Source organism: Flagellimonas flava (genome assembly GCF_900129665.1).
GTDB classification, from domain to species: Bacteria; Bacteroidota; Bacteroidia; order Flavobacteriales; family Flavobacteriaceae; genus Flagellimonas; species Flagellimonas flava.
On sequence record NZ_FQWL01000010.1, the window covers coordinates 1 to 57,158 of the forward strand.

The following is a 57,158-nucleotide window of genomic DNA, read 5'->3' on the forward strand; positions in this document are numbered from 1 at the left end:
GAGTTCTGAGTTCTGAGTTCTGAGTTCTGAGTTCTGAGTTCTGAGTTCTGAGTTCTGAGTTCTGAGTTCTGAGTTCTAATAACAAAACAATTTTCAATTCCACACCAATTACCTTTTACCATTAATCCACAAGAAAACAAGCTCAAATCTAAGTTCAATGCCTAATTCCCAACCACTGATTTCTGATTACTGAACTTTGACCACTGACCACTGACCACTGACTACTGACTACTGACTACTGACTACTGACTACTGACTACTAATAGAACAATTTTCAATTTCCCATTTTCAATTCCCACTCCCTTAACCTTTTACCCATAAACCCTTAACCCAAAACCCCCATCCGTCAATCCAAACAGGGCATCCGTCAATTGGCGAACCTACCAATGCCCACAATCAAGTTTCTTGCTTCTTTAACCATAAAACATTTAAAATGAAAAAAATTGTCTACTTCGCCTCACTTGTTCTCTTGGCCAGCCTTTTGATTGTGGCCTGCAAAAAAGATGATGATTCCACACCACCGGTAGAACACACAATAACAACTTTTACCCCAACAAGTGGACCACCAGAAACACTAGTGACCATAAATGGGACCAAGTTTACCAATCAGAACATTTCGGTAAAATTTAATGGTGTTGATGCCGAAATTAGCAGTGTCGCAGCTTCAGGCAATCTGCTTATGGCCTTTGTGCCTGAAGGTGCCCAAACCGGGAAAATTTCCGTGACCATAGATGGTGTAGAGGTCAAAAGCACCAATGTATTTACCGTAACCGAGGAGGTTTCTGGGCCAGATGCCATTGAACTGGCCGCAACCACCTTGGAAATGCACACCTTGGACACTTCGGAATTTCCAGAGATCACCAATTTGGATGAGTTTCCAAATGGTTCTTCCTTTCAAATCGAATCCAACAATCCTGACATTGTTGCCATTAATGAGGAAGGGGATTTGGTTGCCTTGCAAGCTGGCAGTGCAGAAATTGAGGTCACCATGGCAGAACTTTCAGCCACGGTTGATGTAGATGTAAATTCAAGTGAAATTATAACAGGATATGTCAATAATGGAACCTATGATATCCCAACACTTTGGATCAATGGTGTAGCTCATGATCTTAATGATGGCACCGAAGATGCCACCGCAGAAGAAGCCATCATAAAAGGTACTACAATCTATGTTGCAGGGTATGGTGGAAATCTTAATAGAATAGCCAAATTATGGACTATTCAGGGGGAAGATATTACCGAACTAGATTTGACGGACGGGACCAGAGATGCGTATGGAAGATCTTTAGCGGCAGATGATGATTTTGTATACGTGGTTGGGGACGAAAAAAGAATTAACATAAATGATAAAGTTGCAAAATTATGGAAACTTGTTAATGGGGAATTGGTCGCGATTACCCCTCTCACCCATCCAGAGGGTAGTGACGCCAACGCCAGCGCAATTGCCATAAGTGAAAATGGCACAAGATATATTGTAGGGCATCAAGAAATTAATGGTGCGTGGAAAGCTAGAGTATGGGAAAACGAAGAAAATGAAACACAGCTGGAAACAAGCAATATGGACAATGAGTCGTTTTCCAGTGATATTTATGTTGACGGAACACAAGTATACATCTTGGGAAGGCAAAGTAATGATAATGGAGACTATCCTACAGTATGGGAAGAAGGACAGCCCCATATTTTACCATCTTCTTCACAATATGCTTATGCCTCATCCATTATCGTAGACGGTGGCACTATTTTCGTAGGTGGCCGCCAACTTGGAGACCATATGCAAGGTGCCATTTGGAATAATGATTCTTACCAAGATCTTGATGACTCTGGAGTGGACTCTTCAGTCAATTCAATTTTCTATTATAATTCCAAAGTTATTGCTGTTGGTTACGATTTAAATGATGGTTTTAAATCTTTTGCAGTAAAGTGGGTTAATGGGGAAAAATCCATAATTGCTGGAGATGGAATTAACGACGCCCGCGCTAAATCCATTATTATAAAATAACCATCATGTGTTCGTTCAAGTGTCCTTCTGAAACAAAATACACCTCAGGTTACAACGCAAGGTTGCAAAAATTCCTTTCTTACCAAAAAAGCCGCCCAAAGGGCGGCTTTTTTATTTCCTTTTATAAAGCGGCACCGCAGAACAAGCCTCACCATACATTACACTTTTGGCAACCTGCTGTATTTGGGTCATGGCCAAGATATAGGCGTTTTCCGGTACGGGTTTGTTGGAGCAGCCTTTGATGATCACTGGTTTTTCCTTAAAAGGTTCCAAGTCCAGTTGGGAAAGTTGTTCTTGGTACAACGAAGTTTCCAAAGTTTCCAAATTCCCCACCACTACTTTTTTTGCAAAGGGGGTAAGCTTGGAGGCTACCAGCATAAAAGCCCAGCCGGGTACAATCGCGTCCGTGGAGCAGGTCAAGGCCACATAGGCATCTTGGTAATTAGACCAGTCTTGTTCATCCAAGTGAAATCTAAATTCCTTTTCCCGAAGAATAAAACCTTCATACAGCCAATCTTTAATATCCACAACTTCCCTGCGGCCTTCTTGGTAGAAATCCTCAAGGTCAAAGGTGATTAGTTTGCTTTCAGCTACGCGGTTTCTTATTTCTTCCATCGGTTGTAAGAGTTCAGAATTCAGTCGTCAGTAATCAGTAGTAAGTTCTCATGGTTTTAATGTCTGATTTCTGACCTCTGTTATCTGATATACAAAGTTAGTTCTTGTTTTTTAAATGCTGGATCAACCCGTAAATGGTCTTGGATATTTCTTCACAAATTGCATAGGTCTTTTCAAAATCCTTTGCTGTTATATAATTGGCATCTATGGCCAAATACAACTGCGATTTTACTTCGTAGCATGAAGCCTTGGCAACATTTAAAAAGTAAATGAACTCCTTTTTTGACTTTCTTCCGAAACCTTCTGCTATATTGGAAGAAACAGAAATGGAAGCTCTTCTAATTTGATCTTGTAAAGCAAAATCCCAAGAAAAGGAACTTCCACTGGTCAACCTATGAATTTCTTTGTTCAGTTTTCTGGCCCGCTGCCAAGAAACCAGCTGTTCAAACCCCTTATCCATAATAGTATCTTCTATTTTAGGATATCCGAGGTTATGATATCAATATTTGATTCTAATTTGTTACTCTTTTTTGGAAGTCTGATGTCTGAAAATTTACAACAATCCCAACTCCAACTTCGCTTCCTCGCTCATCAAATCCTGGGTCCAAGGAGGGTCAAAGGTGATTTCCACTTCCACATCGTTCAGCGCGTCCAAAGATTTTACCTTCTCCTCTACCTCCACTGGAAGTGTCTCGGCAACAGGACAATTCGGTGATGTCAAGGTCATTAATATCTTAACATCATAATCCTCATTGACGAATACGTCGTAGATCAAACCCAATTCGTAAATGTCCACGGGAATTTCTGGATCGTAAATGGTCTTCAATACTCCAACGATTTTCTCGCCGAGTTCTTGGGTGTCTATAGTTGTTTCTTCGCTCATTGTATTCTAATTCAATTGTGTCTGATATGCCACAGCATACAATTTCAATTGCTTGATCATGCTTACCAAACCATTGGCCCTGGTAGGGGACAAATGTTCTTTCAACCCGATTTCATCAATAAATTCAGTATTGGCATCAATGATATCTTGCGGTCTTTGGTTACTAAACGCCCTGATAAGAATCGCAATGATTCCCTTGGTAATGATTGCATCACTATCTGCTGTAAACACCAATTTATCCTGGTCAAGCTCGGCATGCACCCAAACTTTGCTCTGGCATCCTTTGATGATGTTATCTTCGGTCTTATATTGATCTTCTATCAAAGGAAGGGACTTGCCCAGTTCGATCATATATTCGTAGCGCTGCATCCAGTCATCAAACATGGAAAACTCATCAACGATCTCTTCCTGTATTTCTGCTATGGTCATCTATAAATTTTGTTCAAAAGTACGACTCGGTTTCCTGTCAATCAATTCTTTAAGAGAAAGATAACTTTAGACTAGAGCAGCATGTTCCTGGCCTTCTTTACGCCTTCCACCAAGACGTCCACTTCATCTTTGGTATTATAAAAGCTAAAACTTGCCCTAACAGTGCCTGGTATCCCATAGAAATCCATAATAGGCTGGGCGCAATGGTGTCCGGTACGCACGGCAATGCCCAACTTGTCTAAAATGGTTCCAATATCATACGGATGAATACCTTCAATATTGAATGAAATCACCGAAGTCTTGTTCTCCGAAGTTCCGTAAATTTTCAAGCCCACAATATCCAACAATTGTTCCGTGGCATACTTTAGCAACTCCTCTTCATAGTGCGCCAAAGCCGCAAATCCTATGGAATTCATATAATCCAGTGCAGCGCCAAAGGCAATGCCCCCACAGATATTTGGTGTCCCCGCTTCAAATTTATGGGGCAAATCGGCATAGGTCGTTTTCTCAAAGGTAACCTCAGCAATCATTTCTCCCCCGCCTTGGTACGGTGGCAGCTTATTCAGCCATTCTTCCTTTCCATAAAGCATTCCAACACCCGTAGGTCCACATATTTTATGGGCAGACACGGTATAGAAATCTACATCCAAATCTTGCATATCCGCTTTAATATGGGGTGCCGCTTGAGCTCCATCAATCAAGACTGCAGCTCCCATCCGGTGTGCGGCGTCGATAATTTCTTTTATGGGATTTATAGTCCCCAAAGCATTGGATACATGGTTACAGAACACCAATTTGGTCCTATCGGAAAGAAGTTTATGGTATTCCTCCATGACCAATTCCCCATTAAGGTCCATTGGAATCACTTTCAGAACTCCACCCGTGCGCTCGCAAAGCATCTGCCAGGGCACTATATTGGAGTGGTGTTCCATGGCTGAAACCAAAATCTCATCACCCTCCTTTACAAATGCGGTAAACCCGTTGGCTACCAAATTGATACTGTGGGTAGTCCCAGATGTCAGAATGACCTCATGGGCTTTTGCAATATTAAAATGGGTTTGGATTTTCTTCCTTGCTGCTTCATAGGCATCCGTGGCCTCTTGGGACAAGGTATGCACCCCGCGATGGATATTGGCATTGTACCGTTGATAGTACTCTACAATAACATCGATTACCTGCTGCGGGGTCTGGGAAGTAGCGGCGTTATCCAGATACACGAGAGGCTTTCCGTTCACTTGACGCTGCAGGATGGGAAAATCCTTTCGGATTTTTTGTATGTCCAACGCTTCCTTTATCATGAACTACAGCTCAAACCCAACACGAACTCCTAAAGTGTTGGCGATAATCTTATTGATCCTGGTCTTCAACTCCGGGATGCGAACACTTTCCAAAACGTTATTGGCAAAGGCGTACATTAACAAAGCTGTGGCCTCCTTCCTTGGTATTCCCCGTGACTGTAGATAGAAAAGTGCATCTTCATCCAACTGACCAATGGTGCATCCATGGGAGCATTTTACATCGTCCGCAAAAATCTCCAACTGCGGTTTGGTATTGATGGTGGCCTTATCACTGATCAAGATATTATTGTTCTGCTGAAAGGCATTCGTCTTCTGGGCAATCTTGTCCACAATGATTTTTCCATTGAAAACCCCGGTGGATTTTTCCCCAAAAATACCTTTGTAATCCTGATGGCTCTCGCAATTAGGCTGCGCATGGTGCACCAGGGTATGATGGTCTACATGTTGCTTGTCACCTAAAATCGTGACCCCTTTTAGGATAGAGTCAATACGCTCACCATTCTGATAAAAATTAAGGTTGTTTCGGGTTAACTTTCCGCCAAAGGAAAAGGTATGTACCCGTACTACGCTATTATCTTTTTGTGAAATATAGGTGTTATCAACAAGAGAAGCCGTCTTGGCGTCGTTCTGAACCTTATAATAATCCACATTGGCATCCTTGGCCGCAAAAATCTCCGTTACCGAATTGGTGAATACCTCATTCTCGGTTAAGCTTTGGTGCCGCTCTATGATCTGAACCTCCGCATTTTCTTCGGCAATGACCAAGTTTCTGGGCTGCAACATCAAAGCGGCCTCGTTTCCTGTCGCAAAGTGAACAATCTGAATGGGCTTCTTGGGCACCTTGTTCTTTGGAATGTAGATATAAGCACCTTCTTTGCTAAATGCCGTGTTCAAAGTGGTCAAGGTTTCATCCTTGGAGGCCACCTTATTGAAATATACATCAATAACCTGTTTGTATTGTGGTTTGGTCAAAGCGGCACTCATCAAACAAACATCAACACCATCGTGCGTGGTCTCAGAGAGGTAAGAACTATATACTCCATCCACAAACACAATTTTATAAGTGTCTATCTCATGAAGGAAATACTTTTTGATATCCCTATACTCCAAAGCACTTTCCTTTTTAGGAAAAACACTGAAGTCCACTTTTTGGATATTGTTCAAGGAAGTATATTTCCAAGCTTCGTCTTTTTTGGACGGGAAGCCCTTGGTCTCAAAATTCTTGATAGCCTCGGAACGAACCTCATGAACTGGATGATCCAAATCCACGTTATTCTCAAAGGCTATAAATGAAGAAAGTAATTTATCTTTTAAATCCATATAATCAGTGTTCAGTTATCAGTGCTCTGAAATCTAATGTCTGAAATCTCAATTCTTTTTCCTATACAACCGTCTCCTGCTTTATCCAGTCGTATCCTTTTTCCTCAAGCTCCAGCGCCAATTCCTTGGTACCGGATTTTACGATCTTGCCATCGTGTAATACATGGACAAAATCTGGAACGATATATTCCAATAATCTTTGGTAGTGGGTAATTACGATAATGGCATTCTCTCCACCACGCAGCTTGTTTACCCCGTTGGCCACTATGCGCAAGGCATCAATATCCAAACCGGAATCGGTCTCATCCAAAATAGCAAGCTTTGGTTCCAACATGGCCATTTGGAAAATTTCGTTTCGTTTTTTCTCTCCTCCTGAAAAACCTTCGTTTAAGGAACGGGACAAAAACTTTCGGTCGATTTCCAATAGTTCCGATTTTTCCCGAATCAATTTCAACATCTGATTGGCGGGCATATCCTCCAATCCACGAGCTTTCCTTGATTCGTTAATGGCCGTCTTCATGAAATTGGTCACGGTAACCCCGGGTATTTCAACCGGATATTGGAATGAAAGAAAGATTCCTTGATGGGCTCTTTCCTCGGGAGAAAGCTCCTCCAAATCCTCACCATTCAGGGCAACGCTCCCTTTTTTGACCTCAAATTCCTCTTTCCCTGCAATTACTGAAGCCAAGGTACTCTTACCGGAACCGTTTGGTCCCATGATTGCATGAACTTCCCCGGCCTTGACCTGAAGGTTGATTCCCTTCAAAATCTTTTTATCCTCTACGCTAGCGTGTAAATCCTTTATTTCTAACATGGTGTTCTACTCAATTTTATTTTAGGTAATTATCCTACTGATCCTTCTAAGCTGATTTCCAACAATTTTTGGGCCTCTACCGCAAACTCCATGGGCAGTTTGTTCAGTACCTCCTTGCTAAATCCGTTTACGATCAATGCAATGGCCTTTTCCGTATCGATTCCCCTTTGGTTGCAATAGAAAATTTGGTCCTCCCCAATTTTACTGGTTGTGGCCTCATGTTCTATTTGAGCCGATTTGTTTTTCGCCTCAATATATGGGAAGGTGTGTGCACCGCATCGGTTGCCCATAAGCAGTGAATCACACTGTGAAAAGTTTCTTGCATTTTCGGCGCGACTGTTCACTTGCACCAAACCTCTATAGCTATTCTGCGATTGTCCAGCTGAAATTCCTTTGGAGATGATAGTGCTCTTAGTGTTTTTTCCCAAGTGGATCATTTTGGTACCCGTATCTGCTTGCTGAAAGTTGTTCGTTACAGCAATCGAATAAAATTCTCCAATGGAATTATCTCCTTTAAGTACGCAGGATGGGTATTTCCAAGTCACTGCGGAACCGGTTTCTACCTGAGTCCATGAAATCTTGGCATTTTTCTCGCAAAGGCCTCTTTTGGTAACAAAGTTGAAAACGCCACCCTTTCCGTTCTTATCCCCTGGGAACCAATTCTGTACCGTAGAATATTTAATCTCTGCATCGTCCAAGGCGATCAATTCCACAACTGCGGCATGCAACTGGTTCTCATCTCGTGACGGCGCCGTGCAACCTTCTAAATAACTCACATAACTTCCTTCATCGGCGATTACCAAAGTTCTTTCGAACTGTCCGGTCCCAGCCTGGTTGATCCTAAAATAGGTAGAAAGCTCCATGGGACATCGCACACCTTTTGGAATGTAGCAGAAAGACCCATCTGAAAACACCGCCGAGTTCAGGGCAGCATAAAAATTATCCTTTTGGGGAACCACGGTCCCGATGTATTTCTTCACCAATTCTGGATGCTCTTGAATCGCTTCGGAAATGGAACAGAAAATAATCCCTTTTTCGGCAAGGGTTTTCTTGAATGTGGTAGCTACGGAAACCGAGTCCATGACAATATCCACGGCCACACCTGCCAATTTCTTTTGTTCGTCCAACGAAATTCCCAAACGCTTGAAGGTATCCAGCAATTCTGGGTCTACCTCATCCAAGCTATTATACTTGGGCTTTTTATTTGGAGCGGAATAATAAGAAATGTCCTGAAAATTGGGTTTTTCATAGTTGACATTGGCCCATTCCGGTTCTTCCATTTGCTTCCAGACCCGGAAAGCTTCCAACCGCCATTCGGTCATCCACTCCGGCTCCTGCTTTTTTTGTGAAATGGCAATAACAATATCCTCGCTCAGTCCCTTGGGAAAAGTTTCGGATTCGATATCGGTATAGAAACCATACTCATATTCTTTGGTTTCCAATTCTTTTTTTAACTCTTCTTCTGTGTAAGCCATACGCTCAATGAATCAATGACCTGAGGTCCATTAACAATTTTAGAGTGAAAAACTCTCTCCGCATCCGCAAGTGCGCTGGGCATTTGGATTGTTGAATACAAAGCCTTTGCCATTCAATCCACCCGAATATTCCAAAGTGGTTCCCACCAAGTACAAAAAGCTCTTTTTATCCACTAAGATGCGAATTGCATTATCTTCAAAAACCTTGTCGGTTTCGCCTGCAGATTTATCAAATTTCAACTCATAGGACAATCCACTGCATCCACCACTTGTGACACCAACACGAACAAAGTCGGTAGTGGAATCAAAGCCCTCTTCTTCCATCAAAGTCGCCACCTTTTTTTTGGCTGTTTCTGAAACCTTAATCATTCTTACTTGGATTAGTTCTAAATAGCTTACAAATATAGGTTATAAGTAGGGTTTAACCTCATTTCCTAACATTATAATAACGAATGATCCAATAGGGGTTATCTATAGAACTGGAAAGTTATTTTATTTTGATGACCACCATATCGGTGAGCCCTTTAGATTCCAAGGATGGAAAGTCATCACTTGCAGTTTCCCCGACCAGAATCAAGCTGCCATCCCCATTTTCCAAAACATCAAAACCGAAGTCGATTCCCGTGCCACCAAATGTCTGTTGAAAAATGAGGTTTCCCTGGGCATCCGTGCGTAAAATCCAGAGATCGTTCTCTCCATTGTTTTGGGAAGCATCCCCATCCAAACTTTTGGAATTTCCCGCTATGACAAAGCCACCATCAGAAGTTGACCTAACCGCTTGCGCAGCATCAAAAGCTGTGCCTCCATAACTTTTCTCCCAAAGCAAGTCGCCATTGCTGCCAACCTTGACCAACCAAACATCAGATTCACCCTTGTTCTCGGAAACATCTTCATCTGTGCTAAAGGTATTGCCTGTTACCACGTATCCCCCATCGAGGGTTTTAGCGATCGCATAGGCTTTGTCTATCCCGGTTCCTCCAAACGATTTTTGCCAAAGCATCTCGCCCTGATCGCTCACTTTCACGACCCAGAAGTCGTAGCTTCCCTTGGGGTCGGTGATGTCAAAATCGTCACTCTCTGAAGCTCCTGCCAGCACAAATCCCCCGTCATCAGCTTGCAACACCCCATAGGATCGATCATTGTTGGTCCCGCCAAAATACCTTCGCCACTCCAGATTGCCATTGGCATCCAATTTGGTCCCCCAAAACTCGCCTACGCCATGACGGGTCAAATAACTGCCCTTCCCTTCATTGCCCGCTCCCCCCGACGAGGTCACATCCAAAAATCCAGCAAAAAAGAAGCCGCCATCGGTGGTCTCGACCACATCATAGGAATGGTCATGCCCTGAAAATCCGAAGCTTTTTTCCCAAAGTATATTTCCGGAAGCATCCAAGCGTAAAATCCAATTGTCATGAAATCCTTCATTATTGCTTCCATCCCCGTCATCACTCATGGCATAACCCACAATGGCGTATCCTCCATCCAAGGTCTGAATGACAGATTGCCCACGATCATCCTTGGTTCCCCCATAGGCTCTATCCCATTGCAGATTCCCATCGGCATCCAGCTTTACCAACCAATAGTCATTTACATCGGTGGTCTTGCCGGACAGGTCTCCATCCATACTATTGCTAAACCCAAGAACCGCATAGCCTCCGTCCGTGGTCTGTATTACCGACTGGGCGGTATCTTCACCACTGCCTCCAAAGTTTTTCACCCAATCAAGCTCTCCCAAAAATGTTTTTTGCACCAAGGGCGGGGTTTGGGAATCATCAGAAGTACATGCCACCGTTAGTAGCGCACACAAACATCCAAACAATTTTTTCATAGCATGTACTAATTGGATTTTTGAAGTACGAACAGTCCCGAATTGATATCGTTGACAATGATCTTACCGCTGGAAAAATAGGGATAAACACTCCATACTCCCTGAAACCCTGCAGTATCGTTGGAAGGATAGGTGTCAAAAAAAGCTGTTTCGGTGATATTCTCGTTTTCAATATCTGAAATATCCAGCACGCGAAGTCCGGCCGTATAATTGGCCAGAAAAAATTCATCCCCCAATACATAACCGTTATGGTCAATGGCTCCTGTTGGGCCCAAATAGGTAGTGTGTAATTGTGGGCTTTCCAAATCGGAAAAGTCGAAAACAAGAGTCCGTGAATTGAATCCAAAATCCGTTTCATCGAGTTCATCCCCAAGAATAAAATAACGTTGGTCCTCTGTAAACCATCCTTGATGGGTGTACCCAATATTGGAATATCCCAGGGTAGCTATTTCCACCGGATTGGATTTGTCGGTAATGTCGGCAATGGCAATTTGATTCTCATTGGCGCCGATAAAAATCTCGCGCCCGGTGTAGTCCGTGTCTGGACCTTGGTAGGTGACCACCTGTGCATCATGGGTATACCCGTTGGCTCCATAGCCCCCTATCCCAGTAGGACTTGTTGGATTCTGAATGTCTATAAAATGGACACCTCCACTGAAGGCATCATTTCTGGCCGTGCCAACCGGATACGCGAAACCCATGTCCTCATTGATTACGATGTTATGAGCGTTACCAATTCCGGTATATCTGGCATCATGGGTAAAAACTTGCGGTGGGTCGGCCACATCCCTCAATCTGGTCAGGTCAAAGACCTGCATTCCGTGGTTTGGTGCCTCTGCAACCACAAAGACATGATTGCCGTATACTTTAAGATCACGCCATGTACTGGATGATGTTGCTGTTGGAAGTTTGCCAAGATAGACCGGATTATCGGTATCGGTTATATCAACAAATGAGGTCCCATTGTCAAGACCAATTAGGGCATATTCCCGATTGTTTTGGCTATCGGTCCAGCCCCAAATATCGTTTCCGGCATTTCCAGCAAATGCGGACAGATCCATTTGTAATAAAAGGTCATAGCCATCACAGGAAAAAATAGCGGCAGTGCCACTTTCACAGGGGGTGAGTCCCCTTGTGACCTCACCGGTTCCAACATCAGATCCGTTATTGCCATTTCCAAGACCGTTGTTTGTTGGGGCATCGTCATTGGAACAACCCATCACCAGAAAGGCGATGAGGAGCATGGCCAAAGCAGGTCTCATCATTTCAAAGCAATTTTAAGTTCATCTTAAAGATACCATTTTATAATTATCCTGTTTACTTTTGCGCCATGTTAGAAGACAAGAATCCGCAGCGTACCAACTTGGAAAATCTAGGGGAATTTGGGTTGATCAAACACCTCACCCAACATTTTGAACTGAACCAACCATCTTCATTGACAGGCATCGGAGATGATGCCGCGGTGCTCGATTTTAAAGACAAGAAGACAATCGTCTCTACGGACTTATTGGTGGAAGGGGTTCATTTTGACCTTAGCTATATGCCACTAAAACACTTAGGGTATAAATCGGTCATGGTGAACCTGTCCGATGTCTATGCCATGAATGCCAACGCCACCCAAATAACCGTTTCCCTAGCTGTATCCAATAGATTTCCATTGGAGGCCTTGGAGGAATTCTATGCGGGAGTGGCCCTGGCCTGTAAAACCTATGATGTGGATTTGGTAGGAGGTGATACTACCTCTTCGGCTAAAGGAATGCTAGTTAGCGTTGTGGCCCTGGGTATGGCCGATTCAGATGACCTTGTTTACAGAAAGGGCGCCAAGCCCAATGACCTGTTAGTAGTCACCGGTGACCTAGGTGGTGCTTATCTGGGATTACAGGTTTTGGAACGCGAAAAGGAAGTTTTTAAAGTGAACCCCAATAGTCAACCCGATTTGGAGCCCTACTCTTATATTGTGGAACGCCAACTTAAACCGGAAGCGAGAAAAGATATGGTGGAACTGCTCGAAAAACTGGCCGTCAAGCCTACTTCCATGATCGACATTAGCGATGGGCTTTCATCCGAAATTTTGCATTTATGCGAGCAAAGTGAGGTGGGCTGTAATCTCTTTGAAGATAAAATTCCTTTGGATCCAACGGTAATCTCCGCCGCTGAGGAATTCAAAATGGACAGCACCATGATCGCGCTCTCAGGAGGGGAAGATTACGAGCTGCTGTTTACGATAGACCAAAATGATTTTGATAAAATTAAGGGAAATCCCAACTTAACCGTCATTGGGCATATGACATCCAAAGAAGAAGGGGCACATCTGGTAACAAGGGCCAACACAAAAATTGCGCTTACTGCCCAAGGCTGGAACTCCTTTGCGGAATAAAAAAATCCCGAAAACCAAGGGCACTTCTCGCTAAACGGTCTTGGGGCACTTGACTGAATGGAACGAGCTGCTTACTCAATCTCCGGGATAAACCTTAGAAATTGTAGTACTTCATAATTTGTAACGCGCTATTAGGCTACTTGTGGAACTTGTCTGCTGCGTCTTTTACGATACATATCTTCAAGAGTGCTGTTGATGTCCTGCATTTGAGGCGTCAATGCAGAAAGTCTGCCACTGGCGTCAGTGGTAACTTCTTTTTGACAATGCAGGCATTTGTACTCTTTAATGTGTTGTGTTACTTTTTTGGATACTACATAATGGTGTCCAAATAAGTTGCAGAAGAAAGAAGAAAATTTGTTGCCATGGTGGGTAGTGGTGGTCTTCATAAGATAGGTGTTGTTTGGGGAAGCATTCAGGTCGATTTGGGGATCGAAGAAAATGCGATAGTCTGGTGTTGTAATTTTATATTATACAGTCAAAATTTGATTACACTTTTATTTAGCAACGGTTGTTGATAACTTTTTATTTTGTGAACCAACATGAAAAACCCTTTTTTCGACGAAATGCACGAATCTCGATTAAAAGAGGAATTACATCGTTGAATTACGTGTTCGAAATATAGTATTTTGATTTATTTTAACAAAAAATTATTAACACTTTATGAACAGAAAAACCGTCGCCATAACTGCCTTTGCACTTTTCTCACTCTTCTTCGGAGCGGGCAACCTTATACTTCCACCCCAATTAGGGTTTAAATCGGGAGGACTTTGGTGGCTTGTTGCCTTGGGTTTTTGTATTTCCGCAGTTCTAATACCCATTTTGGGTATTCTCGCACACTCCAAACTTCAGGGCACCATGTTCGATTTTGCCAAAAAGGTATCTCCTACGTTTAGCGTTTTCTATTGTTATATCGTTTATGCCATTTCCATTTCGTTGCCATCGCCCAGAACCGCCTCCGTTACCCATGAAATGGCAGTGCAGCCCATTTGGAATTCTTCCTCATTGATTACTAGTATTATCTATTTCATCTTGGTCTATATTTTTGTGGTGAACCGATCCAAAATCCTGGACGTGGTTGGGAAGTTTTTAACCCCGGGAATTTTGATTGTGTTGCTATTGATTATGGGAGCTGCCATTTTTAACCTGGATTTCAACTTTGGCTCCTCGCAGTTTGCCAACACCTTTACCCATGGTATTTTGGAAGGCTACCAGACTTTTGATGCCATCGGAGCGGTAGTTGTTGGAGGGGTCATTATTATATCCATCAATATAAAGGATGGTAAAGCTTCTTATGAGGAAAAGAAAAATCTAATTGGGAAAGCCGGTTGGCTTGCTGGACTTGGATTGTTTTTGGTCTATGCGGGATTGATCCTGACCGGGGCATTGTTTGGTGACACCTTTGATGCGGATATTTCCAGAACGGCTCTTCTTACCGGTATAAGCCTTGAAACTTGGGGCAATACGGCTACATTTCTGCTCAGTATTTTAGTAGGTTTGGCCTGCTTCACGACCGCTGTGGGAATTGTAACCGGTACCGCGGATTTTATCAAAGGTCGATTTAATGAGTCCCGAACTGCCTACACCCTTACTGCGATAATAGGTTGCGTTTTGGGAGTGTTAATGGGACAATTCAATGTGGGCTACATTATTGCGGTTGCCTTACCGGCCCTAATGTTTATTTATCCTATTACCATTGTGTTGATCATCTTAAATGTGGTTCCTGAAAAATGGGCCTCCCCCAAAGTTTTCCGGTGGGTGGTGGCTGCTACGGTCTTATTCAGCATTCCAGATTTTTTAGGGAGTGTAGGATGGGGAGATGCCGTTGCCAGTTTTACTTCATGGATACCGCTAAGGGAAAATCATATGGGATGGGTACTGCCAGCCCTGCTGATGTTCTTGGTGGCAAATCTTACCAAGTCGAATCAATCAAATCCATAATGCCACTATTTTGAAAAATAGTCGCTCCATGTGGCCAAGGAAGATCGCTCTATTCCACCTTCATCAAGTAGACCTGTATCTCTCCAGAGTTGTCCAAGGTCCTTAAGTTCATCTGGAAAGGTCTCCCAAAGTGCATCATAATCCCTATGACCCCACCAAATCACAAACTCATAGTTTTGATTCTCTGCGTTGGCCAGCAAGGTTTGTAGGTATCTATTTTGTCCGGTCTCATTCCCTGCAATGTTTACATTAAGGTTTGGAACCACCAAATCTTCTGCTATATGACCCGTTTCCACAAAGGCGATAGGTTTATTGACCCGGTTATGTAAAAAATCAAGGGCTTGCTGAAACCCCTCTTCCGTAGTAAGGTTCTTAAAAAAAGGATAGAAGCTAATGGCCACAAAATCCATTTGGTTCATGCGGGTCACTATCTCATTAATATAACCTTCTGGTTCGGCAACAATAGGGTCATAGAGGTTATGGAGTGAAATGGATTCAGAAATTGGGATGCCGGGATGGATTGTCCTTATCCTTGAAATTACATTTTGCATCAAACGCGTATAGGCCGGCCATTTGTCCGCTGACCGTAGCCGCAATTCGTTCACCTCAATGGCGATGACCAGATAATTGGGTTGAAACTGACCCAACAGGTAATCAATATGTTTTACATAGGCGTTTTCGATCTCCTCATCGTCCAAATTGGTATATGCTGGAATGCTCCCATCTAGATCCTCGGCCAAATCGTCCCTGTTGGAATTCAGAAGGCTCACGGAAAGCAAAAGTTGTTTTTGGGCTATTTTCCGGTTTGCCCTTCCGGTGATTTCATTGGTAAACGCAGTGGGAAGGGGTTCATCGTTTATCCAGGCTTCCCACGGAATTTTGTTATCAATGTGTTCGGCATAGATATCGCTATTGTCCGCAATAAAGGAATAGGTATTGTTTAAATCCTCGAGGTTCGGCCCATAACTCCAAGTGGTGAATCCCATCTTAAAATTTCTTTCAGTTGGGCTTTGATTTTCCTCAAGATCATCACTGCAAGCGGATAGGGCTAAGAATAGTACCCAAAAAGTATGATGGAATTTCTGAAACATAGTCGAGGGGTTCAAATTTTGAACGGCACCCACAAAAAAATATTGCGTTTCCTCTACAGTTCTATAAGACCATAGGAGTCCTCAGACCATCAGATAAAATCGCCTCTCCCACTCTTAATCTTTTTCGCTTGGACTAAACCAACTCCAATAATTGTTTGCTGCCGCAATAATGGAAAACTCGGCAGCAACGGTTTGTCCAATGGCAATCAACATGGATGCGTCATTCGCATAATCTGGACGCAGACGCTCCCGTACCTCGGCATCGGGTTGTGTGATTTTGATAGTGAGCCGGGCAATCTTTAGGGCTAGTGCCCTACCTTCTTCCGGTGTTGCCGTTAGCAAGGAGTTTCCCGGAATCAATTGGGTTTGTTCTGACATGATATTCTAGTTTTATTATGGAACAAAACTAGTTTTGGTGCGGAAGCAAAACAGTGACAGGTGTTACTTTACAGTAATTTTATTTTTCGGCCTTGCTGTTCCACTTTTTGGGTAATCCCCAGTTTTTTCATCACACGGGTAATCACCTCCCTGGAAGTCCCAAGATCATCCGCTATATCCTGATGCGAAATGGAGAGCAATGTTGAATTCTCCAGTTCCGATTTGGTCCTTAGGTATTGCAGCAATCGCTCTTCCAAATTATGACAAACCAATTGTTTAGTGGTTTGCAATAAATCTGAGTAATGTTTTTGGTAATCCCCCACCACCAAGCTCCCAAAAGACGGATATTGGGTCATCCAAAGTTTTACTCGCTCCACCGGAAGCAGCAGCAGCGAACTATCCGTCTCGGCAATTGCCGAAAATTCAGCTTGGTTACCATTTAGAATATGTGCAAAGCTATAAATGCACGAGTTGCCCGATGTAATGTAGTACAACAAAAACTGCACGGTGTCCTCTATGCAAAACACCTTGACCTGCCCGGAGACCACAATGGGAAGATACTTTACAAATTGTCCTTGCTCAACTATAAATTCCCCTAGATTATAATCCTTTAAAATAGAATGTGCCTCCATCTCCTCCATCAAGGGTTTCTCTAGAAAGGGATAGCAGTCGTTAAGGAAAGAGGTGTTCATTTTACCAAGGGTTCGCTAGCCTCTTTTTTTCTTGCTGTAATAATAGATGGCATAGGCAATGACAACCAATAGTACAAATGGGATATAGGACCCGATAACCACTCCAATCTCATAAGCGCTGTCCGGGGCCTCCTCCATCTTCTTTTCAATATCCACCTGCAATAGGGCCAGTAGTCTCATTTATTTGTTCATCAACTCTTCTATCTCCTCAACTTCTATGGGAATATTGCGCATCAGATTAAAGGGCTCTCCCTTTTCCTGGATGACCACATCATCTTCCAAGCGCACTCCAAAACCTTCATGGGGAATATAAATACCTGGTTCTACCGTAAAGACCATATTGGCTTTCATCGGGGTTTTCAGTTCTCCGTAATCATGCGTGTCCAGTCCTATGTGATGACTGGTGCCGTGCATGAAGTATTTTTTATAGGCGGGCCAATTCTTATCCTCGTTTTGCACATCGGACTTGTCCAGCAGTCCCAATCCCAGTAGTTCAGAGGTCATGATTTTTCCAACCTCTTTATGGAATTCTGCCCAAATGGTCCCGGGAACCAGCATTTTAGTAGCTTCATCCTTTACCCGAAGTACAGCTTCGTACACTTCTTTTTGACGGGCTGTAAACTTCCCATTGGCCGGAATGGTCCGGGTCATATCACTGGAATAATTGGCATATTCAGCCGCAACATCCATCAATATTAAATCTCCGTCTTTGACTTGCTGGTTGTTTTCAATATAGTGCAGCACATTGGCATTGTTCCCTGCTGCAATGATTGGTGTATAGGCGAAGCCTTTGGACCTATTTCGGACAAACTCGTGCAAATATTCCGCCTCCATCTCGTACTCCCAAACTCCCGGCTTGGTAAATTCCAAAATCCTACGGAAACCCTTTTCTGTAATATCACAGGCTTGTTGCATTAAATCCAGTTCTTCCGGTTCCTTCACCCCTCGGATGTTTTGCAAAATGGGATTGCTCTTTGCCCATTGATGCGCCGGAAAGTCCTTTTTACATTGTTCAATAAATCGGTCCTCACGGGTCTGGGTCTCAACGGCCTGTCTGTAATGCTCATTGGTATTGAAATAGACAGTGTCCGCTTCCGTCATCAAGTCAAAAAACACCTTGTCAAAATCGGTCAACCAATAAATGGTTTCGATTCCTGAAGTAGCCGTAGCCTGTTCTTTCGTCAACTTAGCCCCTTCCCATATGGCTATGTGCTCGTTGGTCTCACGAACGAAAAGAATCTCCCTGTGTTTGGAATCCATCGCATCGGGGAAAAGTACCAAAACGGTCTCTTCCTGATCAGCACCGCTCAAGTAAAAAATATCCCTATGCTGGGCAAAGGGCATGGTACTATCCGCACTAATGGGATAGATGTCGTTGGAATTGAAAACAGCTATACTCTTTGGGCGCATCTGTGCCGTAAATTTTTTTCGGTTTTTAATAAAGAGCTGGTTGCTAATGGGATTGTATTTCATGCGAAAATTACTTTCTCCAAATGTAGCCAATTGTAATACCCAAGACAAATTCATACCTTCCATCGCGAAACAAAATCCTGACTGCATGAAACCATTTTTACTCCTCGCTTTTTTCCTGCTTTTTCAAATGTTGCCTGCCCAGCAGGAAGCCACTGCCGCCGACCAGGTTATGGATGCCCTGATCAAGAAAAAGGAGATGGCGGAAACTTCCCTTGTAAAGAATATACCATTAAAAAATATTGGCCCCTCCATTATGAGTGGAAGAGTGGTGGATCTGGATGTAAATCCAAAAGACCCATCGGAGTTTTATGTAGCCTATGCTTCAGGGGGATTATGGCACACCAAGAACAACGGCATTTCCTTTGACCCGATAATTGATAGCTCAGACACCCAAAATATTGGGGACATTGCTGTGGACTGGAATACCGGTGTACTCTGGGTTGGCACCGGGGAAAACAACTCTTCACGTTCTTCATATGCGGGTATCGGGATTTTGAAATCAACAGACCACGGAGTCACTTGGAGCAACATGGGCCTTCCAGATTCGCATCATATTGGTCGAATCTTGGTCAATCCAAATAATCCAGATGAGGTAGTGGTAGGAGTCACGGGACACTTGTATTCCCCAAACCAGGAACGGGGAATTTATAAAACCACAGATGGAGGGGAAACTTGGAAACAGACACTTTTTGTCAATACCACAACCGGAATTATTGATGTCGCCTGTTCACCAAACAATTTCAATATCCAATATGCGGCCGCTTGGGAAAAGGACCGTAAAGCTTGGAATTTTAAGGGTAACGGAGCGGCTTCTGGCATCTATAAAAGTGTGGACGGCGGGAGCAATTGGACTTTGATCACTGCGGAAGGAAGTGGATTTCCGACCGGGGAAGGCGTAGGTAGGATAGGCCTTGCTGTTTTTGATGATAATACGGTTTACGCTGTCCATGATAGCCAATTTCGAAGGGAAAAGCAGGAAAAAGAAAAAACAGACGAACTCACCAAAGAAGACTTAAGGTCCATGAATTCAGAAACCTTTTTGACCTTGGATAACAAAAAATTGAACGATTATCTCAAAAACAATGGCTTTCATGAAAAGTACAAGGCTGAGAACGTAAAGCAGATGATCAGAAGCGGAGCCGTAAAACCCATAGACCTGGCCAAGTATCTTGAGAATGCCAATTCCCTATTGTTCGACACTCCGGTCATTGGTGCAGAAGTGTATCGAAGTGACGATTCGGGGAGCAGCTGGAACAAAATGAACGATGATTACATCAACGACCTTTTTTATAGTTATGGGTATTACTTTGCCCAAATTCGGGTCGACCCCAGCAACAAGGATCGTATCTATTTGGCAGGAGTCCCCTTGATCAAATCCGAAGATGGCGGAAAAACCTATACTTCCATAGGAAAGGAAAATGTACATGCGGATCATCATGCGTTGTGGATCAACCCAGCAAAACCTGGACACTTGATCAATGGCAACGATGGGGGTATTAACATCTCCTACGACGACGGGGCACATTGGATGAAAAACAACACGCCAAAAGTGGGACAGTTCTATGCCATTAATGTGGATCAAGAAGAACCTTATAACGTCTATGGGGGCTTACAGGATAATGGAGTTTGGAAGGGCGCCCATGATAATAAGGAGGATTATGCATGGCAGCAAAATGGAAAAAACCCTTGGCAGCGTATAATGGGAGGAGATGGGATGCAAGTCCAAATAGACCAGCGAAATTCCAATATCGTCTATACAGGATATCAATTTGGCAACTACTACAGGCTTGACCTGTCCAAAGGCAAGCAGACGTATATTCAGCCCAAGCACGAACTCGGGGAAGCCCCATATCGATTCAATTGGCAAACTCCCATTCTTTTATCGGAACATAACCAGGACATCCTTTATTTAGGCGGGAACAAACTACACCGCTCCCTGAACCAAGGGAAAGATTGGGAAGCCATTTCTGAGGATTTGACCCAAGGCGGAAAACAGGGGAACGTGGCTTATGGAACTCTGACCACGATTTCGGAATCCCCATTCAAATTTGGCCTATTGTATGTGGGCACTGATGATGGATTGGTGCAAGTATCCAAAAATGCTGGTGGCAGTTGGACAAACGTTTCATCTATGTTTCCAAAAAACCAATGGGTAAGCGAGGTGGCCGCATCCAAACATAAAAAGGAACGTGTGTATGCCACCCTTAATGGGTATCGATGGGATGATTTTACTCCTTATATATACGTAAGCGAAGATTATGGCCAAAATTGGAAAAGCATTTCAAAGGGTATTCCCACGTCTCCTGTGAATGCGCTGGTTGAAGACCCAGAAAACGAAAATTTACTTTTTGCCGGTACCGACAATGGCCTTTATGTTAGTTTTGACCGCGGTAATTCTTGGGAGCTGCTCCAAAATGGAATGCCCAATGTTGCTGTCCACGATTTGGTGATACAACCGAAGGCCAAACATCTTTTAGTGGGAACCCATGGCCGTAGTATTTACAAAGCCGATATTTCCATTTTGCAACAAATGAGTCCGGAGGCAATGACCAAGGAGTTTGTTGTTTTTGATTTGGAAACCATTAAACACTCCAAGTCATGGGGCAATCCTGGCTATACATGGGATAAACCCAATACTCCGGGATTGGACGTCAGTTTTTATTCGAAAAAAGCAGGTAGCTGTTCCGCCAAAATAACTACTGTAAATGGAACTATTGTAAGCTCAACGGAAATGCCTGTTGATCGCGGCATAAACGTTTTGTCCTATGATCTGGCCTTTTCCAAAAAAGGAAAGAGCAATTTCTTAAAGCGTAACAAAATGAAGCTGAAGGAGGCCAAAAATGGAAAAACCTATCTTCCTAAAGGAAACTATGTTGTTGCGATAACAACTAACGGGCAAACTGAAAAAACGGAATTCAAAATAGAATAAATGCAACTGTCGCTAAGCATTCCCGCTTTATTGTTCCCTGCCATTTCATTGACGATGTTGGCATACAATGCTCGTTATTTGGCCATAGCTGCACTCATTCGCCAACTGCACAAACAATATTTGGAGGAGGATTCCCAACCTTTGAAAAAACAGATTGAACAACTGCGCCGTAGATTGCGCATTATCAAAAACATGCAGGCCTCTGCCATTATAAGTTTTTTACTCTCGGCAGTGACCATGTTTTTAATTTATGTGGAAATGAACTTTTGGGCCAACATCATTTTCGGAGTTAGTTTGATTGCCTTAATGATTTCACTTTTACTTTCCCTGGTTGAAGTCCAGCTTTCCACCAAAGCCTTAGGAATTCAACTCAGTAATATGGAAAAATAGTGGTCAGCCGTCAAAAATTTACCTTTTAGTTGTTTGGGATTGCGATTTAACCCCAAAGAATTTATAATTTTACCCCTTCCAACACTCTTTATTGGTGATTTAAACCATGGTTACTTTGGTTATGCAGTGTGTAAAAGAAATTGATTTTTTTAGAAATATCAGGGAAATCCGGGAATACGAATTCGGGGTGTTTTATTTCTTTGATGGTTTGGTAATTTCCGAAATCAAGAAAGATGTTGTATTCAATTGGGCCATGGCGCAAAAGGCCATTGATGCAGCCTATGAAATCATAGGGAAGGACAAACCCATTGCCTATATTTCAAATCGCATCAACAATTATTCGGTGGTTCCAACCGATTGGATAAAATTCTACACCAACAGAAACCAGCTTGAGTTCTATTCCGTAGTTGCCTATAATAAGGGTGGATTGGCCAGCTTAATTCTGGAGCGGATGTTTTTTCGGAACAGCATCAGACAATTCTCCGATTTGGACAGTGCGATCAAATGGAGCCTTACCAAAATTTCCGAAATGGAAAATAAAAAGGAAGTGCTGAAATAGTTACTGCCCTATGTGAAAAAGAGCATCTCCCTGATTCACCACTGCCTGGTGGTTAATACAAAAAACATATCCATCAAAAGGTGCCTTTATCTTCTTGTTCTTTTTGGCATAGGTATCGGTTAACAAACCCAAAGTCTGGCCTTTTGCCACTTTTTTTCCATTTTCTGCCTCAGGAATGAACATCCCGGCCCTTGAGGCCCTGACCCATCTCTTTCGTTCCAAATGGATCGTTCTTCTTTTCTTTGAGGAGGAATTTTTGGGAAGCATACCCAAATTTGCCAGCACATTATGTACGCCTGTGATACCCACTTCAATGCTATTTTCATCAAATCGCATACTTTCTCCCGCCTCAAAAACAATGGTTGGAATTCCTTGTTTCAAAGCTGTTTTTCTAAAAGACCCGTTGATCAATCTACTGGCAAAATAAAAAGGGGCATCAAAGGCCTCGGCCAATTGCTTGCTTTTATCATCTTCCAGCGAATATCGTGTTTGGGGGAAATTATGCCGCTGCCCACCTCCAGTGTGCAGATCAATTCCGAAATCCACTTGGGGTAGTATCTGTGTTGTATAGGTATGCGCAATGCGACTGGCCAAGGAACCTACCTTACTTCCGGGAAAGCTTCGATTGACATCTTTACCATCCGGTACATCTCGTGAAAAATGAATAAATCCAAAAACATTGAGAATTGGCACCACGATCACCGCTCCCTTTTTTATTTGAAATACATTGTCTTGGAGCATACGGCGAACGGTCTCCACGCCATTGATCTCATCCCCGTGCAGGCCCGCTTGAACCAAAACCGTTGGGCCCGCTTTTTTCCCGTTGAACACATGAACGGGAATATGAATAAGGGTGCCCGTTGGTAAACGCGCAATATTGATTTGGACCAGTTTGTTTTGTCCAGGGGAAACGTCCTCCCCGTTGATGTGTATGATTTTATTTTCTCCTTCGCTGCCCATTTTTCTCAACAAATTGTATGATGTGCTTAGCTACATTAATACCGGTTGCCCCTTCTATTCCCTGCAATCCCGGAGACGCATTTACCTCTATGAGCACTGGACCCCTTTTTGACCGCATTAAATCAACACCCGCTACGCCAAGGCCCAAATACTTTGTAGCATTTAAGGCTATAAATTGCTCTTTGGCCGTGGGTTTTATTGCGGTGGTATCCGCCCCTCTGTGCACATTGGACCTAAAATCGTCCAAATCACTGGTGCGTTTCATGCTCGCCACAACTTTGTTCCCAACAACTATGATCCTAATGTCTTCCCCGTTGGCCTCTTCAATATACCGTTGCAACAAAATACTGGTGTCCATTTTATAGAGGGTATCGATAATGGATTTGGCCGATTTTTTGGTTTCGGCCAATATAACTCCCATTCCGTGGGTACCTTCCTGAAGTTTGATAATGACCGGCGGTCCTCCCAACAGCTTAATCTGTTCCTCTATATCGTCAGGATTGATGGAAAAAACGGTTTCCGGGATTGGGATGCCTTTTCTGGCCATGATCTGAAGAGTTCTCACCTTGTTCCTAGCCCTGGTAATCCCTAAAGATCGAGCGGTACTGAACACATTGTTCATTTCAAATTGTTTCACGATAGCCGCTCCATGGCGTGTTACCTTTGCACCAATCCTAGGAATAATAGCGTCAAACTCGTCGGTTACATTGTCATCACCAAAAAAAATCTGCGGTTTGCCCTCGCCCAATTTTACAGAGCACTTGGTATGATCAATAAGCTCCACATAATGACCTGCAGCTTGAGCCTCATCAACTATCCTTCGTGTTGAGTGCACATTAAGACTAACCGATAAAATGGCTATATCCAAAATCTTGGTTTAGTGTTTGAGAAACTTTGCCTCAATATCGCAAAAAAACAATCTCTCCCGACTATAAAAGTTTATTTCCGAACCATCCATACAGTTTTGAAGGTCAATCAGGAACAATTTCGTAAGGAAAGGCAGGAGCAATCCTACCTTTAATTGTTCTCCATCGGACATGCCCTTTATTCTTATGACTTGGAACCTCTACAATAGTATCATTTTGGGAATCGGAACGCCTTTGGCCATGCTGAGTGCTTACCGAATGCTCTTGGGCTGGAAAAGACCATTGCACCGGTACCTTTTTGCCTTCATTCTTCTGTCACTCGTGGTCATCTTGCAGGTCATTCTAATTGATATTGGGTTGACAAAGGCCTATCCTCTATTGCTTTTGTTCTATATGCCGTTCCAATTTCTATGCCCTGCTCTTTTTACCGCTTTTGCGTATACGTATACAGACCAACTGCATCTGTTTAAGAAGTACAAATGGTACTTTTTTGCCCCTTTCATCATTTTTTTTGGACTCTATTCCTTTCTTAAGGTCAACGTAATAAATGGTTACGCGTGGATATCCGCCCAGACTGCGGCCCATATAGGGGCCGAATGGGATGAAAACAGTGCCTTAACCCTATCCCTCCTAGCCGCTCTATGGAATTACCGTTTGCTCAAAAACTACGAGCGGGGTATGGGCAACCTTCCACATCAGGTCGTATTGAGAAAGACCAAGTGGCTCAAGACCATGTATTTGGTCATGGTGGTCTTAAGTCTACTCTGGCTCGGTGTCATAATAGGCATCAAACTTATCGACTCCTGGTCTGGCCATGGTCCTTACTATCCTCTTTGGGGCTTGTTTATTGTATTCTATTATCTCCTTTTCTTCATGGGGAATCGACATTTGAGGATGGTACATAAGGAAAAGGAATCCCAAAGAAAAACCCTGGAATCCTTTCAGCATAACTTCCAAGTGACTGCCCTTCAAAAGGTTTTTAACGAAACCGAAATGCTATCCATCCAGGAAAGTCAGTCCGATGTCAACGAAATTCTGAGCTACTTTGCCACTTCTTTATTTGACAAAAAAAATGAGGACGAAGTGGTCTGGGATATCACAAAGAATTGCATTTCTAAATTGGGTCTTGAAGATTGCGTATTGTATATCTGGAACGACGCCAAGGGTATCTTACAGCAAAAGGCGGCCCATGGCGAAAAGGAATTTGCAAATCGAAAAATCCTAAGTCCCATAGAAATCCCGCTTGGTAAAGGTATTGTTGGCTCTGTGGCCCAAAACCAAAAATGGGAATTGGTGAACAACCTGGACGATGATGTCAGATATATAGAGGATGATAAAAAAAGAAGCTCAGAATTAGCCGTTCCATTGGTTTATGAAAATCGATTATTGGGGGTTCTGGATTCCGAAAATTCGGAAAAAAACTTTTTTAATGAGCGACACCTATTGTTATTTCAACTGATTGCAAAATTGACATCGACCAAATTGGGGCAGCTCGTTAACCAAAACACCTTTGAACTGACCGACGACAACACCCACTACCAAGCATTGCTCCACTGGTTTGCCGAAGACAAGCCTTACCTGAATCCTTATCTCAGCCTAACAACAGTAAGTCAGCACTTAAACATCAGTGGCGGATATCTTTCACAAATCGTCAACAAACTGGAGGAGACCAATTTTTCCGAGTTTTTGAACAAGCATCGCGTCGAAGAGGCCAAGCAAATATTAGTGAACCCCAACTATTCTTGTTACACCATAGTTTCCATAGGACTTGAATCGGGCTTCAACTCCAAGTCGGCTTTTTATACCGCATTTAAAAAACATACCGGCCAAACTCCATCTGGGTTCCGCCAAAGGCATTTGATCTTGTCCTGATTCTTCAAAATTGAAAGAAACTGGACTCCTTTCACTCCATCAAGTCCTAGGTTTACCCCAAATTTTAAACTTTATAATTTATGCAAACAAAAAAATTGTTTAGAACAATGTGTATGGCCCTTTGCGGTGCTTTGGTATTGGTGTCCTGCTCCGCAGAGGATGGGGCAACCGGTCCTGCTGGACCCGCCGGGCCGCAAGGAGAACAGGGGCCTGCAGGAGCCGATGGGCAAGATGGTGCACAAGGCGAGCAGGGTGAACCAGGAACTGCTAACGTCATCTATTCCGATTGGATAACCCGAGATTTTGAAACTGGAGGAGCTTCTGAAACCAATGAACAGCTTTTGGAAACTTTTGGTCTCACAGATTTTAACTTGAATGAGGACGTCCTTCTGGTATATGGCAGAAGAGAAATCAATGCCCTTGTCAATGTAGTTCATCAATTGCCTTATACCCATACAAGTCAACAGGAGTACTATACATTCAGTGTTGCAAATTTTATTGGGGGTAGTTCATTAAGAATTCTGGCATCTACCCTAGATGGCGGCACAAATCTTTTTACCTATTTTGGTGAATTTAGATACGTTATAATTCCTGGAGGAACACCGGTTACCGATCCGGCTTCCAAATCCTATAAAGATTGGAGCAACATGTCCTATAAAGAAGTTGCAGACTATTTTGGAATTACCGAGTAACTCTCCTTAAAAAGTTCCCCCTTTTTACTAAATCTGTTTCCTTTTCTTCAAAAAAAACAGGCAGTCCGAGCCTACCAAAACCCAAAATTGTTTGATCTTTATAGCATCTTGATGCCATTTTCAAATTTTTCTTTCAACGCCAAGGCGCACTGCTTATAATCCTTCTAAATAAGACCGTATCCAAGGCTTAAAACTTGTTAAACATACGTCCGTGCCGTAAATTTGTAGGTAAAACCAGCACTGATGAGTGGATTGATAAAATCTTCGATTGCCCGTAAAGTCGTGATGGCACTTTCGGGTCTTTTTTTGGTTGTTTTCCTAACACAACATTTTGTAATTAACATTACCTCGGTCATAGATCCCGAGACCTTTAATTCCTGGTCTCATTTCATGGGATATAATCCGTTGGTTCAATTTATCCTTCAGCCCATTTTAATAGCGGGTGTCATCATACACTTCGTTATGGGCTTTATTCTGGAAATCCAGAATAAAAATGCAAGGGGTGTCAATTATGTAAAATATAAAGGAGGGGCCAACGCTCCATGGGTGTCCAGAAACATGATCTATTCAGGTTTGGTGGTGCTTGCTTTTTTGGTGCTTCACTTTTACGATTTCTGGGTTCATGAAATGGCGTACAAATACGTAAACTTCCTTCCCGAGGACCCAACTCGTTACCATGAGGAGACCGTGGTTAAGTTTGCTCCCTTCTGGAGAACCATTCTTTACGTAGTTTCCTTTGGACTTTTGAGCCTTCACCTGTGGCATGGGTTTTCCTCATCCTTTCAAAGCATGGGGTTGAACAATAAATACAGCTCTGCCATAAAAACTTTCACAAAAATATTTTCAGTGGTCATCCCTCTTGGCTTTGCATTCATTGCCTTATATCACCACCTTAACCCAATAACACATTAATTATGGGCATATTGGATTCTAAAATTCCATCCGGTCCTTTGGCCGATAAATGGACCAAGCATAAAAATGATATTGATCTGGTCAATCCGGCCAACAAGCGAAATATTGATGTGCTAGTGGTCGGTACTGGACTTGCAGGAGGTGCTGCCGCGGCCACCCTTGCTGAGTTAGGGTATAATGTGAAGACATTTTGTTATCAAGATTCCCCAAGACGGGCCCACTCCATTGCGGCCCAAGGGGGTATCAATGCAGCGAAGAATTATCAAGGGGATGGGGATAGTCCCTATCGTTTGTTTTACGACACCATTAAAGGTGGGGATTACCGTTCCCGGGAAGCCAATGTATATCGATTGGCAGAAGAGTCTGCCAATATCATAGATCAATGTGTGGCACAGGGGGTTCCCTTTGCACGTGAATATGGTGGGCTATTGGACAACCGTTCCTTTGGTGGAGTATTGGTTTCCAGAACGTTCTACGCTAAAGGTCAGACTGGTCAGCAATTGCTCTTGGGAGCCTATGCAGCCATGAACCGACAAATCAACCGTGGTAAAATCCAAGCTTATAACCGTCATGAAATGATGGATTTGGTATTGGTTGATGGTAAGGCAAGAGGTATCATTGCGCGGGATATGGTCACGGGAGAAATCCAACGGCATAGTGGACATGCCGTAGTTTTGGCCACAGGAGGTTATGGAAATGTATTTTTCCTTTCCACCAACGCCATGGGAAGCAATGTAATGGCAGCCTGGCGGGCGCACCGACGAGGTGCCTTCTTTGCCAATCCATGCTATACCCAGATTCACCCAACCTGTATTCCTGTTTCCGGAGAGCACCAGTCCAAATTGACATTAATGTCAGAATCATTGCGTAACGATGGTCGGATTTGGGTGCCCAAACGCAAGGAGGATGCCGATGCCATTCGCGCAGGAAAATTGAAGCCTACCCAATTGGGAGAAGAAGAACGTGATTACTATTTGGAGCGAAGGTATCCTGCTTTTGGAAATCTTGTCCCCCGCGACGTGGCATCAAGAGCTGCCAAGGAGCGCTGCGATGCCGGATTTGGCGTGAACAAGACAGGGGAGGCCGTTTATTTGGATTTCGCCTCGGCGATTGAGCGATACGGTAAAGAGAAGGCTCTTACTTCCGGATTAAAGGATCCAGATAAGGAAACTATCACGAAATTAGGTGAAGAAGTCATCGAGGCCAAGTACGGAAACTTGTTCCAGATGTACGAAAAGATTGTAGATGAGAATCCGTACAAAACCCCAATGATGATTTACCCAGCGGTACATTATACCATGGGAGGTCTTTGGGTGGATTATAACCTTCAAACCACTATTCCAGGTTGCTACTGTGCCGGAGAGGCCAACTTTAGTGACCACGGCGCCAACCGTTTGGGAGCCTCGGCATTGATGCAAGGTTTGGCTGATGGCTATTTTGTGTTGCCTTATACCATCGGTGATTATCTATCCGATGACATTCGGACCGGACCCATCCCAACGGACTCCGCGGAGTTTGAAGCTGCGGAAAAAGGAGTCCGTGACCGTATGGAAAAGTTAATGTCTGGCACCGGAATCCATTCCGTGGATTATTACCATAAGAAGTTGGGTAAAATCATGTGGAACAAATGCGGAATGTCCAGAAATGGGAAAGAACTTGAGGAAGCCATTAAGGAGATTGCGGAGCTAAGAAAGGATTTCTGGGAGAACGTCAAGATTCCTGGAACGATCGATTCAAAAAACCAGGAACTGGAGAAAGCTGGAAGAGTGGCCGACTTTTTGGAGTTGGGCGAATTGTTTGCCAAAGATGCCCTTCATAGAAACGAATCCTGCGGGGGACATTTCCGTGAAGAATACCAAACTGAAGAAGGAGAAGCCTTAAGGGACGATAAAAACTTCAAATATGTTGCAGCATGGGAATTCAAAGGTGAACCAAAGGATGCCGAACTGCACAAAGAAGATTTGGTTTACGAAAACATTGAACTAAAGACAAGGTCCTACAAATAAAAAGCTATGAAACTATACTTAAAAATTTGGAGACAGAAGGATGCAAACGCCAATGGTCAAATAGTAGACTATACCCTTGATGGGGTTGAGGGCGATATGTCTTTTTTGGAGATGTTGGATATCCTGAACGAAGAACTGGTCTCAAAAGGGGAAGAACCGGTAGAGTTTGACCACGACTGTAGGGAAGGTATCTGTGGAACCTGTTCTTTACAAATTAATGGGGAGCCGCATGGCCCGGACAGATTGATCACCACATGCCAATTGCACATGCGCAAATTTAATGATGGGGATACTATTGTTATTGAACCGTTCCGCGCCAAGGCATTTCCGGTAATCAAGGATTTGATTGTGGACCGAAGTTCTTTTGACAGAATCCAACAGGCAGGGGGATATATCTCGGTAAACACCTCTGGGAATACAGTTGATGCCAATGCCATCCCTATTGAAAAACATGCGGCCGATGCTGCAATGGACGCTGCCACATGTATTGGTTGCGGAGCTTGTGTAGCAGCGTGTAAAAATGCCAGTGCCATGTTATTTACTTCAGCCAAGGTTTCCCAATTTGCACTGTTGCCGCAAGGTCAGGTAGAAGCTGCGGACCGCGTGCAAAACATGGTAAGACAAATGGATCTTGAAGGTTTTGGTAATTGCACCAATACTGGAGCCTGCGAAGTGGAGTGCCCAAAGGGTATTTCCCTGGAAAACATTGCACGGATGAATCGCGAATATCTGTCGGCAAGCGTAAAAGGATAATTTTCATTCCTGCAATGCAGGGACACTTTATTGTAAAACCCAAATTCCACAAAGAGTTTGGGTTTTTTGCTTTATAGTAATCTTAAGTCCTGACCATCCTTAACATCCAGATTTGATAACCAAAACCACATCCAATTTAATAGCATCGGAAATGATGCTCTCTTTTACGCTTCCCATAACCCCTTTGGATTCATATTGGATGCCCCAGCGGGTTCTGTCAATTACAAGCTTGGATTTAAACACAACTGTCTTATCCCTTTCTTCCACACTAATTCTAAAGTTAATGGGATGAGTAACCTCCTTTATGGTCAACAGGGCTTCGACCTTGATTTCGTCCTCTTCAACATAAAGGGCATCAACAATCTTTAATTGCGCAATGGGATGGTTTCCCACATCAAAGAAATCTTCATTTTTTAGATGCGAAACCAGCATTTCATTGTGCTTGCCATCTGTATTTACAATAGTATTCATGTCGGCCTCAAAATATCCCCCCATGACCATATCCCCGGACCAAAAAATTGTGCCTTTTGAAAACTTTACTGTGCCATAATGCTCATTGAACTGGAATAGTTTGGACCCACTCCAATTAATGACACTCTTTTCCGTGTCAATATTTGTGCTACCTTGTCCATACACTGCGGCACCAAATCCAATGCCCATAACTAATAAGATGATTTTTTTCATTGTCTTGTTTTGGACAAAACTAGGTTTAGGCGACTCCCAAGTGGTGAAGAAAGTGTAAATGAAATGTAAAAAATTGCAATTTTTTGAATTGACAAAAACTGGTCATTAAATGAAAATCGCTCTCTACATCGGTACGGTTATTTTTACGTTTGCCCTCACGCTTGTGGCAACAAAAAATGAATCCAATTCTGAAGATGACACTTTTCCGAATAGGGTGAAGGTTGCCCTAAGAAATACTGGGAATACATTGTTACTTCAAAGTGGCGATTCTACCTCTTTGGTCTTTCCTGTAACAAAAAATGGCCCCAATACTTTTCAATTGACCTTTCAAATGAGGTTGTCCATTGTCCCTGATAGCTTGGTCGCATCAGTTCATAAAAGTTTTAGAGCCATGAATTTGCCAAACGATTATTTGGTAGAAGTAGTGGATTGCAGCAATCTTGAGGTATCCTACAGTTATTCCATATCCAACAACGAGGAGAGCAATATTGTCCCTTGTTTGGGCAGAAGTCTGCCGATGAAGTGCTATACCATAAATGTTATCTTCCCAAACCCTCCAGACATAAAGAAATCCCCAATACCCAAGTCATGGTATACCTTGGTTTTGTTTGGAACATTGGGCGTTGGCATATTTTTTTGGGTCAGGCACAAAGAAAAAGGAGAGATAGCAGAGACGGTGGAACGCACCCAGATCGGCAACTATGCTTTTTATAAAGATCGGAACATGCTGGTCAAGGGCGATGTATGCATGCAGCTTACGGCAAAGGAAACAGAATTGTTAAAATTGTTCTCGGATAATCTAAACCAAGTGGTCAGTAGAGATCAGTTGCTCAAGGAAGTTTGGGAAAACAAGGGCATTTTCGTGGGAAGAAGCCTAGATACTTTTATTTCGAAATTGCGGAAAAAGTTTCAGGATGATGAAGACATTAACATCCTTAATGTTCACGGGGTCGGTTACAAACTTGAAGTACTGAAAAAGTCCCGAAAATAGTTTTCGAACATGCCCAATAAATACTCTAAAGATCGCATAAAGGTACCTCGATTTAATGAGGAATCGGGTTTTTATACCACCCCAGAGCGTTCCAAGATCATGGGCAAAATCCGCGGAAAGAACACCAAACCCGAGCTGGCATTTCGAAAAGCGCTATGGGCTTCAGGATATAGATACCGAATAGATTACAAGAAACTTATCGGTAAACCCGATATCGTTCTAAAAAAATACAAAACGGCTATTTTTATTGATGGGGAGTTTTGGCATGGTCATAATTGGGAAGAACGGAAACATAAAATAAAGACCAACCGTGAATTCTGGATTCCCAAAATTGAACGGAACATACAGCGGGATGAAGAAGTGAACGAGGCTTTACTAGCCATGGGCTATACCATCTTCCGTTTTTGGGAACGGGATATAAAAAAGGATTTGGACACTTGTCTGCAAAAGGTGATCTTCCATCTCCAAAATCAACAATCCAAATGATAGATTCTAAACTTCCCAAGGTAGGGACTACCATATTTACGGTAATTGGTCAACTTGCCCAACAGCACAACGCCATTAACCTATCACAGGGGTTTCCAAATTTCAGTCCGGACTCCAAGCTCCTTGCCTTGGTCAACAAAGCCTTAGTAGCGGACCATAATCAATATGCTCCCATGCAGGGGGCCATGGGCCTGAGGGAAACCATATCGGAAAAAACGGAAAACCTATACGGAAGGTATTATGATCCTGGTTCCGAAATTACCATTACCGCAGGTGCTACCCAGGCCATTTTTACCGCCATTGCGGCTTTTATAAAACCTGGGGACGAGGTCGTAGTGCTGAAACCTGCTTACGATTGCTACGAACCGTCCATTGAGCTTTTTGGCGGAGTCGTAGTGCCGGTGCAGTTGGAGGGCCCAGATTTTAAGGTCAACTGGGATGTCTTCAAGGCCGCCATCACCCAAAAGACCAAGATAGTGATTATAAACACCCCCCATAACCCAACAGGCTCCATTTGGTCGGCGTCGGATATGCTTAGGCTTCAGTCGGTTCTTGAGGGCACCTCCATCCTATTGCTCAGCGATGAGGTGTACGAGCATATCATATTTGATGGAGTGCCACACGAAAGCGTTTCAAAATTTCCGGACCTTGCTTCGCGCAGTCTTATCTGTTCCTCCTTTGGAAAGACGTTTCATGTCACCGGTTGGAAAATGGGCTATTGTATTGCACCAAAAGAACTGATGAAGGAATTCCAAAAGGTGCATCAATTCAATGTATTTTCCGTAAACCATCCCGCTCAAATCGCATTGCAAGATTACTTGAAACACTCCGAGCATTATCTTGAGCTCGGTGCTTTTTATCAGAAGAAAAGGGACTATTTTTTAGCCGCAATCCAAAATTCGAGGTTTGGAATGCATCCCTCACAAGGAACCTATTTTCAATTATTGGATTATAGCACTATTACCGATAAAAAGGATACGGATTTTGCGGAGCGATTGATCAAGGAGTTTGGCCTGGCCAGCATCCCGGTCTCTGTTTTTTGCACGGAAGATTATGACCAGCGACTGCTGCGTTTCTGTTTCGCCAAAACTGAAGAGGTTCTTGATCAGGCTGCGGAAATCCTGAATCGCATCTAAATTCCTAGAATTGTCTTCTTACTATTTTGAAGATCTGTAAAACATCTTCCAGCGCCAATTCAAAATCCTGAAATTCCGGTGAAGTATTAAGGTTATGACAGTTTACGCTGTTCTTTTCCGAATTGAACGTGGTGACTTGTTTACAAAGAATTCGATTTTTACAAACGAGCACATAGGGCTTGTTCAACCAAGGTTCCACTTCCTTTTCAAACAGTGACCTTTCCAATTCCTGACCAAGAACCAGACATTTGTTCGGAATGGAGTCAATAGTACCATTGTTCATGGAATCTCCGGTTACCTCAAATGCCATATAGGGACTATCATCCACATAATCCAAGACAAAACCAGTTTGGAAGGCGTTTTGCGAGGGCGTATTGGTCAATACCCGCGCGATATATTCTTTTTGCTGTTCCATCAAGACCAAGGGCGACATGGCCAGATACTTGCCATGATCTAAGGGATAAAATACGTTCCCGTGCTTGGTATGGGGTTTTCGGTTTCTGTACGAGCCCTGTGGGTCATGGAATTCATAGATGTAGAGCTCGGGAATGGTCATGTCGAAAAAGTCGGCGATCTTCTTCAAATTCTTCATGGGTATGTTGGCCTCCTTTCGCTCATAAAGCTGCACAGTTCTTAGGCTAACTCCAATTTCTTGCGCAAATTTTGATTGACTTATCCCTATTTTTCTTCTTAATTCTTTTATGATGTGCATAAAATTACTATCTTGTGTAATATTTTTACGCCATGCTGCAAGTATAGCGTAGACTCAACCTCGCCCCTGTAATTCACTTACGATCAAATATAGAAAAAGGGAATTACTTCAACAGTTACAAATCATTTAATACAGTTAAGCTATGGGAACACTCAAATCCTCTGACCTACTAATGAACAGTAATAAAATGTTTTCAAAAAGTGACTACGGAAAACCTATTGGTGAGTTATTGTCCAACATCCTTAGACGTAATCTATCCAAAACGGATTATGCCAATATTGCCGCAAGGAGCAACATTAGCTTCTCCACCATTAGGGATGTTGTTTATCGCTCCAATAGTCTAACCGAAGCCAATGCAGTGGCCATAAAACTACTGGTGCATGCGGCCTTCGAAAATGCGATCGCTTATAAACTGCAAGTAGAGGGAGACATTATGTTTTTGGATAAAATGCTAAAGATCTAAACGCAGCAGCCAATCTGTTTGTTTGTCCTTGCCGATGTAATAGGGATGCGTGCCAAATTTCTGGAAGCCATAACGCTCATAGAATCGTATGGCTCCAGGATTACGCTCCCAAACACCTAGCCATAGATAGTCAAGTGCCCTGTTCCTCGCAAGGGCAACCACCTTGTGAAGCATAGCTGCTCCAATGCCTTTGCCTTGGTGGGAGCTTTGCACATAGATACGCTCCAACTCCATGGCATTTGGGTCCTTTACATCGGTTTGGGCCTCTCCCAGATTGAGTTTGAAATATCCCACTAAATGATTGTCCTCCAAAACAAAATAAAAAAGGGAATCTGCGTTACCCAATTCTTCAGATAACCTTACTTTGTTAAAAGCAGAAGACATATAAGCCTCAAAATCCTTTGGGTCGTTGTCCTTTTCAAATGCAGCACGGAAAGTATCCTGCGAAATTTGAACAAGTGCATCAAGGTCCGATGCCTGACACTGACTGTAGCTTAGGGATAACTGACTTTGTTTCATCCCCCAAAATTATTCAAAAAAAAGAGCCTAACATAAATGTTGGCCCTCAGTATTTTATACAAAATCTATCTTCTTAAAGCATGAAAAGCTTCTTGATCAATAGCATAAATCCTGTAAAAAAATCGTTTCTGTAAACTTGTACATTCTCCTCTACTGAAGAGCGGGTAAATTTGGGTGCCATGATGTTGATTTTTATGGAGTTAATTTGGGAAAATTATTCTACACTACCAAAATACAGCCGAACTTTTAAGAAATAAAACTTTTGTTGTGTAATCCCCTTTATCTGTGGTCAACAAACCGATGGGTATAGATTAAGATTCCATCTCCGGTATTTCGCCTTCTACCAGCAGTTTACCTTCGGTAGCAACTACAATTTCATCCACGGAAACCCCGGGGGCCCGTTCCAATAATTTAAAACCATCTTGGGTCACTTCCATAACGGCCAAGTTGGTCACAACCTTTTTGACACACCCCACTCCCGTTAAGGGAAGTGTACATTCTTTCAGTAATTTGGATTTCCCGGCCTTATTGGTGTGCATCATGGCCACAATAATATTTTCGGCCGAGGCGACAAGGTCCATAGCACCGCCCATCCCCTTCACCATCTTTCCGGGAATCTTCCAGTTGGCAATATCCCCGTTCTCTGCAACCTCCATGGCTCCCAAAATTGTGAGGTCCACATGCTGTCCCCGAATCATTCCAAAACTAGTGGCCGAATCAAAAAAAGAGGCTCCAGGAAGGGTTGTGATGGTCTGCTTCCCCGCGTTGATAACATCGGCATCCTCTTCACCTTCAAATGGAAAGGGGCCCATTCCCAGAACACCATTCTCACTTTGGAACTCCACACTGATATCGTCGCGAACAAAATTGGCCACTAGGGTTGGGATTCCAATTCCGAGGTTCACGTAATATCCATCTTTGACCTCTCTTGCAATTCGTTTCGCGATTCCGTTTTTATCCAACATGCTTAATATGCTAATTTTTCAATTTGGTAATGTCCTAATTCCTTATTTCCTCGAATTTCTTTTACTTGCACTTACAATTTTACCTAAAATCAATCCTAATTCCTTGGTCATTGGTCCCAGCAACATTCTCCTTCATTCCCACAAACTCATTAGGCCATTAGCACATTTTCAAATTAATTCCGACTTCGAACAGTCCTTTGCTCTATCCTTTTTTCATATTCCACTCCTTGAAAAATCCGTTGTACAAAAATTCCAGGGATATGAATTTCATTCGGGTCCAAACTTCCTGCGGGAAGCAATTCCTCCACCTCGGCTACAGTAATCTTGGCCGCCCCGCACATACAGGGGTTAAAATTTCTGGCCGTACCCTTGAAAATCAGGTTTCCCGCCTCATCCCCTTTCCAAGCTTTTACAAATGAAAAATCGGCTTTGTAGGCTGGCTCCAGCACATACATTTTACCGTCAAACTCCCGGGTTTCCTTTCCTTCGGCCACCTCAGTGCCATAGCCTGCAGGCGTATAAAAAGCTGGAAAACCTGCTTGGGCCGCTCGACATTTTTCGGCCAAGGTACCCTGGGGCGTCAACTCAACTTCCAGTTCCCCGCTCAGCATTTGGCGTTCAAACTCATCATTTTCCCCAACATAGGACGATATCATTTTTTTTATTTGATGCTCTTGCAGCAGCAAGCCCAAACCAAAGTCATCTACTCCGGCATTATTGGATATACAGGTGATATCCTTTATCCCCAATGTTACCAATTGGGCTATTGCATTTTCCGGGATTCCGCACAATCCAAAGCCTCCCAACATAAAGGTCATTCCGTCTGAAACACCTTCAAGTGCCTCTCTAACATTGGCTACCGTTTTCTTGATCATGGAATTCTTATTTTCTTGGGCCTGAAATTACGATTTTAATAAAAAAGCCCCAAGGAACATTTGCTCCCCAGGGCCTATTTTTTTCTTTTATTATATCGCTAGAAACCTATATCATCATCAAGGTCGTCTTCGGTATCGGTTTCCTCCTTAAATTCTTTGAGTACTTTGGTGCAATCTACATTGATGGTCATTTCCTCTGGTGCCTCAAAAGCCTCTTTTGAAACGTCCAATTCCTCATTTTCATAATTCTTTTTCATGTAGAGTGCCCAGATGGGTAACGCCATGGAAGCCCCTTGTCCGTATGACAGACTTCTAAAGTGAACAGAACGGTTATCGCCACCTACCCATACACCGGTCACGAGATTGGGTACCATGCCCATAAACCATCCATCACTTTGATTCTGGGTGGTCCCTGTTTTTCCCGCAATGGGATTTGTAAGCTCATAGGGATACCCGGTAACTACATCTTTATAGACCCGCTGCTCCTTGGCAAAGGTATGTCGAAGTCGGGTCCCCGACCCTCCTTGGGTAACTCCTTCCATAAGATTCACCACTGCATAGGCAACGTCCTTGCTCAATACGTCTTTGGTCTCCGGAACATATTCGTACAAAACCGTTCCATTTTTATCCTCGATCCGTGTGACCATTACAGGTTTAACGTATACCCCTTGGTTGGCAAAGGTTCCGTAGGCACCCACCATTTCATATACGTTCATATCTGGTGTTCCCAAAGCGATTGCAGGCACTTCAAGAATCTCCCGGGTGATTCCCATATCCTTGGCAATGGCAACTACAGACCCAGGGCCCACTTTGTCTATAAGCTGCGCCGTGACCGTGTTTACCGAGTTGGCCAATGCGTTTTTAAGGGTGAGGTTCTTTCCAGAATATTTCCCGTCTGAATTTTTCGGACACCATGCCTCAGGATTCCCATGCTTCAGCGGCTCTATACAATATTGGTTGTCCGGTAAGGAGTCACAGGGGGAATAGCGTAGCTGATCAATTGCCGCCGCATAAACAAAGGGCTTAAATGTGGATCCTGCCTGACGTGCTCCCTGATATACGTTATCATATTGAAAATGTTTATAATCCACGCCCCCTACCCAGGCCTTTACATGGCCCGTTTGCGGTTCCATGGACATCATGGCCGTCCGTAGAAAAGTTTTGTAGTAGCGGATGGAATCCAGCGGGGTCATGATCGTGTCCTTTTCATAGGAATCACTGTTCCAATCGAAAACGGTCATCTCTGTTTTTTCATGAAAAGATTTTTCTATCTCCTCAGCACTTTTTCCTTCGCGGGCCATGCTCCTCCATCTAGGGGATGTTCTCATCCCGCTGCGCATGATGGTATCAATGGCTCCCTTGGTCAAATCCAAAAATGGAGCTGTAGGGTTCCGCTTTGGTGTATTTTGGTGAAAAAACTCAGCCTGCAAATTCTTCATGTGCATCTCCACCGCTTCTTCTGCATTTTTCTGCATCCGTGAATCGATGGTCGTGAAGATTTTAAGGCCATCCATATAAATGTTGTACTTCTCCCCGTCTGGTTTTGGGTTGTCGCGCACCCATTTGTTAAGCCAGCTTTGGGTATACATCCTAAAATAGGTGGCCAATCCTTCACGGTGCGATTCTGGACTGAAATTGATATCCATTTCCAGGTTCTGAAGTGAGTCTTTTTCCTTTTCGGTGATATAATCGTATTTGGCCATCTGGCCCAAAACCGTATTTCTTCGATTTTTAACCAGCTCCGGCCTACGGATGGGATTAAAGTAGGACGAGTTTTTCAGCATACCAACAAGCACTGCCGACTCTTCTGTTCTTAGATCCTTGGGCTCCTTTCCAAAATAGATCCGGGACGCGGAACGAATTCCATCGGCATTGTTCAAAAAATCATAGATGTTCAAGTACATCGCTATGATTTCTTGTTTGGTATAATTGCGCTCCAATCGGGTAGCTATTACCCACTCCTTTATTTTTTGGGTTATTGCGGAAAAAATGTTCTTGGATCTTACCCCCACGAAAAGTTGTCTTGAAAGCTGTTGTGAAATGGTACTGGCTCCACCTTTGGTTCCCAAATAAGCGAAGGCCCTAATGGTTCCCCTGGCATCAATCCCCGCATGATCATAGTAGCGCGCATCTTCGGTTGCTACCAACGCATCAACCAAGTTTTGTGGCAAATCTTCATAGGCCACGGGTGTCCTGTTATCATCCAAATAGAGCTTTCCCAAGGTTTCCCCATCGGCAGAAATAATCTCTGTGGCCAGATTGGTGTTTGGGTTTTCCAAATGCTCAAAAGTGGGCATATCACCAAAAGCTCCCCAAGAGGCCAAAAGAAAAATTAAAACTGCCAGAAGAATGCCCGATCCAAAGAGAATCCAAAACCATTTAATGAAAGGAAAGAAGCTTTTTTGCTCCTTTTGTTTAGCTTTTGCCATTGTTCTTATTGGGTACTTTTTTCTATTTCCAAACCTACATCAGTGATGCCCTGCAAAATGTGAAGGCCGTCCACTTCGCCATTTTTTCGCATGGCATGCGCAACTCGTAGTTTATATACGCCCGAATCTGGAAAAACGATGTTTTCCCGATACCAAAGCTTGTTTTCCTTAATGCTTCCCACACCTTTGCCCAACCATTCCCCTGTTGGCTCGGCCATTTTAAATTCCAGGGTGTCCTTGATGGTATTTCCATCCGGGTATTCCAGTTCGGTAATCAAAAACAGATTGCTGAACTCAAAGGTGTTATCATTTCTAATACTGATGAACATGTGATGGTTCTGAACGGAGTCGAGTTGGGAAAACTCAAAATCCATGGCCTTGCCTATTTCCCATTTTCCATTTCCAACAGGCACATAGTCCGAAAAAACCAGATTGCTATTGCATGAAACCATGCACAACAAGAAAACCAAGGCATAGCATATTTTATTGCGCATTAGGGGAGGCTTTTCGTTTGTTTTTTCTTCTTTTCTTGTTTCGTTTCTTTTTATTGGGACGATCAAAACGGGTTAGACTGTCCTGGCCAACAACATTCTCAAAAACCATTTTCTCCTCACTTACGTTGTCCTGGGCATATTCCTCAAGACTGGCGATCTTTTCATTCTTTTTGTTTCGCTCCAAGATTTCCAAAACATGATCTTTGTCTAGAGCGTGCCAAGTGGCCGGATCGTCCCGGTATGAAAACCAGAGTGTTTGTTTAAAAATATCTGCCTTCTGACAAAATGCGATTCCCTTTTTGGTTTGCAGTTTACTGTCTTGAGGAGGAAAGTCCTTCAATGCCTCCAAATACATATCCAACTCGTAGTTGAGACAGCATTTAAGTTTGCCACATTGCCCCGCCAATTTTTGGGGATTCAGTGCCAATTGTTGGTATCTGGCGGATGCGGTACTCACTGATCTAAAATCCGTAAGCCAGGTGGAGCAGCACAATTCCCGCCCGCACGATCCTATTCCGCCCAAACGTTGGGCCTCTTGGCGGTAACCGATCTGGCGCATTTCTATACGAATGCCAAAAGCTTTGGCCATATCCTTGATCAGCTGTCTAAAATCCACCCGTTCTTCGGCGGTATAATAAAAAGTGGCCTTGGATCCATCGCCCTGAAATTCCACATCACTCAGTTTCATCTGCAGTTTAAGGGAGATGGCAATCTCGCGGGAACGTTTTTGAACTTCGGCCTCCTTGCTCCTGCTTTTTTGCCAGATGTCCATATCGCGTTGCGATGCTTTTCTGTAGATTTTGGGAAGGGTCTTATCGTCCAGTGCCACTTTTTTCTTGCGCATCTGCACCTTTACCAGTTCCCCGGTCAGCGTTACGGTACCCACATCATGTCCGCTTTTGGCCTGGGTGGCCACCACATCACCAATGGCAAGGGGAATACCTTCCACATTTCTATAAAATTCCTTTCTGCTGTTTTTAAATCGAACCTCAACGCAATCAAAAGGTTTTTGCCCGTTGGGGAGCGACATATTGGAGAGCCAGTCAAAGACTGTGAGCTTGTTACAACCATCCGTGCCGCAAGTACCGTTGTTCTTGCAACCCCGCGGTTGTCCATCCGTGCCGGTTGAACAACTGCTACATCCCATATTTAATATCTTGATTTAGAGCGATGCCGAAGCATTATTCTAAAAAGGGTTCATACTTAATCTAGATGTAAATATAGCACAAATTGGGGCAGTAGGGAAATGGCTCTTGATATCGCAGTGGGAGCAAATACCATGAACCGTCAACCCAAAAGGGGTATTCGTCAATTCAAAATGGGCATTCGTTAGATCTCTTCTTACAAATTGAACAATAGCTTCCATTTTTGGCCATTAATTATTAAACACCCAGACATGAAACTAAAAGCTTTATTTACCCTTGTGTTTTGCGCAATAATCTCATTTTCCTGTGAAGAAGATCCCGTACAGGAGAACCGACCTCCCACCTTGGAGGACCAAACTTTTACTGTCAGTGAAAAAACCTCACCGGTAGACGAAATAGGAACATTAAAAGTAGTTGACCCGGACGGAGACCCCATTTCTTTCTCCATAGAAACCAATGACAACGATTTTTTTGTGATGACGAATCGGGGGACCATAAGTCTTGCCAACGGCAAACGATTTGACTTTGAGATGGCAGAATCCCATAACATTATGGTAAGTGCCAGCGATGGAACAGCATCTGACAACGCTACCGTTACCATACGGGTCATCGGTACTGATCTTGCCCCTATTGTAAATTCGAATGCTTTCACTGTAATGGAAGATATCAGTACAACGGATATCATTGGAACCGTTGAGGCGGAAGACCCGGAAGGAGAAGAACTTGCCTTTTCCATTGCAGATCAAAATCCTCTTTTTCAAATAAACAATAATGGTGAACTAAGTCTCGCCGAAGATCAAAATCTGGATTACGAAACCTCAGAATTCCATAAGGTCAATATCGAAGTAAGCGACGGAACAAATACTACCCAGAAACAAATCACCATAAACGTGCAGAATGTTATTGATCCTCCCTACGCTTTGGAAAAATCTTCATTTGTTGTAACCTTTAAGACTACTTTGGCCAACGAGGAAGTCGGGTTTGGAGCAGATGAAAATCTTCCAAATGATTATATATTGGATTGGGGCGATGGTACCATTGAAAAAATTGATAAAGGTAGTCCTCAGAGCCATGTATACGAAAAACCCGGTACTTATAAGGTGGCCATCAATGGACAGTTCTCCAGAATAATTATGGACAACCATCCTTCCGCCACCAAACTAATGAGTATTGAGAATTGGGGCGCAGTTGAATGGAAAAATTTCCGAACCGCCTTTAAAGGCTGTAGCAATCTAACTTATAATGCTACCGATGCCCCCAATTTGTCCACAGTAACGGACTTGGCCTATATGTTTAGGGATGCATCCTCGTTCAACGGAGATGTAAGCAACTGGGATGTGAGCAAGGTAACAAATATGGAACAGATGTTCTATGGGGCCAGCTCATTCAACAGTGATTTGAGCAGTTGGGAATTAAAAAATGTCCTCTACATAAATTCAATGTTTCAAAATGCTACTTCCTTTAATGGAGATGTTACTTCTTGGAACGTAAGCAAAGTGAAGTCTATGGCCAACACGTTCAATGGGGCCGATTCATTTGACCAAAATCTAGGCGGATGGAACATTACTGCTGTTACCAATATCTCAGGAATGCTTTCGAACTCTAAACTTTCCGTAGAAAACTATAGCAATACACTTATCGGCTGGGAAGGGCAAGAAGGTACCCCAACCGGCATAACCTTGGGTGCACATGGCCTAGAGTATTGTGGTTTTGATGCAGTGATAGCAAGAAACACATTAACGGACATAGATGGCTTGGATTGGGTTATCCAAGGGGATGAAGGATGTCCACAGCCATAGACAAGTATTTTAATTTTAGAGCCCCAGAAAGCCTGGCTCTCCGGGGTTCTTTTTTACATAACACTTCCCTGATTTCGCTGCCCGAAATCTTTCCCTTCTCAAGAAGGGAGTTTGTCCATTTCATCAGAAATAACTCCCCTCTCGAGAGGGGCTGGGAGTGTGTTACCGATACCCTCCTGTTCGGAGGGCAGGCAACTTTTCCTGCCTTGCTCCGAACAGTCATCCGTTCTCGATACATCCCGAATAAAATTCGAGACACTCGAACTGATGGTTGCAAAATCCGTCAACCCAAACTGGCCATCCATCAACCCAAAGCATGTATCCGTTAATTGGGGCTGAGCAGAACAAAAAATAGGGGGCACTTTTAATGCTTAATTGTAAAATTCACAAAAAAATGAAACTGAAAAACCTATTTGTAATTGCCATTTTTACCTTGGCTGCCGTTTCCTGCAGCAAGGATGATGACAAAACCGATGACACTCCAAAGGCGAAAACCCCTAAAATTACCGGTCACACAGAAAGCGGACTAGTTGGCTCAACCTTGGTCATTAACGGAACCGATTTTGGAGCCGACATTGCCGATAACACGGTAACCTTAAGTGGTGTTACCGTAACCCTTAGCGATGCTAACACCACAAAATTGACCGGAACCGTGCCGGAGGGTGCCCAGACAGGAAAAATTAAAGTGACCACTGCTGAAGGAACTGCTACTAGCACCAATGATTTTATTGTAACCGTGGAAGAAACCAACCAAGTACCAACCATCACAGAAGGCCAAGTGTTTTCTGTTAAGGAAGACATCGATGATGCTTTCCAAATTGGCTCGGTAGAAGCCAATGACAAGGATGGCGACCCTCTCACTTTTTCCATTACGGACGAGGACAATACACTCTTTAAGGTTACTTCTGATGGCCAGCTAAGTTTGCTGGATGGGGTAAGTTTGGATTATGAAACCGTAACTTCTCATGAGCTTACCGTGGAGGTTGATGATGGCACGGACACCGCCCAAGAAGTTATCACCATTGAGGTACAGAATGTAATTGATGCCCCATATGCTTTAGAAGAATCTTCTTTTATTCTCAAATTTGAAACTACTACGCCAAATGAAGAAATTGGATTTGGAACCGACATAAATCTTGACTACGACTTCGTTGTTGACTGGGGAGACGGAACCATTGAGGAAATAAAAACTGGAGGCACCATGTTACATATGTTTAAAGAAGTCGGTATCCATACCGTTGCCATAAGCGGAAAGTTTCCTAAAATTTATTTTCCGAATCCTTTTAATATTCACGTTAAAAGCATAGAACAATGGGGAACCATTGAATGGAAAAGTTTTAATGGCGCCTTTCAAGAATGTGCTTACATGGAATATAATGCTACCGACGAACCTAATTTAACGAATGTGACTGACCTTTCCTTCATGTTTTACAAAGCCTATGATTTTAATGGCGATATAGGAGATTGGGATGTAAGTACTATCACCAATATGTCTTATATGTTTGGTAATGCAGAATCCTTTGATCAAAATCTTGGAGGGTGGAACATTACTGCTGTTACCAATATGTCAGGAATGCTTTCGAACTCTAAACTTTCCATGGAAAATTATGAAAACACCTTAATAGGTTGGGCCGGGCAAACATCTGTGCCTGGTGGAATAGTACTTGGAGCCACCGGTCTTGAACGATGTTCTGAAGAAGCTGACGACGCTGCTGGGTTCTTAAGCAACGACCTGGAATGGACAATTGTTGATGAGGGTTGCGGCACATAATACTACCTAAGCCCCTTTGCAAACAAAACCCTCCTTTGCCTTGCGTCGGAGGGTTTTGTTTTTTTATTTCTTATACCTTAACACCTCCGAACGGCCCTTTTTAAAGATTTTATTGCTGACCTCCTTACCCTTTCGTAAGCGTTTTTGCTCCTCAAAAGGTAGCGCATGTACCTCTTTGCATTCTTTGGAGCAGCAGTCGTCCATGGCCTTGGCACACTCCTCGCATTGGATAAAGAGTAAATGGCAGGCCTCGTTGGCACAGTTTACATGTGTATCGCATGGCTTACCACATTGGTGGCAGTTGGAGATGATATCTTCCGAAATGCGCTCACCCCTTCGATGGTCGAATACAAAGTTTTTTCCCAAGAATTTGTTCTCCAAACCTTCGGCTTTTACTTGGCGGGTGTACTCAATGATCCCACCTTCCAACTGAAATACATTTTTAAAGCCTTTGTGCTTGTAGTAAGCACTGGCCTTTTCGCAACGGATACCTCCAGTGCAGTACATCACCAGTTTTTTATCCTCTTTGTGTTCTTTTAGATTTTCCTCAATAATGTCCAAAGAATCCCGAAATGTATCCACGTCCGGAGTTACGGCATTTTTAAAATGTCCGATCTCACTTTCATAGTGGTTGCGCATGTCCACAAGAACCGTATCCGGATCTTCAATGAGCTCGTTAAACTTTTCGGCTCCAACATGTACTCCTTTGTTGGTCACATCAAAAGTGTCGTCGTTGAGGCCATCGGCCACAATTTTGTGCCGCACCTTCACCTTAAGTTTCAAGAAGGATTTGTTGTCCTGTTCCACGGCAATATTCAAACGAACGTTTTCCAGAAAAGTAATACTGTCCAAATGGGTCTTAAAGACCTCAAAGTTGTCGGCCGGAACGGAAAGTTGGGCATTGATGCCCTCATTGGCCACATAGATTCTTCCCAAGACATCCAGTTCGTCCCAAGCTATAAAAAGGTGGTTCCTTAAAATTTGGGGATTCCCTATGTGTGCATATTTATAGAAAGAGATGGTCAACCGGTCTTTGCCGGCCTCCTCAATAAGCTTTTCTCTTTCCTTTGCGCTTAACGTATTGTACAGTTGCATGCTATACCAATAATTTAAGTTAAAGAATGAGTTCTAAAATAAAGTGGGGCAAAGTTAAACTTCTTGGGCAAAAAAGAAAAAGGGTTTCTAAAAAGAAACCCCTCCCAACCGATTAATCCTTTTTCATAGCGCAGAATTTCCCTTTTGCCAAAAGGCAACGAACGGTGTTACGCGTCCGCTATGATTATTCGAGTTAGTACAAACAAGATACAGTTGTTCAAAAAGGTTGCGTTGGGCTGTTGTTGGGTGGCAAAAGAAATGGTATTTTAGCCTTCCTAACATTGATAATTATGAGCAGCGAGAAAGAAGCAAAGCTAAAAGCCTTAAAACTAACATTGGACAAATTGGACAAGACCTATGGCAAGGGTGCCGTAATGAAGATGGGCGACAGTGTTGTAGAGGATGTGGAGGTAATTCCTTCAGGATCTTTGGGCTTGGATATTGCTTTAGGTGTTGGAGGATATCCCCGCGGAAGGGTAATAGAAATCTATGGTCCGGAATCTTCTGGTAAGACAACGCTTACCCTGCATGCCATAGCCGAGGCCCAAAAAAATGGAGGTATCGCCGCTTTTATTGATGCGGAACATGCTTTTGACCGTTTTTATGCTCAAAAACTGGGTGTGGATATAGATAACCTGATCATCTCCCAACCCGATCATGGGGAGCAGGCCTTGGAAATAGCCGATAACCTGATTCGCTCCGGCGCTATAGATATTGTTATTATAGATTCTGTGGCCGCCCTGACACCCAAGAGTGAAATTGAAGGGGAAATGGGAGATTCCAAAATGGGATTGCATGCCCGTTTAATGTCTCAAGCTTTACGAAAGTTGACCTCAACCATCAGCAAAACCAACTGTACGGTAGTCTTCATTAACCAATTGCGTGAAAAAATTGGGGTTATGTTTGGAAACCCGGAAACCACAACAGGTGGAAATGCACTTAAGTTCTACGCCTCGGTAAGGTTGGATATCCGCCGTTCCACGCAAATCAAGGATACGGACGGGACCGTACAAGGGAACAAAACCCGTGTAAAAGTGGTGAAGAACAAAGTGGCGCCGCCCTTTAAGACCGCAGAATTCGACATTATGTACGGTGAAGGGGTCTCCAAAATAGGAGAAATCCTGGATCTTGGCGTGGCTTACGAAATCGTGAAAAAGAGCGGTTCCTGGTTCAGTTATGGTGAAACAAAATTGGGTCAAGGACGGGATGCGGTAAAAGCCTTGTTAGCCGATAATCCCGAGTTATCTGAAGAGCTTGAAGCCAAAATCAAGGAGGCGATCGCCTTGGTAAACGCCTAAACCCACTCCATACTTTCCATTGCTTCTCCCAAAGGTTGTGAAAAACATACGCAACCCTTGTCTTTACTATTCATCTAGAGGATAAAAAAAGGAATTTTTATGATGAAAAAGGCGATGGTGCTGTTAATGCTATTGGGGGTGGCCGGCCTGTTCAGTGGATGCGAACTGGATGATGGGCAAAACTTCCATTTTACGACACTGTCCATTGTGGATGTCACGCTGCCAGAATCATTTGAACTTAACAAAACCTACGACATTGAAGTGACCTATGTGAGACCCGATGCCTGTACATTCTTTGAAGGCTTTGAGGTAACCCGTACCGGACAAACCGATAGGGATGTGGTCGTTATAGGTTCTGTTTTTACCGATGAGCAGGCCTGCGCACAGGTAATTCAAGAAGTAAGTGCTACATTTGAGTTTCAGGTCATTTATTCCGGGGAATACCACTTCAGGTTTTTTTCCGGAAGGGATACCAATGACAATGCAAACTTTTTGGAATTCACAGTTCCTGTGGTAGAATAAGCATTAATAGATATCAATAATCCAAAATTGACCAACATTTGGATCTTGAAGAGCTGATACATAACTGCAAAAAAGGCAAGAGACAGGCGCAAGCCGAATTGTACCGGAAATATTCCGGTATTCTTTTCGGTATGTGTCTTAAATATTCTAGGAACCGTACAGAGGCGGAAGATAATTTGCACGACAGTTTTATGACCATCTTCAGCAAGATGGATCAATACAATTTTAACGGGTCATTTGAAGGATGGATCAAAAGGATAACGGTGAATACCGTGCTCCAGAAATTTAGAAAGGAACAATACCTCAACGTGGTATCAGAAAACGTTGGAGAAGAAATAGAGGTGGACACCGAGCAAATGGACGTAAGTCTGTCCACTCTTTTGGGCTACATACAAGAGCTGCCCAACAAGTATAGGATAACGTTCAACCTTTACGTGTTGGATGGCTATAGCCATAAAGAAATAAGTGAGATGTTGGGAACATCCACTGGAACCTCAAAATCCAATTTGGCCAGGGCCAAGATGATTTTAAGGGAGAAAATAGAAAAAGAAAATATAAACATTGCTTAAATGGGGAAAAAGAATTTAGAGCAATTGTTCAGGGAAAAGTTAGGGGACTTTCATGAGGTTCCAGATGAAAAGGTCTGGAAATCCATAGAGGCTTCCCTGGACAAAAAGAAACGGAAAAGGGTAGTGCCCATTTGGTGGCAACTCGGTGGAGTTGCGGCCGTATTGGCCATCCTATTGTACGTCTTTGGGCCTTTCGGCAACGAAGTCGTTGATGAACAGATTCAGGTTACAGAAACCGAAAATAAGAGAACTACAGAACCAGAAAACAATACTGCAGATGAGCTCCTAAATTCTGCAGATGTTTCGGGTGACGAAGGTTTGGCTAATACGGAAGAGAGCGCGGATTCTTCAAAAGAGGAAAATGCCGTAGCCGAAACCTCCGAGGATGCTATTGATAATCTCCAAAAGAACCAAAGCCGTACCAATACGCAATTGGCCGTCTCGGATTCCGAGAAAAAGAAGAATACTTCTGATCAGAAGCAATTGGCTCCCTTAGAATCAAATAAAGATGTCCGAACCACCGAAGTGGTGGATGCCGGAATGGAAAAAGCGGGGGAAAATAGTATCAACGAAAACTCGGAAGCCGTTGCATCCGATATTACCCAGCATCAGTTTGATACGGAAAAGAAAGACTTGTTTAAGACCACTACTGAGGAAAAGGAAACGGTGGCAGAAAACAAAAATCTGGACCAGTCGCTGGAAAATAAAGACCCATCCTTTATGCTAAAGGAGAAGAATGAGGAAAAGGAGGTCGTGGCATTGCAAGAAGAAGAAACGGAAAAAGAAGATGACCGACCCTCCATTTATGATGTGATAGCCAAACAGGAAGAAGAGGCCGTTGCCCAAAACTCTACAGGAAACAAATGGTCCATCGGTCCGTCCGTTGCACCTGTTTACTTCAGTGCTTCCGGTGAGGGGTCTCCGGTACATTCCAATTTTGCGGCCAATTCCAAGTCCGGTAATGTGGATTTAAGTTATGGCCTCACCGTAGCCTATGAAATTGGCAAAAAGCTCAAGGTACGTTCAGGGGTGCATCGGGTCAATTTTGGATACGATACCAATGATGTGGTCTTCTCATCTTCATTGAATGGGTCGGCAGACCAAATTGATAATATTGATTACAGCCGTACCTCCAGAAACGTTGTAGTGGAAAGCAAAGACAATAGTTCCTTAAATTCGGACTCTCCAGAATTTGCCGCAGCGGAAAGCGCTGTTTTGGATGGCAAAATGGTTCAGCAGTTGGGTTATGTGGAAGTTCCGGTTGAATTGAACTACAGTCTTATCGATAAGAAGTTTGGGGTTAATCTCATTGGAGGGGTCAGTTCTTTGTTCCTAGTGGACAATTCGGTGCTCCTAGAATCAGAGGGCCTAGTCACCGAAATGGGCGAGGCCAACAATGTGAACTCACTCAATTTCAGCACCAATATAGGAGTTGGGCTCAATTACGAATTCTCACCAAAAGTACAATTGAACTTGGAACCGGTATTTAAGTACCAGCTGAATACCTTTTCGGACACAGCAGGTTCTTTTAGACCTTTTTCCGTGGGCGTGTACAGTGGTGTAAGTTTTAAATTTTAAGGATTTATAAGAACCTTCGACAGGTCCAAATAAGAAGTTGGTTAGGAAGATTGCCCCTTAAGGCAATCACAAAGTGCCCCGCTTAAAGCGGGGCGTTTTTTATTCTGCACTTTGCATCAAACATTTTACCTAGGTACAAAAACAGGGTTTTGAAAAAAATTACTATTTTGAACTCCCTTCTTAAGTCCCAATCCCTTGAAAACCGAACAATTTGACGACATTCTTATCTATTTTTCCAAATCACTTTTGGGAAAGGAAGACGAGGATCAAATTCTATGGGATTTGGCCAAAAACTGCATTGCCAAATTGGGTTTTGTGGACTGCGTAATCTATCTGATAGATGAAAACCATAAATTTTTGGTGCAAAAAGCTGCCTATGGACCAAAAAACCCAAAGGACCATAAGCTGTACAATCCGGTTGAAATTGCGGTGGGCGAGGGAATCACCGGAGCCGTTGCACTATCCGGAAAAGCGGAGATTATTGGGGATACCTCCAAGGATAAACGTTACATAGTGGATGATGACCATCGACTATCAGAAATCTGCGTGCCCATCGCCCATGAAAAAATCATTTATGGGGTAATAGATTGTGAGCATCCGGAAAAGGGTTTCTTCACCCAACAACATCTAAAAATGCTTTCGGCCATAGCTTCTATTTGTGCCATCAAAATTAAAAGTGTGAGAGCCAACAATGCCCTTCGGGAAAAGCAGGAAAGTTTGCTTAAGATCAAGGAGGAAATGTTGGAATTACGGTTGAAAGTATTGAACTCCCAATTAAACCCACATTTTGTTTTTAATGCCCTGAACGCTATCCAGTACTATGTTACCCTTGGAAACAAAAAGGCCACGCTTGAATATTTGTCTGCCATAAGCAAATTATTGCGGTTTCATTTGAAACATCTAGATCGGGAAATGCTAGATCTTAAGGATGAGATTACTATGCTAGAGCTGTACTTGAAATTGCAAAAACTTCGCTATGAAGAGCATTTTGATTATGACATCATATTGGTCGAAGACGAGGTTAAGTTGGAGGCTGTAATTCCTTCGTTTGTGATTCAACCTCTACTTGAAAACCTTATAGAGGCTATCATGTCGGACCCCCGAGAAAAACAAAAATTGGATATCCATTTCATAATAGCCCAAGCCGAAATAATTGTGAATGTTACATACAAGGAAGATCCTGGAAGCCGGTTAATGGAAACCACACCCAGATATTCGGCCAAGGTGGCCCAATGGCAAGACCAGGTACGCTTGCTCAACTCAGTTAAACGGTATGGTATTAAAAAGGAAGAGGACTATGTAACAAAGAATGGGAATTCCTATTTAAGAACAAGTCTCAGATTGCCCAATCTATCCTCATAAATTTCGATTTTCCCTATATTATAATCCAGAACTAAGTTTCAAGCTAGCTAAGCTCCTTTAATATCACCTCCCTCACTTCTTCCCGTAAGGTAGATTTATCCTCTTCTGCCAAAATTCCTGTCTCAAAAAACCGATGCACCTTAGCCCGGACCCGGCCTGGACCTCCACTAAAAAATGAAAATGAAAATCGCTTTTTGTTATCATAAAAAGTCATGGGTACCACAGGTATTTTATGCGCAATGGCCATTTTAAAGGCCCCATCCTTAAACTCATCCAAGATTACATCCTCTTCAGGCACTCCACCCTCCGGAAAAATGCAGATACTTAAGCCCTGATCCAGACGTCGCTGAGCGCGAAGGTATACCCCTGTCCTGCTTCTAATACTGTCGCGATCCACCATAATGCAGACCCGCTTGTAGAAAAATCCAAAAACTGGAATTTTGACCAGTTCTTTCTTTCCCACAAAAACAAAAGGATTTTTGCTTACCACCAACATCAGCATAATGTCCAGCATACTGGTGTGGTTGGACACCAGCATATAACTTTTCCGCTTTTCCATTCGCTGTTCTCTTGTAATTTTTGGGAAACAACCCATTCCATAAAGAATAGGTCTTGCCCAAAGGTTCCTGGCCAACCAAAAGAATTGGGAATATGTTTTTTCAGATAGGGTGGTCAACAATAAAAAAGGAAAGAAAATAAAGATGGGAAGGGCTACCAATAGGTAAAACCAAATTCGGTACAGGGCATACCCAATGTTCCTGAAAAATTGAACCATGTTTCAAAAGTAGAATTTTTGAATATCTTTAGGGAAACAACCTTAAAAACTTGATTATGGGAATTTTGTATGCCATTTTAATCGGGGCTGCTGCAGGATGGCTGGCCGGTAAAATTATGAAAGGGGGCGGTTTTGGCGCACTTATTAATATTATTTTGGGTATTGTTGGTGGTGCTGTGGGCAATTGGCTTTTTGGTACTTTGGGCATCCAAATCGGCTCAGGATTGGTAGGCGACTTGATCACCGGGGTTATAGGTGCGGTGGTGATTCTTTTTGTGGCGGGACTATTTAAAAAGTAATTCTGAACATTTTATTTATAAGCGGCCCTAGGCTGCTTTTTTAATCCCTGCTGGATTGTTACTTTTACGGCCTAAATACTTGTTATGGCCAGAATTTTAACGGGAATCCAAAGTACGGGAACCCCACATTTGGGTAATATTTTGGGTGCTATTATGCCCGCCATTCAAATGGCGCAGGACCCCAAAAACGAGTCCTTTCTGTTTATTGCGGATATGCATTCCCTTACCCAAATTAAAAATGGGGAGGAACTCCGTAACAACACCTATGCCACCGCTGCCACATGGCTGGCCTTTGGGTTGGATATTGATAAAACCGTTTTTTACCGTCAAAGTGATGTGCCCCAGGTAACAGAATTGGCCTGGTACTTGAGCTGTTTCTTTCCGTATCAACGCCTTACCCTGGCCCATTCCTTCAAGGACAAGGCTGATCGACTGGAAGATGTAAACGCCGGATTGTTTACCTACCCTATGTTGATGGCCGCGGATATTTTATTGTACGATGCCCATGTGGTGCCCGTTGGAAAAGATCAACTGCAGCACTTGGAAATGACGCGCGATGTAGCCTCCCGGTTCCACCACCAGTTTGGAGAAACCTTTGTGTTGCCCGATGCCAAGGTACAGGAAGAGACCATGTACGTTCCCGGCACGGACGGGGAGAAAATGAGCAAGAGCAAAGGAAATATTATCAACCTATTCCAGCCTGATAAAAAATTGCGAAAACAGCTTATGGGGATTGTAACGGATAGCACCCCGATGGAAGAACCAAAAGACCCTTCCAAGGATAATGTATTCGCCCTTTATAGGATTTTGGCCCAACCCGATCAGATTGAGGAAATGAGTGCCAACTATTTGGCAGGAAACTATGGCTATGGCCACGCCAAACAAGCTCTTTACGAAGTAATCCTAGAGAAATTTGCCGAACCCCGTGAGCGATTTGAATACTACATGAATCATCTCAACGAAGTTGATGAAGCTTTGGCCATTGGCGCTGAAAAAGCTAGGAAGGTGGCCGATGGGGTATTGGAACGGGTCCGTGAAAAACTAGGGTATTAAGCTTAGATAGCTTCAAACAATTTACCGGGCAAAGGGCGTATCACCCCCTTCATTTCCATGCCAAGAAGCACTGACGAAACTAAATGGACAGGTAATTTACAGTCCAAAGCAACGACGTCCAGCAATTGTTTCCCGTTCAATTGCAGGTAGGAGTAGATAGACTTTTCTGTTTCATCCAATTGAACAAATAACTCTCTTTGCACTGGGCGCTTAGGCTCTTGTTGCAATTTCCAGTTCAACATATAGACCAAATCGGCAGCGGAAGTCAACAGCTGGGCTTTCTGTTGTTTGATAAGATTGTTGCATCCTGCACTGAACTTATCCGTGTGCCTGCCGGGCAATGCAAAAACTTCCCTATTGTAATCATGGGCGAGATTGGCGGTAATCAAGCTACCTCCCTTTTCAGCAGATTCAATGACCACAGTTGCTTGACTCATACCGGCAATTATCCGGTTCCGTTTTAAAAAATTCTCCCGATCCGGTTGACTACTGCTCCAAAATTCTGTACAGAAGCCTCCGTTTAACTCTACACTCTGTGCATACTTTTTATGGCTCTTGGGGTATATCTGGTTTAGTCCATGGGCCAAACATCCTATGGTTTGCAAACCGGCCTCCATGGCCATTCGTTGAATAGTTATGTCGACACCGTAGGCAAACCCACTAATGATCACCGGATTCAATGGTGTAATTTCCTCAATGAAGTTTTCACAGAACAGTCTTCCCTGGCTGGTGATATTTCGGGTTCCCACAACGCTTATGAGCTTTTTGCCTTTCAGGTCAATGTTTCCTCTTTGGAACAAAACAATGGGTCCATCCAAACAATGTTTCAGCATTTCCGGATATCCATCATCCATGAAGTAGGACAAGGCAACATCGTTTGAGGAAATATATTGCCATTCTTCCTCAGCTTCGTCTTGGTAAACTTTGTCAAAAAGACCTTTCAGGGTGTATTTTCCAATACCTTCAATTTTTAGAAGGTGCGACTTTTTATCCTGAAAAACTGCAGTTGGACAGCCACAATATGCAATGAGTTTTTTAGCGGTAAGGTCCCCAATATTGGGAACGGCCTGCAGGCGAAGGCAGGCAATAATTTCAGCCTCAGTCATTTGATTGGGTAGGTTAAGTTGTCCACAAAGTACCACTTTTCAAATGTTAATAAAAAGTTATGGGGTATATTTTGTCCTCTTGCTTTTTTTGCAATATTTGTGGCTATGCGGATTGATGCACATATAGAAAAACTTCTTTACAACTACAACTGTGTTGTGGTTCCTGGTTTTGGTGCTTTTCTAGCGCATGGCAAATCTGCAGAAATTGATACTGCCTCACAAACATTGCTTCCTCCCACCAAGGCGATTTCCTTTAATGCACAGTTGACCAAGAATGACGGTTTGCTCGTGTCACATATCGCCAAGGAAAAGAATTTGGGGTACGAGGAAATGCTTCAGGAGGTAGAGGCGGTTGCCCAAACCTGGCGAAGCAAGTTGGAGCAAGGTGAGGACATTGAGTTGTTCGGTGTTGGAAAGCTATCCTTAAACAGGGAAAACAAAATTCAGTTTAAGCCTGAAGACAAAATCAATTATCTTACCTCTTCCTTTGGTCTTTCAGCTTTTGCCGCTACTCCGATTCAAAGAGAGACCTTGAAAGAGGAGGTTGAAGAATTGGAAGAACGCATTCCATTCATCATCACACCTGAAAAAAGGGAAACATCTTCTTTTAGGCCATGGTTAAAGTATGCTGCCATTGTATTGCTGGCCGTATCCGTAGGTACCACTTCGTTCCGTGCCTATGAACAAGTGGAGCAAAACCAGGTTTCCGTAAGACAGGATGCCCAAAAAGAGGTGTCCCGACTTATTCAGGAGGCCACCTTCTTTGAAAACGCACCTTTGGAACTCCCAGCACTTAGCCTTGCCGTAAACAAAAGAAAGCTTGGCAAACACCATGTCATTGCTGGGGCATTTCGAGTGGAACAAAATGCGGAAAAGAAAGTAGCCCAACTCAAGAATAAGGGTTTTCGTGCCTTTTACTTGGGGATAAATCGTTTTGGACTTCACCAAGTGGCGTATGACAGTTTTGAAAATCCAAAGGAGGCTCTCAAATTCCTTAGAAAAATAAAGGCCACCGAATCTCCCGATGCTTGGCTATTGTCCGAGAAATAGTCCAGCTTTCTTTAATACCAGTATCCACTTCAATATCTTTGCGCAAAATTTTAAGGAATGAGCACAAAAAAGCCCAGTGAATCGCGAACTGTAATGACCGATATGGTCTTGCCAAGTGAAACCAATCCATTGAATAACCTCTTTGGAGGGGAACTTTTGGCCCGGATGGATCGGGCTGCAAGTATAGCCGCCAGAAGACATAGCCGCAGAATCACCGTTACCGCTTCGGTAAACCATGTGGCTTTTAACCGTTCCGTTCCATTAGGCAGTGTGGTTACTGTTGAAGCGTCCGTATCCCGCGCATTTAAAACCTCAATGGAAATTTATATTGATGTTTGGATGGAAGATCGCTTTACCGGGGAACGTGCCAAGGCCAACGAGGCTATCTATACCTTTGTCGCCGTTGATGAAACAGGTATTCCCACCGAAGTGCCGCAATTGGAACCTGAAACAGATTTGGAAAAGGAACGCTTTGCCGGGGCCCTTCGCAGAAAACAATTGAGCTTGGTGTTGGCTGGAAAAATGGAGCCCAATAAAGCTACGGAGCTAAAAGCTTTGTTTACTTCTTAAAAGTCAAAATTATCCGGGTCCGGGCCAAAGCGCTTTCCACGATCTAATTTGTCCAGTGCCTCCATGTCGGTTTCGCTGAGTTCGAAGTCAAAAATATCCGCATTGGCTACTATCCGCTCTTTCTTTGAAGATTTAGGGATGGTTATCACCCCTTTTTGAAGATCCCAACGCAATACAAGTTGTGCCACGGTCTTGTTGTATTTGGCAGCCATTTCCTTAAGCAATTCAATACCGAAGATATTTCCTTGCATCATAGGAGACCAGGCCTCGTATTGGATGTCTTTTTTATTACAAAAATCAATGAGCTCCTGTTGCACCAAATAGGGATGAAACTCCATTTGGTTGACCATGGGAACAATCTCTGCCGCATCCAAAAGATTCTCTAGGTGATGTTGCAAAAAATTGCTCACTCCAATGGCACGCACCCTTTTTTCTTGATACAAGCGTTCCATAGCCTTCCAGGTTTCCTTGGACAGTTCTCCCTTAGGCCAATGAATGAGGTACAAATCCAAGTAATCCAAGCCCAAACGTTCTAAGGTGGCATCAAATGCTTTTAGGGTGCTATCATATCCCTGATCGCTGTTCCATACCTTGCTTACTACAAAAATATCCTCTCTAGGCACCGAACTTTCTTCAATGGCCTGTCCAACTCCGTTTTCGTTTTCATAGATCGAGGCGGTATCAATGTGCCGATACCCATGCTCCAAAGCATCCTTGACAGCACTGATAACCTCGTTTCCATCTTTGGATAAATATACCCCCAAACCAAAGTAAGGCATCTCCACACCGTTGTTCAACGTAAAAGTGCCCTGTAAATCTGTAATGTTCCTCATACTATAACTGATATATCCAATCTTCCGGGT

58 protein-coding genes (1 of these 58 running past the window's edge) are annotated in these 57,158 nt (G+C 43.3%); 26 read left to right on the forward strand and 32 right to left on the reverse strand.

Going from position 1 to position 57,158, the window contains the following annotated elements; genetic code table 11:
* The first annotated feature begins 433 nt into the window (after window positions 1-433).
* Entirely contained in the window at window positions 434-1,999 is a 1,566-nt protein-coding gene (locus tag BUC10_RS16955; RefSeq protein ID WP_073181886.1) for an IPT/TIG domain-containing protein, read from the forward strand.
* 111 nt (window positions 2,000-2,110) lie between these two features.
* On the opposite strand, the gene BUC10_RS16960 is transcribed toward BUC10_RS16955, so the two are convergent.
* The 11 genes from BUC10_RS16960 to BUC10_RS17010 form a co-directional block, all read right to left on the reverse strand.
* Window positions 2,111-2,614 carry a DUF2480 family protein gene (locus BUC10_RS16960; RefSeq protein WP_073181888.1) on the reverse strand — a complete coding sequence of 168 codons (504 nt, stop codon included), beginning with the start codon at window positions 2,612-2,614 and terminating at the stop codon, window positions 2,111-2,113.
* 97 nt (window positions 2,615-2,711) lie between these two features.
* A complete protein-coding gene (locus BUC10_RS16965; protein WP_073181890.1) occupies window positions 2,712-3,074 on the reverse strand; it encodes a four helix bundle protein in 363 nt (120 codons plus the stop codon).
* Window positions 3,075-3,167: 93 nt separating this feature from the next.
* Complete coding sequence (locus BUC10_RS16970) at window positions 3,168-3,497, reverse strand: DUF59 domain-containing protein (RefSeq protein WP_073181898.1); 330 nt, start codon at window positions 3,495-3,497, stop codon at window positions 3,168-3,170.
* A gap of 6 nt (window positions 3,498-3,503) precedes the next feature.
* Window positions 3,504-3,926, reverse strand: a complete 423-nt coding sequence (locus tag BUC10_RS16975; protein WP_073181900.1) for a SufE family protein — start codon at window positions 3,924-3,926, stop codon at window positions 3,504-3,506.
* Window positions 3,927-3,997: 71 nt separating this feature from the next.
* On the reverse strand, window positions 3,998-5,224 hold the full coding sequence (locus BUC10_RS16980) for an aminotransferase class V-fold PLP-dependent enzyme (RefSeq protein ID WP_073181902.1): 1,227 nt from the start codon (window positions 5,222-5,224) through the stop codon (window positions 3,998-4,000).
* A gap of 3 nt (window positions 5,225-5,227) precedes the next feature.
* A complete protein-coding gene (gene sufD / locus BUC10_RS16985; RefSeq protein WP_073181904.1) occupies window positions 5,228-6,544 on the reverse strand; it encodes a Fe-S cluster assembly protein SufD in 1,317 nt (438 codons plus the stop codon).
* Between the two features lie 61 nt (window positions 6,545-6,605).
* Window positions 6,606-7,358: a Fe-S cluster assembly ATPase SufC gene (sufC, locus tag BUC10_RS16990; protein WP_073181906.1), complete on the reverse strand. Its 753-nt coding sequence runs from the start codon at window positions 7,356-7,358 to the stop codon at window positions 6,606-6,608.
* Window positions 7,359-7,387: 29 nt separating this feature from the next.
* Entirely contained in the window at window positions 7,388-8,833 is a 1,446-nt protein-coding gene (gene sufB, locus BUC10_RS16995) for a Fe-S cluster assembly protein SufB (protein WP_073181908.1), read from the reverse strand.
* A 39-nt stretch (window positions 8,834-8,872) separates the two neighbouring features.
* Window positions 8,873-9,202 carry a HesB/IscA family protein gene (locus BUC10_RS17000; RefSeq protein WP_073181910.1) on the reverse strand — a complete coding sequence of 110 codons (330 nt, stop codon included), beginning with the start codon at window positions 9,200-9,202 and terminating at the stop codon, window positions 8,873-8,875.
* Window positions 9,203-9,320: 118 nt separating this feature from the next.
* Complete coding sequence (locus BUC10_RS17005) at window positions 9,321-10,661, reverse strand: hypothetical protein (RefSeq protein ID WP_073181912.1); 1,341 nt, start codon at window positions 10,659-10,661, stop codon at window positions 9,321-9,323.
* Between the two features lie 8 nt (window positions 10,662-10,669).
* The gene (locus BUC10_RS17010) at window positions 10,670-11,926 is read right to left on the reverse strand and encodes a choice-of-anchor B family protein (RefSeq protein WP_073181915.1); all 1,257 of its coding nucleotides are present in this window, start codon (window positions 11,924-11,926) and stop codon (window positions 10,670-10,672) included.
* Window positions 11,927-11,991: 65 nt separating this feature from the next.
* Between BUC10_RS17010 and thiL the strand changes: the two genes are divergently transcribed.
* Window positions 11,992-13,038 (forward strand): thiamine-phosphate kinase, encoded by a 1,047-nt coding sequence (gene thiL / locus BUC10_RS17015; protein ID WP_073181917.1) that lies wholly within the window; start codon window positions 11,992-11,994, stop codon window positions 13,036-13,038.
* Window positions 13,039-13,169: 131 nt separating this feature from the next.
* On the opposite strand, the gene BUC10_RS17020 is transcribed toward thiL, so the two are convergent.
* Complete coding sequence (locus BUC10_RS17020) at window positions 13,170-13,424, reverse strand: hypothetical protein (protein ID WP_073181919.1); 255 nt, start codon at window positions 13,422-13,424, stop codon at window positions 13,170-13,172.
* Between the two features lie 274 nt (window positions 13,425-13,698).
* On the opposite strand from BUC10_RS17020, the gene brnQ reads away from it, so the two are divergent.
* A complete protein-coding gene (gene brnQ / locus BUC10_RS17025; RefSeq protein WP_073181921.1) occupies window positions 13,699-14,976 on the forward strand; it encodes a branched-chain amino acid transport system II carrier protein in 1,278 nt (425 codons plus the stop codon).
* Between the two features lie 5 nt (window positions 14,977-14,981).
* Here brnQ and BUC10_RS17030 read toward each other — a convergent pair whose 3' ends face one another.
* The 5 genes from BUC10_RS17030 to BUC10_RS17045 all read right to left on the reverse strand — a co-directional run bounded on the left by BUC10_RS17030 (window position 14,982) and on the right by BUC10_RS17045 (window position 18,610).
* Entirely contained in the window at window positions 14,982-16,067 is a 1,086-nt protein-coding gene (locus tag BUC10_RS17030; RefSeq protein ID WP_222843735.1) for a glycosyl hydrolase 53 family protein, read from the reverse strand.
* 114 nt (window positions 16,068-16,181) lie between these two features.
* Window positions 16,182-16,445 carry a hexameric tyrosine-coordinated heme protein gene (locus BUC10_RS17035; RefSeq protein ID WP_073181923.1) on the reverse strand — a complete coding sequence of 88 codons (264 nt, stop codon included), beginning with the start codon at window positions 16,443-16,445 and terminating at the stop codon, window positions 16,182-16,184.
* A gap of 68 nt (window positions 16,446-16,513) precedes the next feature.
* A complete protein-coding gene (locus BUC10_RS17040; protein WP_073181925.1) occupies window positions 16,514-17,137 on the reverse strand; it encodes a Crp/Fnr family transcriptional regulator in 624 nt (207 codons plus the stop codon).
* A 15-nt stretch (window positions 17,138-17,152) separates the two neighbouring features.
* A complete protein-coding gene (locus BUC10_RS17905; RefSeq protein WP_165614923.1) occupies window positions 17,153-17,317 on the reverse strand; it encodes a hypothetical protein in 165 nt (54 codons plus the stop codon).
* Window positions 17,318-18,610 carry an aminopeptidase P family protein gene (locus BUC10_RS17045; RefSeq protein WP_073181927.1) on the reverse strand — a complete coding sequence of 431 codons (1,293 nt, stop codon included), beginning with the start codon at window positions 18,608-18,610 and terminating at the stop codon, window positions 17,318-17,320.
* A gap of 85 nt (window positions 18,611-18,695) precedes the next feature.
* Here BUC10_RS17045 and BUC10_RS17050 point away from each other — a divergent pair, with 85 nt between their 5' ends.
* The 3 genes from BUC10_RS17050 (at window position 18,696) to BUC10_RS17060 (ending at window position 22,488) form a co-directional block, all read left to right on the forward strand.
* Complete coding sequence (locus BUC10_RS17050) at window positions 18,696-21,539, forward strand: VPS10 domain-containing protein (RefSeq protein ID WP_073182015.1); 2,844 nt, start codon at window positions 18,696-18,698, stop codon at window positions 21,537-21,539.
* Window positions 21,540-21,929 carry a DUF2721 domain-containing protein gene (locus BUC10_RS17055; protein ID WP_073181930.1) on the forward strand — a complete coding sequence of 130 codons (390 nt, stop codon included), beginning with the start codon at window positions 21,540-21,542 and terminating at the stop codon, window positions 21,927-21,929. It begins immediately after the preceding gene.
* A gap of 121 nt (window positions 21,930-22,050) precedes the next feature.
* Window positions 22,051-22,488, forward strand: a complete 438-nt coding sequence (locus BUC10_RS17060; protein ID WP_073182017.1) for a hypothetical protein — start codon at window positions 22,051-22,053, stop codon at window positions 22,486-22,488.
* Here BUC10_RS17060 and BUC10_RS17065 read toward each other — a convergent pair whose 3' ends face one another.
* Window positions 22,489-23,448 carry a succinylglutamate desuccinylase/aspartoacylase family protein gene (locus BUC10_RS17065; RefSeq protein WP_073181932.1) on the reverse strand — a complete coding sequence of 320 codons (960 nt, stop codon included), beginning with the start codon at window positions 23,446-23,448 and terminating at the stop codon, window positions 22,489-22,491.
* Window positions 23,426-24,316: a RimK family alpha-L-glutamate ligase gene (locus BUC10_RS17070; RefSeq protein WP_073181934.1), complete on the reverse strand. Its 891-nt coding sequence runs from the start codon at window positions 24,314-24,316 to the stop codon at window positions 23,426-23,428. Before BUC10_RS17070 ends, BUC10_RS17065 begins: the two co-directional genes overlap by 23 nt.
* Window positions 24,317-24,485: 169 nt before the next feature.
* On the opposite strand from BUC10_RS17070, the gene BUC10_RS17075 reads away from it, so the two are divergent.
* The 5 genes from BUC10_RS17075 to BUC10_RS17095 all read left to right on the forward strand — a co-directional run bounded on the left by BUC10_RS17075 (window position 24,486) and on the right by BUC10_RS17095 (window position 30,549).
* Complete coding sequence (locus BUC10_RS17075; protein ID WP_073181936.1) at window positions 24,486-26,186, forward strand: helix-turn-helix domain-containing protein; 1,701 nt, start codon at window positions 24,486-24,488, stop codon at window positions 26,184-26,186.
* 80 nt (window positions 26,187-26,266) lie between these two features.
* Window positions 26,267-26,878 carry a collagen-like triple helix repeat-containing protein gene (locus BUC10_RS17930; protein WP_073181937.1) on the forward strand — a complete coding sequence of 204 codons (612 nt, stop codon included), beginning with the start codon at window positions 26,267-26,269 and terminating at the stop codon, window positions 26,876-26,878.
* A 243-nt stretch (window positions 26,879-27,121) separates the two neighbouring features.
* The gene (locus tag BUC10_RS17085) at window positions 27,122-27,790 is read left to right on the forward strand and encodes a succinate dehydrogenase cytochrome b subunit (protein ID WP_073181940.1); all 669 of its coding nucleotides are present in this window, start codon (window positions 27,122-27,124) and stop codon (window positions 27,788-27,790) included.
* Window positions 27,791-27,792: 2 nt separating this feature from the next.
* On the forward strand, window positions 27,793-29,796 hold the full coding sequence (locus tag BUC10_RS17090) for a fumarate reductase/succinate dehydrogenase flavoprotein subunit (protein WP_073181941.1): 2,004 nt from the start codon (window positions 27,793-27,795) through the stop codon (window positions 29,794-29,796).
* A 6-nt stretch (window positions 29,797-29,802) separates the two neighbouring features.
* Window positions 29,803-30,549, forward strand: coding sequence for a succinate dehydrogenase/fumarate reductase iron-sulfur subunit (locus BUC10_RS17095; RefSeq protein WP_073181943.1), 747 nt, complete (start codon window positions 29,803-29,805; stop codon window positions 30,547-30,549).
* Between the two features lie 99 nt (window positions 30,550-30,648).
* Here BUC10_RS17095 and BUC10_RS17100 read toward each other — a convergent pair whose 3' ends face one another.
* The gene (locus BUC10_RS17100) at window positions 30,649-31,233 is read right to left on the reverse strand and encodes a YceI family protein (RefSeq protein WP_073181946.1); all 585 of its coding nucleotides are present in this window, start codon (window positions 31,231-31,233) and stop codon (window positions 30,649-30,651) included.
* Between the two features lie 109 nt (window positions 31,234-31,342).
* Between BUC10_RS17100 and BUC10_RS17105 the strand changes: the two genes are divergently transcribed.
* The 3 genes from BUC10_RS17105 to BUC10_RS17115 are packed head-to-tail and all read left to right on the forward strand — an operon-like array spanning window position 31,343 to window position 33,846.
* On the forward strand, window positions 31,343-32,224 hold the full coding sequence (locus BUC10_RS17105) for a winged helix-turn-helix domain-containing protein (RefSeq protein ID WP_073181947.1): 882 nt from the start codon (window positions 31,343-31,345) through the stop codon (window positions 32,222-32,224).
* A 9-nt stretch (window positions 32,225-32,233) separates the two neighbouring features.
* Window positions 32,234-32,710: a very short patch repair endonuclease gene (locus BUC10_RS17110; protein WP_073181949.1), complete on the forward strand. Its 477-nt coding sequence runs from the start codon at window positions 32,234-32,236 to the stop codon at window positions 32,708-32,710.
* Window positions 32,707-33,846, forward strand: coding sequence for a methionine aminotransferase (locus BUC10_RS17115; RefSeq protein WP_073181951.1), 1,140 nt, complete (start codon window positions 32,707-32,709; stop codon window positions 33,844-33,846). Before BUC10_RS17110 ends, BUC10_RS17115 begins: the two co-directional genes overlap by 4 nt.
* 4 nt (window positions 33,847-33,850) lie before the next feature.
* Here BUC10_RS17115 and BUC10_RS17120 read toward each other — a convergent pair whose 3' ends face one another.
* Window positions 33,851-34,558 carry an XRE family transcriptional regulator gene (locus BUC10_RS17120; RefSeq protein WP_073181953.1) on the reverse strand — a complete coding sequence of 236 codons (708 nt, stop codon included), beginning with the start codon at window positions 34,556-34,558 and terminating at the stop codon, window positions 33,851-33,853.
* 142 nt (window positions 34,559-34,700) lie between these two features.
* Between BUC10_RS17120 and BUC10_RS17125 the strand changes: the two genes are divergently transcribed.
* Complete coding sequence (locus tag BUC10_RS17125; RefSeq protein WP_073181954.1) at window positions 34,701-35,021, forward strand: hypothetical protein; 321 nt, start codon at window positions 34,701-34,703, stop codon at window positions 35,019-35,021.
* Here the strand turns inward: BUC10_RS17125 and BUC10_RS17130 are convergent.
* From BUC10_RS17130 to BUC10_RS17155, 6 genes are all read right to left on the reverse strand, one after another.
* Window positions 35,010-35,540, reverse strand: coding sequence for a GNAT family N-acetyltransferase (locus tag BUC10_RS17130; protein WP_073181956.1), 531 nt, complete (start codon window positions 35,538-35,540; stop codon window positions 35,010-35,012). The two genes, BUC10_RS17125 and BUC10_RS17130, sit on opposite strands and share 12 nt — an antisense overlap.
* A gap of 311 nt (window positions 35,541-35,851) precedes the next feature.
* Window positions 35,852-36,505 carry a 3-oxoacid CoA-transferase subunit B gene (locus tag BUC10_RS17135; protein WP_073181958.1) on the reverse strand — a complete coding sequence of 218 codons (654 nt, stop codon included), beginning with the start codon at window positions 36,503-36,505 and terminating at the stop codon, window positions 35,852-35,854.
* A 173-nt stretch (window positions 36,506-36,678) separates the two neighbouring features.
* The gene (locus BUC10_RS17140; protein WP_073181959.1) at window positions 36,679-37,380 is read right to left on the reverse strand and encodes a CoA transferase subunit A; all 702 of its coding nucleotides are present in this window, start codon (window positions 37,378-37,380) and stop codon (window positions 36,679-36,681) included.
* 98 nt (window positions 37,381-37,478) lie between these two features.
* The gene (locus tag BUC10_RS17145) at window positions 37,479-39,809 is read right to left on the reverse strand and encodes a penicillin-binding protein 1A (RefSeq protein WP_073181961.1); all 2,331 of its coding nucleotides are present in this window, start codon (window positions 39,807-39,809) and stop codon (window positions 37,479-37,481) included.
* A gap of 5 nt (window positions 39,810-39,814) precedes the next feature.
* Window positions 39,815-40,303: a gliding motility lipoprotein GldH gene (locus BUC10_RS17150; protein ID WP_073182019.1), complete on the reverse strand. Its 489-nt coding sequence runs from the start codon at window positions 40,301-40,303 to the stop codon at window positions 39,815-39,817.
* Complete coding sequence (locus BUC10_RS17155; RefSeq protein ID WP_073181963.1) at window positions 40,293-41,450, reverse strand: PSP1 domain-containing protein; 1,158 nt, start codon at window positions 41,448-41,450, stop codon at window positions 40,293-40,295. The genes BUC10_RS17150 and BUC10_RS17155 overlap by 11 nt, the downstream gene beginning before the upstream one ends.
* Before the next feature lie 249 nt (window positions 41,451-41,699).
* On the opposite strand from BUC10_RS17155, the gene BUC10_RS17160 reads away from it, so the two are divergent.
* Window positions 41,700-43,247, forward strand: a complete 1,548-nt coding sequence (locus tag BUC10_RS17160) for a BspA family leucine-rich repeat surface protein (protein WP_073181965.1) — start codon at window positions 41,700-41,702, stop codon at window positions 43,245-43,247.
* A 394-nt stretch (window positions 43,248-43,641) separates the two neighbouring features.
* The gene (locus BUC10_RS17170; protein WP_073181969.1) at window positions 43,642-45,018 is read left to right on the forward strand and encodes a BspA family leucine-rich repeat surface protein; all 1,377 of its coding nucleotides are present in this window, start codon (window positions 43,642-43,644) and stop codon (window positions 45,016-45,018) included.
* Between the two features lie 63 nt (window positions 45,019-45,081).
* On the opposite strand, the gene trhO is transcribed toward BUC10_RS17170, so the two are convergent.
* Window positions 45,082-46,113, reverse strand: coding sequence for an oxygen-dependent tRNA uridine(34) hydroxylase TrhO (gene trhO / locus BUC10_RS17175; RefSeq protein WP_073181971.1), 1,032 nt, complete (start codon window positions 46,111-46,113; stop codon window positions 45,082-45,084).
* Window positions 46,114-46,403: 290 nt separating this feature from the next.
* Between trhO and recA the strand changes: the two genes are divergently transcribed.
* From recA to BUC10_RS17200, 5 genes are all read left to right on the forward strand, one after another.
* Window positions 46,404-47,411, forward strand: coding sequence for a recombinase RecA (gene recA / locus BUC10_RS17180; protein ID WP_073181973.1), 1,008 nt, complete (start codon window positions 46,404-46,406; stop codon window positions 47,409-47,411).
* Window positions 47,412-47,510: 99 nt separating this feature from the next.
* Window positions 47,511-47,933, forward strand: coding sequence for a hypothetical protein (locus BUC10_RS17185; protein WP_245812852.1), 423 nt, complete (start codon window positions 47,511-47,513; stop codon window positions 47,931-47,933).
* A gap of 38 nt (window positions 47,934-47,971) precedes the next feature.
* Entirely contained in the window at window positions 47,972-48,502 is a 531-nt protein-coding gene (locus BUC10_RS17190; protein ID WP_073181977.1) for an RNA polymerase sigma factor, read from the forward strand.
* Entirely contained in the window at window positions 48,503-50,080 is a 1,578-nt protein-coding gene (locus BUC10_RS17195) for an outer membrane beta-barrel protein (RefSeq protein ID WP_073181979.1), read from the forward strand.
* Between the two features lie 195 nt (window positions 50,081-50,275).
* On the forward strand, window positions 50,276-51,442 hold the full coding sequence (locus BUC10_RS17200; RefSeq protein ID WP_073181981.1) for a histidine kinase: 1,167 nt from the start codon (window positions 50,276-50,278) through the stop codon (window positions 51,440-51,442).
* Between the two features lie 43 nt (window positions 51,443-51,485).
* Here the strand turns inward: BUC10_RS17200 and BUC10_RS17205 are convergent, their stop codons facing one another.
* Window positions 51,486-52,217, reverse strand: coding sequence for a lysophospholipid acyltransferase family protein (locus BUC10_RS17205; RefSeq protein ID WP_073181983.1), 732 nt, complete (start codon window positions 52,215-52,217; stop codon window positions 51,486-51,488).
* A 56-nt stretch (window positions 52,218-52,273) separates the two neighbouring features.
* Here BUC10_RS17205 and BUC10_RS17210 point away from each other — a divergent pair, with 56 nt between their 5' ends.
* Window positions 52,274-52,516 (forward strand): GlsB/YeaQ/YmgE family stress response membrane protein, encoded by a 243-nt coding sequence (locus tag BUC10_RS17210; protein ID WP_073181985.1) that lies wholly within the window; start codon window positions 52,274-52,276, stop codon window positions 52,514-52,516.
* An 84-nt stretch (window positions 52,517-52,600) separates the two neighbouring features.
* Complete coding sequence (gene trpS / locus BUC10_RS17215; protein WP_073181987.1) at window positions 52,601-53,569, forward strand: tryptophan--tRNA ligase; 969 nt, start codon at window positions 52,601-52,603, stop codon at window positions 53,567-53,569.
* Window positions 53,570-53,571: 2 nt separating this feature from the next.
* Here the strand turns inward: trpS and dprA are convergent, their stop codons facing one another.
* Window positions 53,572-54,675, reverse strand: a complete 1,104-nt coding sequence (dprA, locus tag BUC10_RS17220) for a DNA-processing protein DprA (protein WP_073181989.1) — start codon at window positions 54,673-54,675, stop codon at window positions 53,572-53,574.
* A 105-nt stretch (window positions 54,676-54,780) separates the two neighbouring features.
* Here dprA and BUC10_RS17225 point away from each other — a divergent pair, with 105 nt between their 5' ends.
* Window positions 54,781-55,725, forward strand: a complete 945-nt coding sequence (locus BUC10_RS17225) for an HU domain-containing protein (protein ID WP_073181991.1) — start codon at window positions 54,781-54,783, stop codon at window positions 55,723-55,725.
* A 57-nt stretch (window positions 55,726-55,782) separates the two neighbouring features.
* Window positions 55,783-56,295, forward strand: a complete 513-nt coding sequence (locus BUC10_RS17230; protein WP_073181993.1) for an acyl-CoA thioesterase — start codon at window positions 55,783-55,785, stop codon at window positions 56,293-56,295.
* Here the strand turns inward: BUC10_RS17230 and BUC10_RS17235 are convergent.
* Window positions 56,292-57,128: an aldo/keto reductase gene (locus BUC10_RS17235; protein ID WP_073181995.1), complete on the reverse strand. Its 837-nt coding sequence runs from the start codon at window positions 57,126-57,128 to the stop codon at window positions 56,292-56,294. The two genes, BUC10_RS17230 and BUC10_RS17235, sit on opposite strands and share 4 nt — an antisense overlap.
* Before the next feature lies 1 nt (window position 57,129).
* Window positions 57,130-57,158: the final stretch of a murein hydrolase activator EnvC family protein gene (locus BUC10_RS17240; RefSeq protein ID WP_073181997.1), read on the reverse strand. The gene runs 1,198 nt beyond the window's last position; only the last 29 of its 1,227 coding nucleotides appear in the window; the start codon falls outside the window, past its right edge; it ends in the stop codon at window positions 57,130-57,132.

Excerpts from the sequence above, each read along its gene's own strand:
- BUC10_RS16955 (WP_073181886.1), top strand. The coding sequence starts at position 434 with ATGAAAAAAATTGTCTACTTCGCCTCACTTGTTCTCTTGGCCAGCCTT.
- BUC10_RS16960 (WP_073181888.1), bottom strand. The coding sequence starts at position 2,614 with ATGGAAGAAATAAGAAACCGCGTAGCTGAAAGCAAACTAATCACCTTT.
- BUC10_RS16965 (WP_073181890.1), bottom strand. The coding sequence starts at position 3,074 with ATGGATAAGGGGTTTGAACAGCTGGTTTCTTGGCAGCGGGCCAGAAAA.
- BUC10_RS16970 (WP_073181898.1), bottom strand. The coding sequence starts at position 3,497 with ATGAGCGAAGAAACAACTATAGACACCCAAGAACTCGGCGAGAAAATC.
- BUC10_RS16975 (WP_073181900.1), bottom strand. The coding sequence starts at position 3,926 with ATGACCATAGCAGAAATACAGGAAGAGATCGTTGATGAGTTTTCCATG.
- BUC10_RS16980 (WP_073181902.1), bottom strand. The coding sequence starts at position 5,224 with ATGATAAAGGAAGCGTTGGACATACAAAAAATCCGAAAGGATTTTCCC.
- sufD (WP_073181904.1), bottom strand. The coding sequence starts at position 6,544 with ATGGATTTAAAAGATAAATTACTTTCTTCATTTATAGCCTTTGAGAAT.
- sufC (WP_073181906.1), bottom strand. The coding sequence starts at position 7,358 with ATGTTAGAAATAAAGGATTTACACGCTAGCGTAGAGGATAAAAAGATT.
- sufB (WP_073181908.1), bottom strand. The coding sequence starts at position 8,833 with ATGGCTTACACAGAAGAAGAGTTAAAAAAAGAATTGGAAACCAAAGAA.
- BUC10_RS17000 (WP_073181910.1), bottom strand. The coding sequence starts at position 9,202 with ATGATTAAGGTTTCAGAAACAGCCAAAAAAAAGGTGGCGACTTTGATG.
- BUC10_RS17005 (WP_073181912.1), bottom strand. The coding sequence starts at position 10,661 with ATGAAAAAATTGTTTGGATGTTTGTGTGCGCTACTAACGGTGGCATGT.
- BUC10_RS17010 (WP_073181915.1), bottom strand. The coding sequence starts at position 11,926 with ATGATGAGACCTGCTTTGGCCATGCTCCTCATCGCCTTTCTGGTGATG.
- thiL (WP_073181917.1), top strand. The coding sequence starts at position 11,992 with ATGTTAGAAGACAAGAATCCGCAGCGTACCAACTTGGAAAATCTAGGG.
- BUC10_RS17020 (WP_073181919.1), bottom strand. The coding sequence starts at position 13,424 with ATGAAGACCACCACTACCCACCATGGCAACAAATTTTCTTCTTTCTTC.
- brnQ (WP_073181921.1), top strand. The coding sequence starts at position 13,699 with ATGAACAGAAAAACCGTCGCCATAACTGCCTTTGCACTTTTCTCACTC.
- BUC10_RS17030 (WP_222843735.1), bottom strand. The coding sequence starts at position 16,067 with ATGTTTCAGAAATTCCATCATACTTTTTGGGTACTATTCTTAGCCCTA.
- BUC10_RS17035 (WP_073181923.1), bottom strand. The coding sequence starts at position 16,445 with ATGTCAGAACAAACCCAATTGATTCCGGGAAACTCCTTGCTAACGGCA.
- BUC10_RS17040 (WP_073181925.1), bottom strand. The coding sequence starts at position 17,137 with ATGAACACCTCTTTCCTTAACGACTGCTATCCCTTTCTAGAGAAACCC.
- BUC10_RS17905 (WP_165614923.1), bottom strand. The coding sequence starts at position 17,317 with ATGAGACTACTGGCCCTATTGCAGGTGGATATTGAAAAGAAGATGGAG.
- BUC10_RS17045 (WP_073181927.1), bottom strand. The coding sequence starts at position 18,610 with ATGAAATACAATCCCATTAGCAACCAGCTCTTTATTAAAAACCGAAAA.
- BUC10_RS17050 (WP_073182015.1), top strand. The coding sequence starts at position 18,696 with ATGAAACCATTTTTACTCCTCGCTTTTTTCCTGCTTTTTCAAATGTTG.
- BUC10_RS17055 (WP_073181930.1), top strand. The coding sequence starts at position 21,540 with ATGCAACTGTCGCTAAGCATTCCCGCTTTATTGTTCCCTGCCATTTCA.
- BUC10_RS17060 (WP_073182017.1), top strand. The coding sequence starts at position 22,051 with ATGCAGTGTGTAAAAGAAATTGATTTTTTTAGAAATATCAGGGAAATC.
- BUC10_RS17065 (WP_073181932.1), bottom strand. The coding sequence starts at position 23,448 with ATGGGCAGCGAAGGAGAAAATAAAATCATACACATCAACGGGGAGGAC.
- BUC10_RS17075 (WP_073181936.1), top strand. The coding sequence starts at position 24,486 with ATGCCCTTTATTCTTATGACTTGGAACCTCTACAATAGTATCATTTTG.
- BUC10_RS17930 (WP_073181937.1), top strand. The coding sequence starts at position 26,267 with ATGCAAACAAAAAAATTGTTTAGAACAATGTGTATGGCCCTTTGCGGT.
- BUC10_RS17085 (WP_073181940.1), top strand. The coding sequence starts at position 27,122 with ATGAGTGGATTGATAAAATCTTCGATTGCCCGTAAAGTCGTGATGGCA.
- BUC10_RS17090 (WP_073181941.1), top strand. The coding sequence starts at position 27,793 with ATGGGCATATTGGATTCTAAAATTCCATCCGGTCCTTTGGCCGATAAA.
- BUC10_RS17095 (WP_073181943.1), top strand. The coding sequence starts at position 29,803 with ATGAAACTATACTTAAAAATTTGGAGACAGAAGGATGCAAACGCCAAT.
- BUC10_RS17100 (WP_073181946.1), bottom strand. The coding sequence starts at position 31,233 with ATGAAAAAAATCATCTTATTAGTTATGGGCATTGGATTTGGTGCCGCA.
- BUC10_RS17105 (WP_073181947.1), top strand. The coding sequence starts at position 31,343 with ATGAAAATCGCTCTCTACATCGGTACGGTTATTTTTACGTTTGCCCTC.
- BUC10_RS17110 (WP_073181949.1), top strand. The coding sequence starts at position 32,234 with ATGCCCAATAAATACTCTAAAGATCGCATAAAGGTACCTCGATTTAAT.
- BUC10_RS17115 (WP_073181951.1), top strand. The coding sequence starts at position 32,707 with ATGATAGATTCTAAACTTCCCAAGGTAGGGACTACCATATTTACGGTA.
- BUC10_RS17120 (WP_073181953.1), bottom strand. The coding sequence starts at position 34,558 with ATGCACATCATAAAAGAATTAAGAAGAAAAATAGGGATAAGTCAATCA.
- BUC10_RS17125 (WP_073181954.1), top strand. The coding sequence starts at position 34,701 with ATGGGAACACTCAAATCCTCTGACCTACTAATGAACAGTAATAAAATG.
- BUC10_RS17130 (WP_073181956.1), bottom strand. The coding sequence starts at position 35,540 with ATGAAACAAAGTCAGTTATCCCTAAGCTACAGTCAGTGTCAGGCATCG.
- BUC10_RS17135 (WP_073181958.1), bottom strand. The coding sequence starts at position 36,505 with ATGTTGGATAAAAACGGAATCGCGAAACGAATTGCAAGAGAGGTCAAA.
- BUC10_RS17140 (WP_073181959.1), bottom strand. The coding sequence starts at position 37,380 with ATGATCAAGAAAACGGTAGCCAATGTTAGAGAGGCACTTGAAGGTGTT.
- BUC10_RS17145 (WP_073181961.1), bottom strand. The coding sequence starts at position 39,809 with ATGGCAAAAGCTAAACAAAAGGAGCAAAAAAGCTTCTTTCCTTTCATT.
- BUC10_RS17150 (WP_073182019.1), bottom strand. The coding sequence starts at position 40,303 with ATGCGCAATAAAATATGCTATGCCTTGGTTTTCTTGTTGTGCATGGTT.
- BUC10_RS17155 (WP_073181963.1), bottom strand. The coding sequence starts at position 41,450 with ATGGGATGTAGCAGTTGTTCAACCGGCACGGATGGACAACCGCGGGGT.
- BUC10_RS17160 (WP_073181965.1), top strand. The coding sequence starts at position 41,700 with ATGAAACTAAAAGCTTTATTTACCCTTGTGTTTTGCGCAATAATCTCA.
- BUC10_RS17170 (WP_073181969.1), top strand. The coding sequence starts at position 43,642 with ATGAAACTGAAAAACCTATTTGTAATTGCCATTTTTACCTTGGCTGCC.
- trhO (WP_073181971.1), bottom strand. The coding sequence starts at position 46,113 with ATGCAACTGTACAATACGTTAAGCGCAAAGGAAAGAGAAAAGCTTATT.
- recA (WP_073181973.1), top strand. The coding sequence starts at position 46,404 with ATGAGCAGCGAGAAAGAAGCAAAGCTAAAAGCCTTAAAACTAACATTG.
- BUC10_RS17185 (WP_245812852.1), top strand. The coding sequence starts at position 47,511 with ATGATGAAAAAGGCGATGGTGCTGTTAATGCTATTGGGGGTGGCCGGC.
- BUC10_RS17195 (WP_073181979.1), top strand. The coding sequence starts at position 48,503 with ATGGGGAAAAAGAATTTAGAGCAATTGTTCAGGGAAAAGTTAGGGGAC.
- BUC10_RS17205 (WP_073181983.1), bottom strand. The coding sequence starts at position 52,217 with ATGGTTCAATTTTTCAGGAACATTGGGTATGCCCTGTACCGAATTTGG.
- BUC10_RS17210 (WP_073181985.1), top strand. The coding sequence starts at position 52,274 with ATGGGAATTTTGTATGCCATTTTAATCGGGGCTGCTGCAGGATGGCTG.
- trpS (WP_073181987.1), top strand. The coding sequence starts at position 52,601 with ATGGCCAGAATTTTAACGGGAATCCAAAGTACGGGAACCCCACATTTG.
- dprA (WP_073181989.1), bottom strand. The coding sequence starts at position 54,675 with ATGACTGAGGCTGAAATTATTGCCTGCCTTCGCCTGCAGGCCGTTCCC.
- BUC10_RS17225 (WP_073181991.1), top strand. The coding sequence starts at position 54,781 with ATGCGGATTGATGCACATATAGAAAAACTTCTTTACAACTACAACTGT.
- BUC10_RS17230 (WP_073181993.1), top strand. The coding sequence starts at position 55,783 with ATGAGCACAAAAAAGCCCAGTGAATCGCGAACTGTAATGACCGATATG.
- BUC10_RS17235 (WP_073181995.1), bottom strand. The coding sequence starts at position 57,128 with ATGAGGAACATTACAGATTTACAGGGCACTTTTACGTTGAACAACGGT.